Annotated in this window: 51 protein-coding genes (2 of these 51 running past the window's edge); 16 read left to right on the plus strand and 35 right to left on the minus strand. The window is 63.7% G+C overall.

Annotation, left to right across the window (positions count from 1 at the left end; genetic code table 11):
* Positions 1–77: the end of a ubiquinone-dependent pyruvate dehydrogenase gene (gene poxB, locus H7993_RS00270; RefSeq protein WP_185793029.1), read on the plus strand. The gene continues 1,642 nt to the left of window position 1, outside the view; the window shows 77 of its 1,719 coding nt (coding positions 1,643–1,719); its start codon lies beyond the left edge, outside the window; its stop codon occupies positions 75–77.
* Between the two features lie 168 nt (positions 78–245).
* Complete coding sequence (gene hpxO / locus H7993_RS00275; protein ID WP_185793030.1) at positions 246–1,403, plus strand: FAD-dependent urate hydroxylase HpxO; 1,158 nt, start codon at positions 246–248, stop codon at positions 1,401–1,403.
* 16 nt (positions 1,404–1,419) lie between these two features.
* Here the strand turns inward: hpxO and H7993_RS00280 are convergent, their stop codons facing one another.
* Positions 1,420–2,427, minus strand: a complete 1,008-nt coding sequence (locus tag H7993_RS00280) for a sensor histidine kinase (RefSeq protein ID WP_185793031.1) — start codon at positions 2,425–2,427, stop codon at positions 1,420–1,422.
* Positions 2,420–2,860, minus strand: a complete 441-nt coding sequence (locus H7993_RS00285; protein ID WP_122477343.1) for a response regulator — start codon at positions 2,858–2,860, stop codon at positions 2,420–2,422. Before H7993_RS00285 ends, H7993_RS00280 begins: the two co-directional genes overlap by 8 nt.
* Positions 2,861–3,087: 227 nt before the next feature.
* On the opposite strand from H7993_RS00285, the gene glgX reads away from it, so the two are divergent.
* The gene (gene glgX / locus H7993_RS00290) at positions 3,088–5,262 is read left to right on the plus strand and encodes a glycogen debranching protein GlgX (RefSeq protein WP_244646794.1); all 2,175 of its coding nucleotides are present in this window, start codon (positions 3,088–3,090) and stop codon (positions 5,260–5,262) included.
* A gap of 260 nt (positions 5,263–5,522) precedes the next feature.
* Complete coding sequence (locus H7993_RS00295; RefSeq protein WP_185793032.1) at positions 5,523–7,103, plus strand: GGDEF domain-containing protein; 1,581 nt, start codon at positions 5,523–5,525, stop codon at positions 7,101–7,103.
* A gap of 99 nt (positions 7,104–7,202) precedes the next feature.
* Here the strand turns inward: H7993_RS00295 and H7993_RS21045 are convergent, their stop codons facing one another.
* From H7993_RS21045 to H7993_RS00310, 4 genes are all read right to left on the minus strand, one after another.
* Positions 7,203–7,289, minus strand: coding sequence for a small membrane protein YohP (locus tag H7993_RS21045; protein WP_442962755.1), 87 nt, complete (start codon positions 7,287–7,289; stop codon positions 7,203–7,205).
* Positions 7,290–7,429: 140 nt separating this feature from the next.
* Positions 7,430–8,656 carry a zinc-dependent alcohol dehydrogenase gene (locus H7993_RS00300; RefSeq protein WP_185793033.1) on the minus strand — a complete coding sequence of 409 codons (1,227 nt, stop codon included), beginning with the start codon at positions 8,654–8,656 and terminating at the stop codon, positions 7,430–7,432.
* A 231-nt stretch (positions 8,657–8,887) separates the two neighbouring features.
* Positions 8,888–9,154, minus strand: a complete 267-nt coding sequence (locus H7993_RS00305; RefSeq protein WP_122477350.1) for a DUF6555 family protein — start codon at positions 9,152–9,154, stop codon at positions 8,888–8,890.
* Between the two features lie 106 nt (positions 9,155–9,260).
* Positions 9,261–9,521, minus strand: a complete 261-nt coding sequence (locus tag H7993_RS00310) for a hypothetical protein (protein ID WP_163007545.1) — start codon at positions 9,519–9,521, stop codon at positions 9,261–9,263.
* A gap of 248 nt (positions 9,522–9,769) precedes the next feature.
* Here H7993_RS00310 and H7993_RS00315 point away from each other — a divergent pair, with 248 nt between their 5' ends.
* From H7993_RS00315 to H7993_RS00325, 3 genes are all read left to right on the plus strand, one after another.
* On the plus strand, positions 9,770–9,979 hold the full coding sequence (locus H7993_RS00315; RefSeq protein WP_122477353.1) for a hypothetical protein: 210 nt from the start codon (positions 9,770–9,772) through the stop codon (positions 9,977–9,979).
* Positions 9,980–10,187: 208 nt separating this feature from the next.
* Entirely contained in the window at positions 10,188–12,341 is a 2,154-nt protein-coding gene (locus H7993_RS00320) for a TonB-dependent receptor family protein (protein ID WP_185794135.1), read from the plus strand.
* Between the two features lie 77 nt (positions 12,342–12,418).
* On the plus strand, positions 12,419–12,955 hold the full coding sequence (locus tag H7993_RS00325) for a sterol desaturase family protein (protein ID WP_122477356.1): 537 nt from the start codon (positions 12,419–12,421) through the stop codon (positions 12,953–12,955).
* Here the strand turns inward: H7993_RS00325 and H7993_RS00330 are convergent.
* The 5 genes from H7993_RS00330 to fni are packed head-to-tail and all read right to left on the minus strand — an operon-like array spanning position 12,837 to position 18,798.
* Positions 12,837–13,835, minus strand: a complete 999-nt coding sequence (locus tag H7993_RS00330) for a phytoene/squalene synthase family protein (protein WP_185793034.1) — start codon at positions 13,833–13,835, stop codon at positions 12,837–12,839. The two genes, H7993_RS00325 and H7993_RS00330, sit on opposite strands and share 119 nt — an antisense overlap.
* Positions 13,832–15,322, minus strand: a complete 1,491-nt coding sequence (locus H7993_RS00335) for a phytoene desaturase (protein WP_185793035.1) — start codon at positions 15,320–15,322, stop codon at positions 13,832–13,834. The genes H7993_RS00330 and H7993_RS00335 overlap by 4 nt, the downstream gene beginning before the upstream one ends.
* Positions 15,309–16,484: a lycopene beta-cyclase CrtY gene (gene crtY, locus H7993_RS00340; protein WP_185793036.1), complete on the minus strand. Its 1,176-nt coding sequence runs from the start codon at positions 16,482–16,484 to the stop codon at positions 15,309–15,311. The genes H7993_RS00335 and crtY overlap by 14 nt, the downstream gene beginning before the upstream one ends.
* Complete coding sequence (locus tag H7993_RS00345; RefSeq protein ID WP_185793037.1) at positions 16,481–17,755, minus strand: glycosyltransferase; 1,275 nt, start codon at positions 17,753–17,755, stop codon at positions 16,481–16,483. Before H7993_RS00345 ends, crtY begins: the two co-directional genes overlap by 4 nt.
* Positions 17,752–18,798: a type 2 isopentenyl-diphosphate Delta-isomerase gene (gene fni / locus H7993_RS00350; protein WP_185793038.1), complete on the minus strand. Its 1,047-nt coding sequence runs from the start codon at positions 18,796–18,798 to the stop codon at positions 17,752–17,754. The genes H7993_RS00345 and fni overlap by 4 nt, the downstream gene beginning before the upstream one ends.
* Before the next feature lie 223 nt (positions 18,799–19,021).
* Here fni and H7993_RS00355 point away from each other — a divergent pair, with 223 nt between their 5' ends.
* Positions 19,022–19,927 (plus strand): polyprenyl synthetase family protein, encoded by a 906-nt coding sequence (locus tag H7993_RS00355; protein ID WP_185793039.1) that lies wholly within the window; start codon positions 19,022–19,024, stop codon positions 19,925–19,927.
* A 115-nt stretch (positions 19,928–20,042) separates the two neighbouring features.
* On the opposite strand, the gene H7993_RS00360 is transcribed toward H7993_RS00355, so the two are convergent.
* Complete coding sequence (locus tag H7993_RS00360; RefSeq protein ID WP_122477368.1) at positions 20,043–20,315, minus strand: hypothetical protein; 273 nt, start codon at positions 20,313–20,315, stop codon at positions 20,043–20,045.
* 227 nt (positions 20,316–20,542) lie between these two features.
* Between H7993_RS00360 and H7993_RS00365 the strand changes: the two genes are divergently transcribed.
* A complete protein-coding gene (locus H7993_RS00365; protein ID WP_185793040.1) occupies positions 20,543–21,400 on the plus strand; it encodes an SDR family oxidoreductase in 858 nt (285 codons plus the stop codon).
* Positions 21,401–21,558: 158 nt separating this feature from the next.
* Here H7993_RS00365 and H7993_RS00370 read toward each other — a convergent pair whose 3' ends face one another.
* From H7993_RS00370 to H7993_RS00385, 4 genes are all read right to left on the minus strand, one after another.
* Positions 21,559–22,272 carry an ABC transporter ATP-binding protein gene (locus H7993_RS00370; RefSeq protein WP_185793041.1) on the minus strand — a complete coding sequence of 238 codons (714 nt, stop codon included), beginning with the start codon at positions 22,270–22,272 and terminating at the stop codon, positions 21,559–21,561.
* Positions 22,269–23,108 (minus strand): ABC transporter permease, encoded by an 840-nt coding sequence (locus H7993_RS00375; protein WP_185793042.1) that lies wholly within the window; start codon positions 23,106–23,108, stop codon positions 22,269–22,271. The genes H7993_RS00370 and H7993_RS00375 overlap by 4 nt, the downstream gene beginning before the upstream one ends.
* Positions 23,109–23,112: 4 nt before the next feature.
* Entirely contained in the window at positions 23,113–24,090 is a 978-nt protein-coding gene (locus H7993_RS00380; protein ID WP_185793043.1) for an aliphatic sulfonate ABC transporter substrate-binding protein, read from the minus strand.
* Between the two features lie 134 nt (positions 24,091–24,224).
* Positions 24,225–25,520, minus strand: a complete 1,296-nt coding sequence (locus H7993_RS00385; protein WP_185793044.1) for an MFS transporter — start codon at positions 25,518–25,520, stop codon at positions 24,225–24,227.
* A 576-nt stretch (positions 25,521–26,096) separates the two neighbouring features.
* Here H7993_RS00385 and phnN point away from each other — a divergent pair.
* On the plus strand, positions 26,097–27,890 hold the full coding sequence (gene phnN / locus H7993_RS00390) for a phosphonate metabolism protein/1,5-bisphosphokinase (PRPP-forming) PhnN (protein ID WP_185793045.1): 1,794 nt from the start codon (positions 26,097–26,099) through the stop codon (positions 27,888–27,890).
* 163 nt (positions 27,891–28,053) lie between these two features.
* Positions 28,054–28,470, plus strand: a complete 417-nt coding sequence (locus H7993_RS00395) for a response regulator (protein WP_122477379.1) — start codon at positions 28,054–28,056, stop codon at positions 28,468–28,470.
* Here H7993_RS00395 and H7993_RS00400 read toward each other — a convergent pair.
* The 4 genes from H7993_RS00400 to H7993_RS00415 are packed head-to-tail and all read right to left on the minus strand — an operon-like array spanning position 28,463 to position 31,959.
* Complete coding sequence (locus tag H7993_RS00400) at positions 28,463–29,065, minus strand: PqiC family protein (protein ID WP_185793046.1); 603 nt, start codon at positions 29,063–29,065, stop codon at positions 28,463–28,465. The two genes, H7993_RS00395 and H7993_RS00400, sit on opposite strands and share 8 nt — an antisense overlap.
* Positions 29,062–30,744: a PqiB family protein gene (locus H7993_RS00405; protein ID WP_122477383.1), complete on the minus strand. Its 1,683-nt coding sequence runs from the start codon at positions 30,742–30,744 to the stop codon at positions 29,062–29,064. Before H7993_RS00405 ends, H7993_RS00400 begins: the two co-directional genes overlap by 4 nt.
* The gene (locus H7993_RS00410; RefSeq protein ID WP_185793047.1) at positions 30,737–31,351 is read right to left on the minus strand and encodes a paraquat-inducible protein A; all 615 of its coding nucleotides are present in this window, start codon (positions 31,349–31,351) and stop codon (positions 30,737–30,739) included. The genes H7993_RS00405 and H7993_RS00410 overlap by 8 nt, the downstream gene beginning before the upstream one ends.
* Positions 31,348–31,959: a paraquat-inducible protein A gene (locus H7993_RS00415; RefSeq protein ID WP_185794136.1), complete on the minus strand. Its 612-nt coding sequence runs from the start codon at positions 31,957–31,959 to the stop codon at positions 31,348–31,350. Before H7993_RS00415 ends, H7993_RS00410 begins: the two co-directional genes overlap by 4 nt.
* A gap of 282 nt (positions 31,960–32,241) precedes the next feature.
* Here H7993_RS00415 and H7993_RS00420 point away from each other — a divergent pair, with 282 nt between their 5' ends.
* Entirely contained in the window at positions 32,242–33,438 is a 1,197-nt protein-coding gene (locus H7993_RS00420) for an aminotransferase-like domain-containing protein (protein WP_185793048.1), read from the plus strand.
* Between the two features lie 110 nt (positions 33,439–33,548).
* Here H7993_RS00420 and H7993_RS00425 read toward each other — a convergent pair whose 3' ends face one another.
* The 4 genes from H7993_RS00425 to puuE form a co-directional block, all read right to left on the minus strand.
* Positions 33,549–34,052, minus strand: coding sequence for an ureidoglycolate lyase (locus H7993_RS00425; RefSeq protein WP_185793049.1), 504 nt, complete (start codon positions 34,050–34,052; stop codon positions 33,549–33,551).
* 73 nt (positions 34,053–34,125) lie between these two features.
* Positions 34,126–35,121 (minus strand): allantoicase, encoded by a 996-nt coding sequence (alc, locus tag H7993_RS00430; protein ID WP_185793050.1) that lies wholly within the window; start codon positions 35,119–35,121, stop codon positions 34,126–34,128.
* 69 nt (positions 35,122–35,190) lie between these two features.
* Positions 35,191–35,706 (minus strand): 2-oxo-4-hydroxy-4-carboxy-5-ureidoimidazoline decarboxylase, encoded by a 516-nt coding sequence (gene uraD / locus H7993_RS00435; protein ID WP_185793051.1) that lies wholly within the window; start codon positions 35,704–35,706, stop codon positions 35,191–35,193.
* On the minus strand, positions 35,703–36,632 hold the full coding sequence (gene puuE, locus H7993_RS00440; protein WP_185793052.1) for an allantoinase PuuE: 930 nt from the start codon (positions 36,630–36,632) through the stop codon (positions 35,703–35,705). Before puuE ends, uraD begins: the two co-directional genes overlap by 4 nt.
* Positions 36,633–36,960: 328 nt before the next feature.
* Here puuE and uraH point away from each other — a divergent pair, with 328 nt between their 5' ends.
* Positions 36,961–37,314, plus strand: a complete 354-nt coding sequence (gene uraH / locus H7993_RS00445; RefSeq protein ID WP_122477396.1) for a hydroxyisourate hydrolase — start codon at positions 36,961–36,963, stop codon at positions 37,312–37,314.
* A gap of 28 nt (positions 37,315–37,342) precedes the next feature.
* On the opposite strand, the gene ligD is transcribed toward uraH, so the two are convergent.
* Together ligD and egtB are read right to left on the minus strand one after the other, a co-directional pair.
* Complete coding sequence (ligD, locus tag H7993_RS00450) at positions 37,343–39,931, minus strand: DNA ligase D (protein ID WP_185793053.1); 2,589 nt, start codon at positions 39,929–39,931, stop codon at positions 37,343–37,345.
* A gap of 33 nt (positions 39,932–39,964) precedes the next feature.
* Positions 39,965–42,112 carry an ergothioneine biosynthesis protein EgtB gene (gene egtB, locus H7993_RS00455; protein ID WP_185793054.1) on the minus strand — a complete coding sequence of 716 codons (2,148 nt, stop codon included), beginning with the start codon at positions 42,110–42,112 and terminating at the stop codon, positions 39,965–39,967.
* A 630-nt stretch (positions 42,113–42,742) separates the two neighbouring features.
* Between egtB and H7993_RS00460 the strand changes: the two genes are divergently transcribed.
* Positions 42,743–43,627, plus strand: coding sequence for a LysR family transcriptional regulator (locus H7993_RS00460; RefSeq protein WP_185793055.1), 885 nt, complete (start codon positions 42,743–42,745; stop codon positions 43,625–43,627).
* 206 nt (positions 43,628–43,833) lie between these two features.
* Here H7993_RS00460 and H7993_RS00465 read toward each other — a convergent pair whose 3' ends face one another.
* The 4 genes from H7993_RS00465 to mexE form a co-directional block, all read right to left on the minus strand.
* Positions 43,834–44,403 carry a GNAT family N-acetyltransferase gene (locus H7993_RS00465; protein ID WP_185793056.1) on the minus strand — a complete coding sequence of 190 codons (570 nt, stop codon included), beginning with the start codon at positions 44,401–44,403 and terminating at the stop codon, positions 43,834–43,836.
* A 146-nt stretch (positions 44,404–44,549) separates the two neighbouring features.
* On the minus strand, positions 44,550–45,962 hold the full coding sequence (locus H7993_RS00470; RefSeq protein WP_185793057.1) for an efflux transporter outer membrane subunit: 1,413 nt from the start codon (positions 45,960–45,962) through the stop codon (positions 44,550–44,552).
* A complete protein-coding gene (locus H7993_RS00475) occupies positions 45,959–49,138 on the minus strand; it encodes an efflux RND transporter permease subunit (RefSeq protein WP_122477407.1) in 3,180 nt (1,059 codons plus the stop codon). Before H7993_RS00475 ends, H7993_RS00470 begins: the two co-directional genes overlap by 4 nt.
* Before the next feature lie 12 nt (positions 49,139–49,150).
* Positions 49,151–50,380: a multidrug efflux RND transporter periplasmic adaptor subunit MexE gene (gene mexE / locus H7993_RS00480; RefSeq protein WP_122478236.1), complete on the minus strand. Its 1,230-nt coding sequence runs from the start codon at positions 50,378–50,380 to the stop codon at positions 49,151–49,153.
* Between the two features lie 371 nt (positions 50,381–50,751).
* Between mexE and H7993_RS00485 the strand changes: the two genes are divergently transcribed.
* Complete coding sequence (locus tag H7993_RS00485; RefSeq protein WP_185793058.1) at positions 50,752–52,308, plus strand: TerC family protein; 1,557 nt, start codon at positions 50,752–50,754, stop codon at positions 52,306–52,308.
* A gap of 15 nt (positions 52,309–52,323) precedes the next feature.
* Here H7993_RS00485 and rarD read toward each other — a convergent pair whose 3' ends face one another.
* The 5 genes from rarD to H7993_RS00510 all read right to left on the minus strand — a co-directional run bounded on the left by rarD (position 52,324) and on the right by H7993_RS00510 (position 56,478).
* Positions 52,324–53,208, minus strand: a complete 885-nt coding sequence (rarD, locus tag H7993_RS00490; protein WP_122478238.1) for an EamA family transporter RarD — start codon at positions 53,206–53,208, stop codon at positions 52,324–52,326.
* Between the two features lie 76 nt (positions 53,209–53,284).
* Positions 53,285–54,820 carry an EAL domain-containing protein gene (locus tag H7993_RS00495; protein ID WP_185793059.1) on the minus strand — a complete coding sequence of 512 codons (1,536 nt, stop codon included), beginning with the start codon at positions 54,818–54,820 and terminating at the stop codon, positions 53,285–53,287.
* 87 nt (positions 54,821–54,907) lie between these two features.
* Positions 54,908–55,060, minus strand: coding sequence for a hypothetical protein (locus H7993_RS00500; protein ID WP_163007546.1), 153 nt, complete (start codon positions 55,058–55,060; stop codon positions 54,908–54,910).
* Between the two features lie 102 nt (positions 55,061–55,162).
* Entirely contained in the window at positions 55,163–56,278 is a 1,116-nt protein-coding gene (locus H7993_RS00505) for a 3-deoxy-7-phosphoheptulonate synthase (protein ID WP_185793060.1), read from the minus strand.
* A gap of 50 nt (positions 56,279–56,328) precedes the next feature.
* Complete coding sequence (locus H7993_RS00510) at positions 56,329–56,478, minus strand: hypothetical protein (protein WP_185793061.1); 150 nt, start codon at positions 56,476–56,478, stop codon at positions 56,329–56,331.
* Between the two features lie 338 nt (positions 56,479–56,816).
* On the opposite strand from H7993_RS00510, the gene H7993_RS00515 reads away from it, so the two are divergent.
* Positions 56,817–57,176, plus strand: partial view of a GNAT family N-acetyltransferase gene (locus H7993_RS00515; RefSeq protein WP_185793062.1) — the 5' portion only. 84 nt of this gene lie beyond the right edge of the window; 360 of the gene's 444 nt are visible here — the first part of the coding sequence; its start codon is at positions 56,817–56,819; its stop codon lies beyond the right edge, outside the window.

Here is a 57,176-nt window from a genome sequence, read left to right on the forward strand (position 1 = left end):
TGTTCATGATGCGTGCGGTACTCGACGGGCGAGCCAAGGAACTGGTCAGTCTGGCCAAGAACAACCTCCTGCGCTGAGGCCCGACGCTGCAAACCGGTGCGCACGCGGCAGCGACGCACCGGTTTGACGCCTGCCCTCACTGGGCACACCTGGCTTGTCGGCGTAATCTCGGCTGATAGCGGTTCCTGATCACTTGGACAGCTTTTTGCACGGTCTCGGATCAAACCGATCTCAGTGGAGAAGCCATGAAAGCCTTGAATATCGTCATCGCCGGTGCCGGCATGGGCGGACTCAGTGCCGCTGCGGCCCTGCAACAGGCTGGTCACCGGGTTCACGTCTACGAACGTGCGGCCGAACTGGCGCCGGTCGGCGCGGCCATTTCCATCTGGCCCAACGGTGTGCGGGTGCTGGATGCACTGGGTCTGGGTGAGTCCATCGAGCGTGCAGGTGGCCACATGCAGAGCATGAGTTACAGCGACCACCAAGGCCGCCTGCTCACCCGTTTCGATCTGCAACCCTTGTATAACCATGCTCGGCGGCGTGCGTTTCCGATTGCACGCGCACGCCTGCAAGGCATTCTTCTGGAGGCGGTCGGGATGCAGAACGTGACCTTAGGGGTTGCGTGCCTGGACTACGAAGAAAGCCAGACCCATGTGCAAATCATGCTGTCGACGGGTGAAACGGTGACAGCCGACCTGCTGATAGCGGCAAACGGCACCCACTCGGTGCTGCGCGACAAGATTGCCGGCCGACCGATTCCGAGGCGCTATTGCGGCTACGTCAATTGGAATGGTCGCATCCAGTCGGCACCCGACCTGGCACCCGCCGATGAATGGGTGCAGTACGTGGGCGACCACAAGCGGGTGTCGTTGATGCCCATGGGGAACGGTGAGTTGTATTTCTTCTTCGACGTACCGTTGCCGGCAGGAACGGCCAACGTCCGTGAAGGCTATCGCGCCGAACTCGAGCAGCAATTCGCCGGCTGGCCCGACTCGGTGCAGCGTCTTCTGCAACGGCTGGATCCGGCCAGCGTTGCGCGAGTGGAAATCCATGACACCGAGCGAGTCCCCCATTTGGTCGGCACGAGGGTTGCGCTGCTGGGGGACGCGGCCCATGCAATGACCCCCAACATAGGGCAGGGCGGTTGCCAGGCCATGGAGGATGCCTGGGTGCTGGCCCGCTGCATCGAACGCGAGCTGACTCCGGCAGCCGCGTTGGCGGCCTATGAGGCTGCACGCGCGGAGCGGGTCGCCGGTCTGGTGGTCAAGGCGCGCCAGCGGGCGGCGATCATCCACGGTAAAGTGCCGGAAGAAACCCGGCAATGGTACGCAGCGCTGGCGGGCAGCGATGGCAGCGACATTCTGGGTGGCCTGATCAAGACCGACGAGGGCAGCCCGCTGTAGCGCGCAACCGCACTGTCTAGGGGTGCGGCAAGGTCAAGGTAACCACGGCGCCCTCTGCGTTGCTGCGGTTCAGAACCGCACCGCAACGCTTGGCCAGCGCGCCGATCAACCCCTGGCCACTGAGCTTCGACCCCGACGCGCCTGCATTCGACAATTGCGCCGGGGAGAAGCCTGGTCCGCGATCGCTCACCGTCAACTGCAGGTCACCTGTACCGAGACGCTTGAGTGCAAAGTGGATATGGGTGGTGCGCTGGTTGCCGTGATGGATGGCGTTGGCCACCAGCTCGTTGACGATCAAACCCAGGTCCGAAGCCAGCTTGAACGGGGCGTGGGCAGTTTCGGTATCGACGGTCAGGTGAATGCTGTCGTCGCGCTCGGCCTGGATCGATGCCCGTACCAAGTGAGGAAGGTAATGCGCCAGATCCACGGTGCCCGACGCACTGCGATACAGCTCGGCCTGGACCGTGCCCACGCCCTGGATACGCGCGATGGCCGATTCGAGCAACTGCCGCGCTTCGTCGCCCTGGGCGCGCAGCTTGGACATCTGCAGGAAAGCGATGATCAACTGCAGGTTGTTCTTGACCCGATGGTTGAGTTCGGAAACCAGAACGTCCTGGTGTGCCTCGAGCTCTTTCTGGGCGGTGATGTCGGTGCAGCTGCCGAAGTAGCCGGCGAACACCCCCTGGCGATAGAACGGCGCGCCGTGGTCGAGAAACCATCGGTAGCTGCCGTCGTGGCGACGCAGGCGATACGGGGTAGTGAACGACTCGCGAGCGTCGAAGGCCTGTTCGTAATTGCGCGTGCACATCTCCAGGTCATCGGGGTGCACGTCGTCGCCCCAGCCATAGCCGCAGAGCTGGTCCTGAGTCTTGCCGGTGAAGTCGAGCCAAGGCTTGTTGAACCAGTCGCACTGTTTGTCGGTACCCGCGCGCCAGATCAATACCGGCGCGTTGTCAGCCAACTCGCGAAACTCGGTTTCACCAAGTCCTGGTCCCATGCCCGGGAGATCTGTGGGTTCACTCATGCTTCTTTCCATATAGGCCGCGCGATTCTGTGAAAAGCTTCAAGGGCACTGGCAGCGGTCGATTCAAGGGTAGTTCACCTTTGACCAGCGAATGCACGATGTGTGCGCTGCGCGACAGGTCATTGGGGCTGTAGGGCTTGGACAGCAAACCCAACGCGTAGCCGCTGTTGGCCTTGGCCACATCGATCTGGCCACTGACGAACAGCGAGTGGATCTTGAATTGCTCGTAGAGCGTCTGCGCCAGGCCTACGCCTTCGTCGTGTCCATCCAGATTGATGTCGACGAATGCAACGTCGATGACATGCTCGTGCGCCAGTGACAGCGCTCCGGCGACGTCATACGCAGGACCGATGATCTCATGGCCATCTTCCTCCAGAGCTATCTCGGCCAGTAGCGCCAGGATTGGATCGTCTTCTATCAGCAGGATACGCATTGAGTTAACTCATTCTCTTCAAGGGCGCTTGCGCTCTTCTTGCAAAGCTTGTTTTAAGAGCGTCAATAAACCAGTGCGTTCAATCTCGCGTTGTCGGCTGCTAACCACATCTTGATTCCACGCTGAAAAATATCCTGAACTGTTCGGCTGCGCGCGCTTCTATCAGTAGACCGTTTTGGTCGTCTACCTCAGAGCTCAGGCTCAACCTATTTCCGGAGTGTTTGATCATGTCTGATCAATCAATGAATGACAGTGCGTCAAGCCAGGAACGTCCCGCCAGCCGTGTCAGCGAGGGCTTGCCGTACCCATTGGGCGCGACCTGGGATGGGTCGGGCGTCAATTTTGCAATCTTTTCCGCCAACGCCACCAAGGTTGAGTTGTGCCTCTTCGATGCCGACGGCGTCGAAGAGATCGAACGCATCGCCTTGCCTGAATTCACCAACGAGATCTGGCACGGTTACCTGCCCGATGCGCGCCCGGGTACTTTGTATGGCTACCGCGTGCATGGTCCATACGATCCTGCCAATGGTCACCGTTTCAACGCCAACAAACTGTTGATCGACCCCTACGCCAAGCAGATTTCGGGCGAACTGAAGTGGGACGACGCGCTGTTCGGCTACACCGTGGGCCATGAAGACGGCGACCTGTCGTTCGACGAGCGTGACAGTGCACCCTTCATGCCACGCTGCCGCGTGATCGACCCGGCCTTCACCTGGGGCAGCACCGCCAAGCCGAACGTGCCGTGGGAAAAGACCATTTTCTACGAAACCCACGTGCGCGGCTTCACCATGCGCCACCCTTCGGTGCGTGAGTCCGAGCGCGGTACCTTCGCCGCCTTCCACGAGAACGACGTGGTCGAATACATCCGTTCCCTGGGTGTCACCTCGGTAGAGCTGATGCCGGTTCACTATTTCCTCGATGACAACCATCTGCTGGAAAAAGGCCTGCACAACTTCTGGGGCTACAACACCCTGGGCTTCTTCGCGCCGCATGCCCGCTTCATGGCCGGCTCGTCGATCGCCGAATTCAAGGTCATGGTTTCGCGCTTCCACAAGGCCGGACTGGAAGTGATTCTCGACGTGGTCTACAACCACACTGCCGAAGGCAACGAGATGGGCCCGACCCTGTCGCTCAAGGGTATCGACAACGCCAACTACTACCGCCTGATGCCAGACGATGCGCGTTACTACATCAATGACACCGGCACCGGCAACACCCTGAACATGAGCCACCCCTGCGTCTTGCAGATGGTCACCGACTCCCTGCGCTACTGGAGTTCGGAAATGGGCGTGGACGGCTTCCGCTTCGACCTCGCGACCATTCTGGGTCGTGAAGCCCACGGCTTCAGCGAAGGCGGTGGTTTCCTCGACGCCTGCCGCCAGGATCCGGTGCTGGCCAAGGTCAAGCTGGTCGCCGAGCCGTGGGACTGCGGCCCGGGCGGCTATCAGGTGGGCAACTTCCCGCCGGGCTGGATGGAATGGAACGACAAGTTCCGCGACATCTCCCGTGCGTTCTGGAAGGGCGACGACGAGATGCTCGGCGATTTCGCGAAAATCTTCCTGGGCTCGGGCGACCAGTTCAACCGTCGTGGTCGCAAGCCGGCGTCTTCGGTCAACTTCATCACCGCGCACGATGGCTTCACCTTGAACGATCTGGTGTCGTACAACGAGAAGCACAACGAAGCCAACGGTGAAGACAACCGCGACGGCCACTCCGACAACCGCTCGTGGAACTGCGGCGTCGAAGGTCCGACCGACGATCCGGAAATCGTCGCGCTGCGCTACCGGCAGATGCGCAACCTGCTGGCGACGCTGTTTCTTGCCCAGGGCACGCCGATGCTGCTGGCGGGCGATGAGTTCGCTCGTACCCAGGGTGGCAGCAACAACGCCTACTGCCAGGACAGCGAAATCGGCTGGGTTGACTGGAACATCAGCGAGCAGAGCAGCGAGCTGCAGGACTTCGTCAAGTACCTGATCGAGCTGCGCAATCGCTACCCGCTGCTGCGCCGCAATCGCTTCTTCACCGGTGCCTACGACGAAAGCCTGGGTATCAAGGATGTCAGCTGGATCCAGCCCAACGGCAGCGAGATGGGCGTCGAGCAGTGGCAGGACGGCAGCAACCGCTGCATGGGCATCCTGCTCGATGGCCGCACCCAGTCCAGTGGTATCCGCCGCGCCGGGGTCGACCATTCGTTGTTGATCGTGGTCAACGCGCACCATGACGTGGTTGGCTTCACCTTGCCGGAAGTGCCGGAAGGCAAGCGCTGGATCCTGCAACTGGACACCAACCAGACCGACTTCGAAGCCGGTGAGTCGTTCGACTTCGGCACCGAGTACGCCGTCACCGGACGTTCGGTACTGATGTTCGAACTGGCCAAGCCAGTGAGCAAGAAGCGTCGCTGATACCGCTGCAACTCGATGCCCCACGTTGGCCAGTCCTGGCCAGCGTGGGGCATCTGTCCTTCCATGATAGCGACGAGACGCTGTAGACGCTGAGATGGCAATTTGCTAGCTTGCTCTGCAGGCGCCGGTCAACCCCGTGACTGGCGGCCATGTGTACCGTCGAACTCATCCTTTGCTGCCCTTACGCAGCCACACATGACGACCTTCGACGACTCCGAAACTTGCTGCCCGTGCACGCCCGTGCGTTGGATATTGCCACGATGTTGATCAGACGCCGCCCATCGCTCGCAGGTTTTATCGGCCTGGCGCTCGGCTTGATCGTGTTTTCGGCGTTCTCGCTGCTGCGGTCCGAAATCCAGCGGCAGGAAACCCGCTTCTCCGAGTATGTACAGAGCATCGCCGGCACCGTACGCAATCAGCTCGACACCAACGATGCCGTACTGGCAGGTTTTGCGGCATTCCTGCAGGCGGTCAAGCAGAGCGATACCGATGCGGCAGCCCGCTACGGCGCGGCCGTGCTGGCGGCGTACCCGCACATCTACATGCTGGAAGTGGCGCGCAGCGTCCCGGTGGACGAGCAATTCGATTTCACGGCATTGCTGCGGCGCACCTGGCTGCCCGATTTCGAGTTGAAGAATTTCGAGGTCAAAGACGCGCACATGAAAGGCGTAGCGCCAGCCGTGCCTGGGGTCGGCGGGTCGCGAGCCATGACGGACGCGACCTGGCCCATCCTGTTCATGTCGCCGCAGCTGCCGCAGGCCAGCGTCATCTATGGCGTGCGCCTGGAAACCGTGCCGTACCTGGCCAACGCGCTGGCGCGTATTCGTCAGAACTCGCTGCCAGTGGTGTCGCCGGTGTTCGCCCTGCACGAAGGCGGCAACGCCTACATTCTCATGAAGTCGGTGTCGCGCCCCGATGAGGATACCCAGCACACCTTGCCGAATTTCTTCGGCAGCACCATGGTGGCCATGCTGCTGATCAAGACCGATGCACTGCTCGGCGCCATCGTGCGCCACAACAGCGACTCGCGTGTGGCAGTGAGTGCTCAGTTGCACAGCACTGACAGCCCCAGCCAGGTGGTCGCCATGGAGCCGGTGGCGGGGCGTTGGTGGGACGAACTTGCCTTGCCGCGGCTGACCGACAGTGTGTACGTGGACAGCCCTACGCAACCTGTTTCCCTCAGCTTTCAACGGCAACTACGCCTGATGGACGTGCTGGGTCCGGGAAATCTGTTGATTCTGGCAATCTTGATGGCGAGCCTGGTGGTGGTGCCGATGGTGCTGGTCAGGCATTTCTCGGCCATCGAGGCCGCCGAACTGGAGCATGAGCGCTCGGCATTCCTGGCCACCCACGACGTCCTGACCCAGTTGCCCAACCGTTACCTGCTGGCAGACCGCTTCACCCAGGCACTGCAGCAATGGACCGAGCAAGGCGTCCCATTCGCGGTCATGCTGATCGACCTCGACCATTTCAAGCAGATCAACGATGAGCACGGCCACGCGGTGGGCGACCAGGTGCTGCAGGCACTCGCCAAACGCATGCGCGAGACGGTGCGCCACTACGACACGGTCGCGCGTTACGGTGGCGATGAATTCGTCGCGCTGGTCTCCGATCTGACCAATCCGGACAGCGTGATCCTCAAGGCGCAGCAGCTGCTGGATGCGATCGAGTTGCCAATCGGCACCAGCGTCGGTGCGCTGTCACTGTCGGGCAGCGTCGGGATCTCGCTGTGCCCCGTACACGGTGAAGATCTGGACACCTTGCTCAAGGCGGCCGATCAGGCAATGTATCAGGTCAAGCTGGAAGGTCGGCAAGGGGTGGCGATGGCGGGCGCTGTTTGATAGGCAGTGGCGGGAAAGGCGGCTGATATTCTGGAGATAGCGGCGAGTGCACGGCGGCCCAGGCAGGGCAGGGGCACTCGATGAGTGCCCCGACAGGGTTCAGAAGACCAGCTTGAACAGGCCGATGACTACGACCAGGCCAATCAGGAAGATGATACCGACGGTACTGCCAAGAAACTTCAACATGGGATGACTCACATCAATGGGTGTTACTGCTCTAGACAGCGGCCCTCGGCGCTCGTTTCATCCCATGTCGATCGGTGATCCCGGTCCGTTCCTTTGCAGCAGCCAAGGCCGGGCACTGCCCAGCCTTGTTGTGGGGTACCTCAAAGCGCCGGAATGACGCCTGCGGTAGGCTCTACAACCGGGGCTTCGATGGTCGGCTCGCCAGGCGTGAGAATGACCTTGCGGCAGTCCTCCTGCTTCTTGTCGAAGATCTTGTAGCCTTCGGCGGCCTGCTCCAGCGACATGCGGTGGGTAATGATGGTTTCAGGCGTCAGGCGGCCCGCTTCGATGTGTTCGAGCAGCTCCGGCAGATAGCGCTGCACGTGGGTCTGGCCCATGCGGAAGGTCAGGCCCTTGTCGAACGCGTCGCCGAACAGGAAGCCGTGGATGAACCCGGCGTATACACCCGGCACGCTGACTACGCCACCACGGCGCACAGCGGCAATGCACTGGCGCAGTGCCTTGCCGCTGCTGCCTTCCAGCTTCAATGCCGCCAGCACGGTTTCGGTGGTGCTGCCCTTGGCTTCGAAACCCACCGCATCCACTACGCCGTCGACACCTCGTGAGCCATGGGTCTGGCGAATGATGGTGTCGGCAGGGTCATCGTCTTCATCGAAGTTGATCGGAATCACGCCGTAGGCCTGTTGCGCATACGCCAGGCGGTAGGGATGGTGATCGACCATGAAGATACGCTCGGCGCCGAGCATCCGCGCCACGGCGGCGCACAGCAGCCCGACGGGACCGGCGCCGTAGATGGCAATGCTTGAACCCTGGCCAATCTCGGTGTTGTTCACTGCCTGGAAAGCGGTCGGCAGGATGTCGGAAAGAAACAGTACCTTCTCGTCGGCCAGAGTGCCCGGCACCTTGAACGGCCCGGTATTGGCCTTGGGTACACGGACGTACTCGGCTTGCCCGCCGGGCACGCCGCCGTAAAGGTGGCTGAAGCCGAACAACGCCGCGCCTGGTGGAATCGACTTCTTGTTCAGAATCGCCCCGCGGCCGGTATTGGTCGTCTCGCACGCGGCGAACTGGTCCAGGTTGCAGAAGAAACAGCTGCCACAGGCAATCACGAAGGGGATAACCACCCGGTCGCCGGGGCTGACTGCAGTGACGCCGGTACCGACTTCCTCGACCACACCCATGAACTCGTGGCCGAAGATGTCGCCGTGTTCGACCGTGGGTATCTTGCCGCGATACAGGTGCAGGTCCGAGCCGCAGATGGCGGTGGCCGTGACGCGCAGAATGATGTCATCGGCATCCTGCAGCTGGGGATCGGGAACGGTGTCGACCTTGACGTCGTGAGCGCCGTGGTAGGTAAGTGCTCTCATGTTCTTCAGCCTCTTGATCAGGGATGGTTATCAGCAGAGGGATACCAAAACCGGGAAGTTCAAGCGGATATGCTCAGCGGAATCAGGAATCATTCCGATGTTCGATGGGTGAGCGAGGGTGCGGCGAGGGTGATTGCGGATTGGCTGCGGGGGTTGCGTGGGCAACCCCCGGCATGGTCCTGCAACAGCGGATGATACCAAGGCGATGAAGCGAAGCGCAGATCGGACGGCTCAATGAGCCGTTTCGATTCCCAGTTCTTCACGTGCCTGCTGGCCGGACGGCCTCCAGCGCACATCGGTAATACCATACTGCTCGGCCTTGGGCTTGCTGACTTTCTGCACCCGTTCGCGACCGAACTTGGGGATGACACCGACCCCTGCATCACAACTTGCCCAATGCCAGGCATCGGCATTGTTCAGGGTCGGTAGACGGATGATGAACGACTTTTCCGCTCCATGGAGCCGGTAGTCAATGATGAACAGTGTTGGGTTCGGCATGGTGATCTCCTGCGTTGACTCATCATTGAGTTGTGATACGCAGGAAAGATTCAGAAAATGTGTGGCACAGCGACGAGTTGTCGCTTGCCTGGCGAGCCCTCTGCAATCAGGTGTGCGAGTCCCACTCGACGGCAGGCATCACTTCCAGTGGCGCATGGGAACCCTTGCCACGAATTTCGTTGACCGCATACAGCACCAGCAGTCGAAACGTGGTGCTGTCCTTGTATTCATGGGGCGACAGGCTGCGCATCACTTGCGCGGGGACATTGGGGTCGATCAGGGTCAGGTTGAGCAGCCCTTCTTCCATGTGGGTTTCATGTTTGAGGGGCGGGTCGAGCCCTGCTAGTACCGCTTCGATGGAAGCCATGGAGTCACCCTTGACGGTCGATGTTGAGAAGGCAGGGGAATAAACCGGCTGAAATTGCCCGGGGCTGTAAAAGCTATAGCTGATGTTGGCCGAAACCGCCTCCCTGCTGCCATTGGTTTTTCCACGGCTCGGCCGCAGCCGCCACTTCCATGCTCGAGATCCTCCAGCATGCTTTTTCCTGTGCCCTGGTCGATGCTTTTGAGTAAGCTGGCGGCACGTGCAATGGATGCAACGGAGGCTGGCTAGCGATGACGGAAGACCAGGCTAACTACAAGCGGCTGCTGACGCTGATAGAGAGCGCCCAATGGCAGGCATTCGGCAGCGAGGACGGTTTCGCCCTGCGCGCTTTGCTGCTGGTCGGTTACGTGGTTACCACGGTCACCCCAGATAGCCGGACGCGGCTGGCCCTCACCGTGCGCGGCACCCGCTATCTCGAGGAACTGCGCAGCGAAGTCTGACCGCTGCGGGGCATTTCACCCACCAATGTGCTCATTGGGCCATCACGAGCGTCAATCCTCCCCAACGGGCCCGAGGCTGGGGCCGCGCCGCTTGCCAGACCCGGACCGTTCTCGGGTATACCGCTCTTCAAGGATCCGTTCCATGCCGCGACCCTCTGCGCCCCGTCCTCGTGTCGGGGGCCGTCCCCACTGCCTGTCTTCGATTGCCATGTCACGCACGCCCCGATGGCCTGCCTTGGGCCTGGCAGCCGTGTTCGGCGCACCTTCGTGTGCCCTCGCGGCCCAGGTCATGGAATTGCCGGCTGTCGAGGTCAGCGAGGCCCGCGTGAGCGAGCTGGACGAGGCAGGTCTGGCATTGCACTCGGTCCCGGGCGGTACCAATCTGATCGACGCCGACGCCGACGCCGACGCCGACGCCGACGCGAGTGAGCGCGGGCGGCTGGCGGGCAATGAAGACCTGTTCAGGAATCAGGCAGGCATCTATGCCCGCGCTGCCAACAACGAAGGTGCGAAAATCTCCATCCGCGGTTCGGGCATCAACCGAGGTCCCGGCGCGCATTCTTCGGGGCTGTACCAGATGTTCGACGGCCTGCCGCTGACCGGCCCCGGCGGCACGCCCTATGAGTTGCTCGAACCGCTGTGGCTGAGCCGTGTCGAGGTGCTGCGCGGAGCCAATGGCTTCGACCGTGGCGCGCTGGCCCTGGGCGGCGCCATCAACTATGTCACGCGTACCGGCTACGACGCCGCCAGATTGCAGCTGCGCTACGAAGTGGGCAGCCATGGCTACAGCAAGCGCCAGGTCAGTTCCGGCCAGGTGCTGGGAGATGCCGACTATTATTTCAGCGTGACCGATTCCAGCTACGACGGCTTCCAGGACCAGAGCGCCGGCGGCAGCCGTGGCGCTGCAGGCAACTTCGGCTATCGCTTCAGCCCGCAGTTGGAGACCCGGTTTTTCTTCCGCTATCGCGAGACCGACAACGACACGCCCGGCAGACTGACCCGCGGGCAGATCGCCCACGACCCTCGCGCGGCCAATGGCTTGAACCTGGCGCGCGACTCCAAGCGCATCCAGCCGGGCAGTACCTGGCTGGCCAACAAGACCACCTGGCACCTGGATGACGGTGCCCGCCTGGAAGCCGGGCTGGTCTATCACGACTACCCGATGGACCTGCGCGAAGGCACCAATCGGATGAAGGTGGCCTACACCGATGTCAGCGGCACGTTGAACTATGTGCGCGAGGACGACCTGCTCGGGCATGTCAGCAAGACCACAGTGGGGTGGCGCAGCACCAAGGCATTGCCCAATTCCGGAGTGTCGGAATTCGTCCGCGTGCCGGTCGGCAACACGGCTGGGTATGCACCTGGCACGCGCACCCGCGATTACAGCTACCAGGGCTCCGACCATACGCTGTACGTCAGCAACGAACTGGAGCTGCTGCCGGACCTCTGGCTGACCAGTGGACTGGCCGCCCTGTACACGCGTCGCGAGACGGAAGTCAGTTACCCGGTGACCAACGACCGCGTCAGCCTGCATGCCTGGGACTACGCGCCACGCCTGGGCCTGCGCTACGACTACAGCCCGCAGTTGCAGGTGTTCGGCAACCTCAGTCGTTCGGTGGAACCGCCGCACCCGTGGTCGATGATCTGGGGCTCCAACCGCTACTTCGCGGTGGGCAGCGGTGCGGCCACGGGTTTGCAGAGCAACGGCGTCGAACTCGACAACCAGAGCGCGACCACCCTGGAACTGGGCGGGCGAGGGGAGGCCTGGTTCGGCCAATGGGACCTGGCCTGGTATTACTCGCAGGTGCGTCACGAACTGCTCAGCGTCGAGACCCAGGCCGCCACGGCCACGCGCTCGCAAGTGATTGGCGAGGCCAATGCCAGCCCGACGGTGCATCAAGGTATCGAGCTGGCACTGGACAGCCCCTTGTGGGACGGCCACCAGGCCGGGCGCCTGGCACTGCGGCAAACCTATACCTACAGTGACTTCCACTACCGTGACGATGCGCGTTTCGGCGACAACCGTCTGCCCGGCCTGCCCGAGCATTACTATCAGGCCGAACTGCGCTACGACCACCCCAGCGGTGTGTACACCGGCCTCAACGTGCAACACGCCTCACGCATTGCCGTGGACTATGCCAATTCCTATTACGCGGCGCCGTATACCCTGTTCGGTGCCAGCCTGGGCTACGCCGCCCCGGACGACACCTGGCAGACCTGGCTGGACGTTCGCAACCTGACCAACAAACGCTATGCCAGCACCGTGACTCCGGGCTATGACGATCAGGGCCGTGACGGCGCGCGCTCGACCCCCGGCGACGGCCTGGGTGTCTATGCGGGCATTTCCTGGACCTTGCGCTGACCAGGCGATGAGCAGCCGGCCAGGGCCGCGCCGGTTGCGTTAAGATAGTGGCCTACCCGCTTTGGCAGAGAGCAGCAGTGATCCTCAACAGCCTGGTTTTTTTCATCACCTTGGCGGCCATGGAAGGCGTTGCCTACTTGGCCCACAAGTACCTCATGCATGGTTGGGGCTGGGGCTGGCATCGTTCCCATCACGAGCCCCGCACTGGCTGGTTCGAGAAGAACGACCTGTACGCGGTGGTGTTCGCAGGGCTGGCAATCGTGCTCATTGCCCTGGGGACCCAGGGCCTGCATCCGCTGGAGTGGATCGGCGCGGGCATGACTGCCTATGGCGCACTGTATTTCGTGGTTCACGATGGGCTGGTGCACCGGCGCTGGCCGTTCCACCTGGTGCCCCGGCGTGGTTACCTCAAGCGCCTCTACCAGGCGCACTTGATGCACCACGCGGTAGAGGGCAAGGAGCGCTGCGTCTCCTTCGGCTTTCTGTTCGCGCCTTCTACGACGCGTTTGCGTGCTCAGCTTCGCGCACTGCACCAGGGGCCGCTGCGCAAGGCGGACGAGGCCGACTCCACAGCTGCGCAGGGCGCTGCGGCCACTGCCGCCAGCGAGCGCTGACGGCGCGCCATCCGCCTTGGCTCACGGCTGCCAGCTTTTCCGCCTTCGAGGTTGAAATGCGGGCATCCCAGGCATGGCTGCCCGCCGCAACTACCTTCACGCCGATCTGTCGGTACACCGCGGCGGCGGTCGCCACCGCCCAGGCCGAGCGCCAGGGCAGGGCCGCCAGGCCGGCCTGGGCACTGGCGTAGTAGGGTTCGGCCAGGTTGACCAGGCGCTGGGCGAGCACTGCCACGGCCGGTCGGTGCTCAGGCGCGGCCAGTGCCTGCAGCGGAATGTTCAACTCGTCCAACCACTGCGCGGGCAGGTAGCAGCGGCCGATACGCGCGTCCTCGACGATGTCTCGGGCAATATTGGTCAGCTGGAACGCCAGCCCCAGGTCACAGGCCCGATCCAGGGTGCGTGGATCGTCAGTGCCCATGACCCGCGCCATCATCAGGCCGACCACGCCAGCCACGTGGTAGCAGTACTGCAGCGTGTCGTCCTGGGTGTGATAGCGGCGGTCCACCACGTCCATTTCAAACCCGGCCAGGTGTTCCATTGCGTTGTGTTCGGGAATGCCGTGCTCGCGCACGACCTCGGCGAACGCGGCAAACGCTGGTTCGCCGGCAGGCTCCCCGGCGTACACCGCACGGGTCTGGGCCTGCAGCAGGGCCAGCCGCCGCTGCGCTTCTTCAGCGCTGATCGATACCGCGTCGTGGCCGGCCTGTTGTCCGTCGATCACGTCGTCGCAATGGCGGCACCAGGCATACAGCATCACCGCACTGCGCCGCGTGCGTTCGTCGAACAGCTTGGCGGCTGCAGCGAAGCTTTTCGAACCCACGGCGATGCTCTGCTCGGCATGTTCGCGCAGCGCCGGATCCGGCGCCGGCGTGCTCATGAATGCAGGTCCGCGATCATCAGCCCGGCAGTCGCCTTGGCCGAGCCAATCACGCCCGGTACCCCAGCGCCTGGATGGGTGCCGGCACCGACCAGGTAGACGTTGTTCAACTGCGCATCGCGGTTGTGCGGGCGGAACCAGGCACTCTGCTGCAGCACCGGCTCGAGCGAAAACGCCGAGCCCAGGTGCGCGTTGAGTTCGGTCTGGAAATCATCCGGGGTGAAGATGCGGCAGGTGACCAGATCTTCGCGCAAGCCGGGAATGTAGTGCTCTTCCAGGTATTCGAAAATCCGGTCGCGGTACAGCGGGCCCTGCACCGACCAGTCGATGGCTGCATTGCCCAGGTGCGGAACCGGCGACAATACGTAGTGGCTCGAACAGCCCGGTGGGGCCAGGCTGGGGTCGGTGACGCAGGGCGCATGCAGGTACAGGGAGAAATCCGTCGCCAGTTCGGCGCCGTTGAAAATTTCGTGGATCAACGCCTGGTAGCGCGCACCGAAGCACACCGTGTGGTGTTGCAACTGCGGTTGTGGGCGCTTCAGGCCGAAATGGATGACGAACAGCGAGTTGCTGAAGCGCTTGCCCTTGAGGCGCTTGCCCTCGCGTCGACCGCGCGGGTGCTCGCCCAGCAGGTCGGCGTAGGTATGCACCACGTCGGCGTTCGATGCCAGGCAGTCGGCGCGCCAGCTGCGGCCGTCGCGCGCATGCACTGCCGTGGCCCGATCGTGCTCGACGTCGATCTTCGCCACTTCGGCATTCAACTCCACGGTACCGCCCAGGTCCTGAAACAGCTTGACCATGCCTTGCACCAGCGCGCCGGTGCCGCCCTTGGGAAACCACACGCCCCATTCGCGTTCCAGGGCATGGATCAGGGTGTAGATGGACGAGGTGGCGAACGGGTTGCCGCCCACCAGCAGCGAGTGGAACGAGAATGCCTGGCGCAACTGATCATGCTCGATGAAGCTTGAAACCATCGAGTAGACGCTGCGCCACGCCTGCAACCGAGCCAGTTGCGGACCCGCCTGGAGCATGTCGCGAAACGACAGGAAGGGCACCGCGCCAAGCTTGAGGTAGCCTTCCTTGAACACCGCCTGAGAGTAGGCCAGGAAGCGCTGGTAGCCGGCGACGTCCGGTGGGTTCAGGGCATGGATCTGGCGGTCCAGTTCGGCCTGGTCGTTGGCGTAGTCGAACTTCGTGCCGTCTTCCCAGCACAGCCGGTAGAACGGCTTGACCGGCAGCAGATCGACGTAGTCGGCCATGCGCTTGCCACTGAGGGTGAACAGTTCTTCGATGGCCGAAGGGTCGGTGATCACGGTCGGGCCGGCGTCGAAGGTGAAGCCCTGGTCGCGGTAGACATAGGCTCGGCCTCCGGGCTGGTCACGCTTTTCCAGCAAGGTGGTGTGGATGCCTGCGGCCTGCAGACGGATCGCCAGGGCCAGGCCGCCGAAGCCTGCGCCGATGACGATGGCGGTTTTAGCTGGATTCATGGGGGTTCTCGAACTGCCGGGGAGAAGATCTGAGGGCGGCGCGCACGGCCTCGTCGACGGGCACGGGAGGCTTGCCGACGAGAATCCGGGCGCGGTCACGCCAGTGGTTTTGGCCTGCATAGAATCGACTGATCAGCGCGGGCGACAAGCGGTAGAAGCGTTGCATCACCCGCCAGCGATCCTGAGGCTTGCCGGCCAGGAACAACATGCGGTTGAGCAGGCGATAGAAACCCTGCGCCTGCCATTGCTGGCGTGCGTGTTCGCGGATACCCGTGAACAGGCGGTCGGCGTCCATGTCGGTCTGCTCCTCCAGCCACTGGGCCAGGCGCACCGCATGGGGCAGCGAATAGCCGGTGGTGCAGTGAAACAGGCCGGCGCGCAGGCCGGAAAGGGGTTGGCCGGCGGCTTGCTGCCAGAACGCATCGAAATCGCCGGCCAGGGTGATCGGCAGCACGCCCTGTTCTTCGCGCAGGCACTCGGCGATTGTCCAGCCCTGCCAGCGCACGTAGTCGGCGATATGCTCGCGCAACTGATCGCAGCTCAAGGTGTGGCGATCCACGTAATGGGTGTCTTCGACCAGCACCGTATCGGCCGAAAAGGGCAGCACGTAGACGAAGCGATAGCCTTCGCCCTGGCTGACCCGCGCGTCCATGATGATTGGCCCCAGCAGGCCGTGGGGCTGTTGGAGGCGCAGCAGCTGGCCGACGAATGCCTGCTGGCCCAGCACCAGGTGGCGGCTGGGCTGCACGCCGCGGCCGTCGATCACCGCCTGGGCCTGCAGCGTCTCGCCACTGGCCAGGCGCACGTGTCGCGGGCCCAGTTCGGCAATGGTTTCGCCCAGGCGCAGGCTCGAGCCCAGGGCCTGGGTGATGACCTCGGCAAAGCGCTCGCTGGTGATGCTGGCGTAGCCGCTGTCCATTCGCCGCGAGACCTCGGCGAAATGTACCTGGTAGCAAGGCCAGCGCTTGACCACCAGGGGTTCGATCCAGTGGTGCTGCTCGGCGGTCAGGTCGCCATCGTGGAACGACCAGGTATGGTTGCCGCCCAGGCTCTGCTGCGAATCGATGCACAGTACCTTCAGTTCAGGGCGCACCTGGCGCAGTCGCCAGGCGATCAGGCCATTGGCCAGGCCGGCACCGGCGAGGATCAGGTCGTAGGTCATGACGGGGCTCCGGCCACTACGGGTTGCCGCGTGCGCACTGCGGTTTCGACGACAGCCGCCGCCTTGGCCGTGCCACCCGCGCTGGCCAGTTCTGCCTTCAAGCGGGCAAAGGCCGGTGTCGGCATGTCGAATACCTCGCGCAGCACCTGGGCAATGCGCGAAGGCCGCGCGCGGCGCTGCAACTGGCGACCGATGCCATGATGGCGCACGCGCGCGGCCACGCCGGGCTGGTCGAAGGCAATGGGCATCACCAGCATGGGCGTGGCGCTGGCGATGGCATCCATCACGGTGTTCAGCCCCCCGTGGGTGATCACCGCATCGGCCCGTTCGAGGGCCCATTGCTGCGCCGCGAAATCGGTCACCCATGTGGCGCCCAGGCGGTGCAAGCGTTGCTCCGCAGTTGAATCGAGCAGGCCGCAGTGGGCTATCAGCAATTGCACGTCGAGGTGGCGGCAGGCCTTGGCCATCCGCTCGAACATGCCCAGGCGCTGGCCTTGCAGCGTGCCCAGGCTGGCGAAGACGAACGGGCGTTGCGGGTCGATTGGCCAGTGCCCCTGGCCGTGAATGGTAGCGTTGCGCAGCGGGCCGACGGCGTGCAGGTGGGGCGGGGCGTGCTGGCGGGGAAAGTCGAAGCCGGCCAGGGTCTGGCTGATCTGCGCCAGTGGCGAAAGACATTCGTGCAACGCACTGCGTGGCGCCAGGCCGAGGGTTTTCGCAGCGCTCTGGATGGCGCGCGCATGGGGCTTCATCAACCAATCGTAGACCTGGGTGCTGCCGCGGTACATGTGCAGGCTGCGCTCGTCCGTGGCATAGGCGAAGGGCATCACCGGCAACGGCAGGCCCGGCTCACGGTTGACCGGCAGCGCGCAGGCTATCGAAACGAAGGGCAGCCCCAGGCTTTCCGCGACCAGGCCGCCGGCAGCCTCCATCTGGTCGCACAGCAGCGCGTCGACGCCGTGTTGCGCCAAGGCTGCCGGCAGCTCGTCGCAGAACATGCGGGTGGTCGCTGCCAATTGCTCGATGATCTGCCGCAGGCCCCACGGTGTGCCTGGGTTTGCCGCCAGACGCAGGCTGCGCTGCAGGCTGCCGGGCGGATGGCTGGCCTGGCCCAGCACTGCGAAGCCGATACCGGGAGCCGTGACCCAGCGCGCGGCGTCCGCCTGGTGGAAGAACGTGACACGGTGGCCTCGTCGCATCAATTCCTCGGCCAAAGCCTGCAGGGCGTGAAAATGACTGTAGTAGGCGGGCGCCACGACGCCGAAGTGGCTCATCGAGGCAGGGCCTGCGGACCCAGCAGGCGGGCATGGCGCAGGCCTGACAGATTGGCCGAGCCGGTACAGAAACAGGCCACGCGCAGTTGGCGGATGACCACCTCGAAGTGTTCGATCACCGCTTCGGTGGACAGCGTTGCGCCTGGCAGCACGGCAGCGGCCTGGCCAACGATGTCCGCGCCCAGGCGAATGGCCTTGGCTGCATCGACGCCATCGCGAACGCCGCCCGAGGCAATCAAGCGTACCTGCGGCAAGGCCTGGCGCACGGTCTGGATGCAGGTCGCCGTGGGAATGCCCCAGCCGGCGAATGCCATGGCCACCGCACGGTCGGCCGCGCGGGTGGCGCGTTCACCTTCCACTGCGGCCCAGCTGGTACCGCCTGCGCCCGCCACATCAATGACCTGCACGCCGGCCTCGACCAAGGTCTGCGCGACGCTGGCCGAGAGTCCGGCGCCGACTTCCTTGATCACCACCGGTACTTTCAGAACAGTCACTGCACGGGCGATCTGCGCCAGCACGCCGCGCCAGTGCCGGTCGCCTTCGGGCTGCACCGCTTCTTGCAGCGGGTTGAGATGAATGATCAGGCCGTTGGCTTCCAGGGTGTCGACCGCACGATGGGCGAGGTCCATGCCGTCTTTCTCGAGCAACTGTGCTGCACCGATGTTGGCCAGTAGCGGGATGTCCGGGGCGATGCGCCGCAGGTCGCGGGTGAGCCCCTGGTCGTTGCCGGTCTGCAGGCTGACCCGCTGCGAGCCGACACCCATGGCGATGCCCAGCGCCTGCGCCGCTTCGGCGAGGTGACGGTTGATCGCCACGGAGCGCAGGGCGCCACCGGTCATGGAACTGATCAGCAAGGGTGCGCGCAGGGCGATGTCGAGCAACGAGCTGCTCAGGTCGATGTCTGCCAGGTCCAGTTCGGGCAGCGCACAGTGTTCGAACTGGACCACGTCCCAGCCGGCGCCCGCCCGTGTGCCGGCCCTGAGCGGGTCCAGAACGATGTCCAGGTGGTCATCCTTGCGTCGACTCAACTCGTCGTGCTTCATGTCAGCTCCATTGCTCAGGAATCATTTACGGCCGCCTGCGGTCTGTCCATGGTAGAGAGTTGTACGGCGTGCTCATATTCGCATAACGTATGTCCATCTTCACAGGCTCAGGCATCGGCGCTGCGCAGTCGTTCCTTGTTTAGGAGCGCAGCTGCCCGCGCCAGGCCATGCCGATACCTCGTCTCCGGCGGCCGCAGGACTCGAAACAAGAACAGAGGGAACGATGACAGCTGACACGTCTGCGACCAGCGATAGCGGTTTCACCGAGCACATGGCCCTGCTGCGCACGACCATCGAAGCGCGCCTGGACGCCTTGCTGCCCACGGCGAGCAATGAGCGCGACCTTGTGGCCACGGCGATGCGCGATGGTGCCCTGGCGCCGGGCAAGCGCATGCGTCCGATCCTGTTGATCCTGGCGTCGAACGGCTTGGGGGCCAGCGACCAGGCGGCCCTGGATCTGGGCTGCGCGGTGGAAATGGTCCACGCCGCATCGCTGGTGCTCGATGACATGCCCTGCATGGACGACGCCAGGCTGCGCCGGGGCCGTGTCACCACGCACCTGGCGTTTGGCGAAGACGTTGCCATTCTGGCTGCAGTGGCGCTGTTGTCGCGGGCCTTCGCCGTGGTGGCGGGCATCGACGGGCTGAAGCCTTCGATTCGAACCCAGTTGGTGGAAATATTGGCCAACGCCATCGGCGCTCAAGGTCTGGCCCGGGGTCAGCTGCAAGACCTGCGCGAAGGCCTGCACCCGCGCACCGCAGAGGAAATTGCCGCCACCAACAACCTCAAGACCGGCGTGCTGTTCAGCGCAATCATGGACATGGCCTACCTGATCAGCGATGCACCACCGCCTACACGCGCCGTGCTGCAGTGCTTTGCCCTGGAACTGGGGCAGGCCTTCCAACTGTACGACGATCTTCATGATCACAGCCCAGCCACGGCCAAGGACCAGGGCAAGGACGACGGCAAGTCGACCTTCATGGCGCTGTGCGGTGAGGATGAAGTAAAGCGGCGCCTGCAGGAACACCTGGACAAGGCTCGCGCCTGCCTGGCCGACGCCTATGCGCAGGATGATCACATCAGCCGCTTCCTGCAGCTGATATTCGTCAAGGCCGCTACCTGCGCGTGACCTTCACCTGTCAGTACTCCTTTTCCCGAATTATGCTCCTTCACGACAAAGGGCATCGAGTACGCTCGATGCCCTTTGCTGTTCGATCGGGTTGAAGGTCTGCGCTACCTGATCGTCAGGCGTGCGGGTTGCTGCCTTTCTCCGCATCGTGTTTCTTCGCGGCGTCGACGCCTGCGCTGCTCAGTTTTATCGGGTATTCGAGCGCGGGTTCGTGGTCTTCGACCGTGACCGGCTTGCCCTGGATCAGGCCTTTTTCCTGCAGCGTCTTGATCATTCCGGCCACTGCCTTCTCGCCGCGATAATTGTCGAGAATTTCCTTGCCCAGGCCGTGGGGATGCGCGTGCAGCAAACGGGTGAGTACTTCGTGCTCAAGTTCGACGTTGCTCATGAATGCCTCTCTGACTGCTGAATGAAAATGCATCGGTTACGCCATTGTGACTCGGTCAGGCGCGAGAGATTCCTTGCGTCTGCGATCACACCTGCACAGGCGCCGCACAAAAAAAACAAACTTTTGCGCGGACAAGGAAGTCGACTTTGCACGCGTATCCATTTCGAGGGATGTTTTCGCAACGCATTTTTTGCGCACCTTTTCTTTACCAACCTATGGAGATACCCATGGCCAACTATCCAACTCCGCCGTTCGAGCCGCAGCAGCAATCGGTACCTGGCACGCAGTCGAAGATGAATCCCGTTCCCGACTGTGGCGAAACCAGCTACAAGGGCTCAGGACGGATGGCCAACAAGGTCGCCCTGATCACCGGTGGCGACAGCGGCATTGGCCGCGCTGTGGCGATTGCCTATGCCCGCGAAGGCGCTGACGTTGTGATCTCTTACCTCGATGAGCATGAGGACGCCAAGGACACCGCCCGTTACGTCGAGGAAGCCGGACGCCAGTGCTTGCTGCTGCCAGGCGATCTGGCCGAGAAAGAGCAGTGCCTGGCCATCGTGGAGAAGACGGTCGAGCGTTTCGGCCGTATCGACGTTCTGGTCAACAACGCCGCGTTCCAGATGAGCCACGAAACCCTGGACGAGATTCCTGACGAGGAGTGGGTGCGTACCTTCGATATCAACATCACAGCGATGTTTCGTATCTGCAAGGCAGCAGTGCCGCACATGCCGTCGGGCGGTTCGATCATCAACACCAGCTCGGTCAACTCGGACATGCCCAAGCCGACCCTGCTGCCCTACGCGACCACCAAGGGCGCGATTGCCAACTTCACCGCGGGCCTGGCGCAGTTGCTGGGCAAGAAAAACATCCGCGTGAACAGCGTGGCACCGGGCCCGATCTGGACGCCATTGATTCCGGCGACCATGCCGCCGGACGCAGTGAAGACCTTTGGCGAAGAAACCCCGCTGGGTCGCCCGGGGCAGCCGGTGGAGGTGTCGCCTATCTATGTGTTGCTCGGGTCTGATGAAAGCAGCTATATCTCCGGTTCGCGCTATGCGGTGACAGGGGGCAAGCCTATTCTGTAAGGCTGCGCCCGGTTGGCGGTCCTTGTTTTGTCCGCTCGGGCCTCTTCGCGGGCAGAGCCCGCTCCCACATACTCCCAAGTCCACCCGGGACCCCTGTGGGAGCGGGGCGGGCGGCGAGCCCTCTGCCCGCGAAGAGGCGCTCCAGCCGTACATAAAGATCAAACCACATGAGCGACCTGCAGCCGCGTCAACGCCTGCACCTTCAATCCCGCCAACACCGGATCCCGCCGATCCCTCGGCTGCGCCAGATCCACATCGATCCCACCGCCTATGCCACTGGCCCGATGCCCCATCACCAACACCCGATCACTCAGATATAGCGCTTCATCCACGTCATGAGTCACCAGCAACAACGCGATGTCATGGCGCTCAGCCAAGTCCAGCAACAAATCCTGCAGCTTCATTCGGGTGAACGCATCCACGGCACTGAACGGCTCGTCCAGCAGCAACACCTTGGGCCTGGAATAAAGCCCACGGGCGATCGCCACCCGCTGCGCCATGCCGCCAGACAATGCCTTGGGCAGCGCCTCGGCAAACCCGCCCAGTCCCACTTCGTCTATCAGCTGCCGCACCCAGGCCTGGTCATAATGCCCATCATCGTGAAAGCCGATGTTGCGCTCTACATTCAGCCAAGGCATCAGCCGCGGTTCCTGAAACACGAACGCCACCGAGTCGCCCGCGCTGTCGAGCTCACCGGTGTAGTCCTGATCGAGCCCTGCGGCGATGCGCAGCAGCGTACTTTTGCCGCAACCACTGGGCCCCAGCAGGCTGACCCGCTCACCAGGTTGCAACTGCAGTTCCAGGTCCTTGAGCACCACGGTGTCGCCGAATGCCTTGCGCCGGACACGGAGGCTCAACAGGGCATCGTTCATGAGCGGCTCCCCGAGGCTTCGCCGGTGAATGCATCGCGCCAGCTGACGCAGCGTCGCTCGAGGGCCGCAAGCAGGCCATCGCTGAGCTTGCCGAGCACCGCCAGGGCGAGGATCGCTGCCAGAACGATGTCCGGCCGCGAGGTTTCGCGTCCGTCGCTGAGCAGGTAACCCAGGCCTTTGGTCGCGGCAATCAATTCGGCGGCGACCAGAAACATCCAGGCCATGCTCAGGCCGCTGCGCAGGCCGGTGAACAATCCCGGCATGGCCGCCGGCAACAGGATACGCACGGTCAGTCGGCGGGCGTTGAAACCATACATCTGGCCGACCTCGACCAGCTTGCGGTCGATGTTGCGAATGGCGGCAACACCGTTGACGTACACCGGAAAAAACGCGCCGATGGCAATAAGCACGATCTTGGACGTCTCGTCGATGCCCAGCCACAGCAGCAACAAGGGCACCCAGGCCAGGCTCGGTATGGCGCGCAGACCCGCGAAGGTCGGCTCCAGATAGGCCTCGGCTTCCCGGCTCAGGCCCACCCAGGCGGCAAATACCAGGGCCAGCGACGCACCGATGACGAAACCTGCCAGCACGCGGCCCACGCTGGCGAGCACGTGCTTGCCCAGCGCGCCCTGCGCCAGTTCGGCGAGCGTCAGTGCCACATCGCTGGGCGCCGGCATCTGGTAGGCGGGAATCCAGCCGGCCCGCACCACGACTTCCAGCACTGCGACGATCATGCAGGGCAGCAGCCAGCCCTTGGCGCCGCGTCGCCAGGCCGTCGATACACGCCCAGGGGACGATGCGGCGACCCTGGGCAGGGCTTTTTCCGAAGTGCTCATGAATTCATGGCTTCCCGATGACGTCAGCGCTGAAGCGCGGCTCGATCAGGCGATCGACCACCTCGTTGACGTCCACGCCTTTGCGCACCAGGCCTTCGGCGGTCAGGATCGGTGCCGCAGCCTTGAGTGCCTCGACCTGCTTGGGGCCTGGCTGTGCATCGCTGAAGTCGGTACGCGACAGCTGCAGCTTGGCCACATCCAGCGGCAAGCCGGATTCCTTGGCCAGCAGTGCTGCCAGATCGTCGGGATGCTCCCGCGCCCAGGTACGTGCCTGCTCGTAGGCCTTGATGACCTGCTCGACGGTGTCGGCGTGTTCTGCCGCGAATGTTTCGGTGACGCTGATCACCCCGTAGCTGTTGAACTCGATGTTGCGATACAGCAACTGTGAGCCAGCCTGCAATTGGCTGGCCGCCAGCAACGGGTCGAGCCCGGCCCAGGCGTCGACATCGCCACGTTCCAGAGCAATGCGGCCGTCGGCATGCTGCAGGTGGACCAGCTCCACATCATCCTTGCTCAGCCCAGCCTGCTGCAGGCTGCGCAAGGTGAACAGAAAAGGGTCGGTGCCTTTGGTGGCGGCGATCTTCTTGCCCTTGAGATCGGCAACGGTCTTGATCGTCGAGTCCTTGCGCACGGCCAGGGCCGTCCATTCCGGGCGGCTGGCGATGTACACGGTCTTGATCGGGCTGCCATTGGCGCGGCTCAGCACCGCCGCAAGGCCGGCGGTCGAGGCGAAGTCGATACTGCCGCCGTTGAGGTATTCCAGGGAGCGATTGCTGCCTTGGCTGAGCACCCAGTCGACCTTGGTACCGGGCAGGGCTTTCTCCAGCCAGCCGAAATGTCGCAGCACCAGGCTGGTGGGCGAGTAGTAGGCGTAGTCCAGGCGAACCTCGGCGGGCGCTGCGGCCTGGGCGGTGCTGCCGAGGGCGGCCAGCAGCACGGCGGCAGCCAGCAGGGGTTTGGACAGGCGTGAGAACAGGGTCATGGTGATCATTCCTTGGCAGGGGAGAGCCGGCTGGCACGCCGGACCCCAAGCCTAAATGATCTAAAAAACCAACTGTAAATACCTTTTGGATCTTAGCTTAGACTGCTGGCTAGTCGCTCGCGGGTCACTGACTCTCAGCGATTGACGGTCTTGGCCGGCAGTGCCAGAACCAGCAGGCAACTGAGCAGCAGGCAGGCGGCGAAGATCCACAGGGCAATCTGCGGGCTGTGGAAGCGATCCATCACCACACCCATCAGGGAATTGCTGACCAGACCGGCAATGTTGGCCAGCGAACAGGCCAGGGCGAAACCGGTGGCCGCTGCGGTGCCCTTGAGAAAGGTCGCCGGCAGGCTGAAGAACACCGGCACTGCGCCAATGATGGCCAGCGAAGCCACCGAGAACAGCAGGACCGTGATCGCCACGTTCTGGGTGAAGAAGGTGCTGAGAAACATCGCTGCGGCGCCGACGATGAAAGGCACGATGATGTGCCAGCGCCGCTCGCGGTATCGGTCCGAACTGGCGCCGATGGCCAGCATGCCGATCAGCCCGGCAAGGCTGGGAATGGCGACCAGCAGGCCGATGTCGCCGGCATTCGCCACCCCGGCATTGCGAATGAACGTGGGCAGCCAGAACCCCATGGCGTAGGCGCTCAGCAGAATCGAGAAATCGATGCCGCCGAGCATCCACACCTTGATGTCGAAAAAGCCTGCACGAAACGAGTGGCCGCCGCGGTTTTCGCTCTCGTCCCTGGCCAGCACTGCCTGCAGTTGGTGTTTCTCGCGCTCGCTCAGCCATTTTGCATCGCCAATGCCATTGGGCAGGATGGCCAGGCAGAGCACGCCCAGTATCACGGTGGGAATGGCCTCGAGGAGGAACAGCCACTGCCAGTTATGCAGGCCGCCGACACCGTCGAAGCTGCCCATGATCCAGCCGGAGAGGGGACCGCCGATCAGGCTCGACAACGGCAGGCCGATCATGAACAGGGCGATGATGCGGCTGCGTCGGTACGACGGGAACCATTGGCTCAGGTAGAACAGCACGCCCGGCAGAAACCCGGCTTCGGCGGCGCCCAGCAGAAACCGCAGAAGGTAGAAATGCCATTGGCTGGTGACGAACATGGTCAGCCCGGAGAGCACGCCCCAACTGATCATGATGCGCGCGATCCACAGGCGCGCGCCGACCTTCTGCAGCACCAGGTTGCTCGGTACCTCGAACAGGATGTAGCCGACGAAGAACAGGCCCGCGCCCAGTCCGTAGGCGGTTTCGCTCATGTGCAGGGTGTCGAGCATCTGCAGTTTGGCGAAGCCCACGTTGATGCGGTCGAGGTACGAGGCCAGGTAGCAGAGGCACAGGAACGGGATCAACCGCCAGACGATCTTGCGGTACGTTTCGGCGCTCGCGTGCTCGGGCAGGCCGGAGATGGATGACATGCAAGAACTCCTGAAGCATTGAGAAAGTCGGGATGTATCCCGTAGGAGCGGTCCGTGGCCGCGAACGCCGAACTGCGGTCTGTCCGATACACCGCAGCGCCTGTTTCGCGGTCGATGACCGCTCCTACGGATGAATGCGGACCCTCGTAGGAGCGGTTCGTGGCCGCGAATGCCGCACTGCGGTCTGTCCGATACACCGCAGCGCCTGTTTCGCGGTCGATGACCGCTCCTACGGATGAATGCGGACCCTCGTAGGAGCGGTCCGTGGCCGCGAATGCCGCGCCGCGGTCTGTCCGATACACCGCAGCGCCTGTTTCGCGGTCGATGACCGCTCCTACGGATGAATGCGGACCCTCGTAGGAGCGGTCCATGCCGCGAACGCCGCACTGCTCGGTGCGTGGCGATGATAATCGTTGCGCTCGATGCATGCAGCATGGGTGCCAGCCTGGGGGGCAAATAATCGCGTAGACTGCCGGCGTCGGCGAGCAGGTTCGCGCCGCGTCGCTTTAATCCACACGCTCGATCCGGCCATACGCCGGACGGCATCGGTCCGGGCAAGGCGGAGCATCTTCTTCTATGGCGCAGGGCATTTTTTTCTTTGTAGTCGGCCCAAGCGGAGCGGGGAAGGACTCGCTCATCGAAGGTGCCCGCGCCCGACTGGGCGGCAGCGGTCGGTACCTGTTCGCCCGGCGCACCATCACCCGCCCAAGCGGCGCGCCCGGCGAAGACCACACGGGGGTGACTGCCGAGCAGTTCCAGGCCAGCGTCGCGGCCGGCGAGTTCCTGCTCAGCTGGCATGCCCACGGCCTGAGCTATGGCTTGTCTGCCGATCTGTTGCAGGTGTTGGAGGCGGGTGGCCACGTCATCGCCAACGGTTCGCGCAGGATGATCCGCGAGGCCGCGGCGCGTGTGCCGCATCTGGTGGTGATCGAGGTCACTGCCGCGCCAGAGGTGCTTGCCGCGCGCATTCTGGGACGCGGGCGGGAGACTGCCGAGCAGGCCAGTGCGCGGGTGCTGCGTCAAGTGGACACACTGCCGGCGGACATCGAAACCCTGCGCGTCGACAACGACGGCACACTGGCCGCTGGCATCGAAGGTTTCATCGATGCCGTGCAGAGCGTCGCCCGACGTCACGCCGGGCTGCCGACCAGCCATCCACTGCTGGCGCGCAAGGTCCAGGGTCACGCGCTGGACGAAACACAGTACGAATCGTTGTTGCGCGACATCATCGAGGGTCGCTATACGGACAGCGAGATCGGCGCCTTCCTGGTGAGTGCCAGCCAGCACCTGTCGGATGCCGAGGTGATGGCCTTGGCCAGGGTGCGCACGCGATTTTCACCGATCATGCGCTGGGACCGGCCCATGGTGGTCGACAAGCACTCGATGGGCGGCGTCCCCGGTAGCCGGATTACCCTGATCGTGGTGCCGATCGTTGCGGCGCATGGGCTGGCCATGCCCAAGACCTCGTCGCGGGCGATCACTTCGGCGGCCGGCACGGCCGACGCCATGGAAGTCCTCGCCGAAGTGGAACTGACGCCTGCGCAAGTGCGTCAGTGCGTGGCCCACACCGGCGCCTGCATTGCCTGGAACGGTCGCCTCAACCATTCACATCTCGATGAGGTGATGAATACCATCACACGCCCGCTGCGCATCGACTCCACACGTTGGGCCGTGGCCTCCATTCTGTCCAAGAAACTGACTGCCGGTTCGACCCATGTCATCGTCGATCTGCCGTTCGGCCCGCGTACCAAGCTTGCAAGCCGCGAGCAGGCGCAGGCACTGGGCGAGCTGTTCGAGCAGGTCGGTGCGTTGCTGGGCCTGACCGTAGTGGCGCTCGTCACCGATGGATCGCGGCCGGTGGGGCGCGGTATCGGGCCGGCGCTCGAAGTGCGCGATGTACGCTGGGTGCTTGAAGGCGCTGTGCAGGCACCGGCCGACCTGCGCGAGAAAGCCTTGGTGTTTGCCGCGCAGATTCTGGCCTGGGACCCGCAGGTCGGCAGCGTCGCCGCGGGTCGGCGACGCGCCGAGCAGCTGTTGGACGAAGGCTGCGCCCTTGCTGCGTTCGAGCGCATGATCGACGCCCAGGGGCGCAGGGTGCCGGTGATGCCCAGCGCGCTGACCTGCGCCGTCCGTGCACCCTGCGAAAGCCACGTGGCCCGGTTCGACGGCTGGCGCCTGGCGGAAATCGCACGGTGCGCCGGAGCGCCCCGGCACAAGGGCGCCGGCATCGACCTGAAGGTAGACAAGGGCACACCAGTGGCGCCGGGCGATGTGCTCTACGTTATCCATGGCGCGAGCGCTGACAGTCTGGAATGTGCGGCTCGGCTTGCCCATGCCTGCAGCGGAATCGAACTTGCGACCCCGCGCTGATCGCCGTTGCGGCGGCCGCGCCAGGCGGGCTGGTTACCGTTCGTCGGCGCAACCTCGACAAATGGAATTCGCAGGCTTTTCCGCTCTCCTAACCTGAGTGTGGGAGTCGCCATCGCGGCGGTTACTTTCCTCAATCAATTCAAGTACACAGAAGGATTTGGCAATGACTGATTCGCCGCGCATCGACGGCGCTTCCAAGGGAGCGAACCTGGTTCTGGTGGTGGAAGACGAAGCCGTGATTCGCGAATTCGTCTGCGAGCTGCTGACCGACGAGGGTTGGAAGACCGAGGGTGTCGAATCTGCGGATCATGCCCTCGCGTTTCTGAACCAGCATTCCAACGAAGTGGGTTTGTTGCTGACGGATATCCTGATGCCGGGCAGCATGAACGGCGCAGGCCTGGCCAACTATTCGGCACAGACCTGGCCCGAGATTCCGATCATGATCATGTCGGGGCACGAAACACCGGAAAGCTCCGGCGTGACCATTCCCGTCAGCTTCGTGCGCAAGCCTTGGACCCTGGGGCAGTTGCTCGACGGTGTCGAGAAGGCCCTGGCCACCGTGCCGCGCGCTGTCAGCTAGGACAAGCGCCGCTGCCCTGCACCCATTGGCGAGCAGTCGTCGCGATCTGCTTCGCCAATTGATCGATCACGCGCTGGTGTGCCACCACCAGGCTGCTCAATTCCACTCCCGCCGTTTCGCGGATCTGACTCGCACAGGTCAAGCTACGGCGCGGCTGCGCACCCCCGCGCAGGCCCAGGCTCCACACCACGTCGACCAGTGCATATTGCCCCGGCAGCGAGTCGAAGCGCCGCACGTCGGTCTGCAACGACAGCACCGGGCGCTGCGCGTCCTTGGGTAGCCCGGCCAGGTCTCGCGTGCCCAGCTGGCGTTCGAGGCGATCGGTCAGGGCATCGTGAAACTCATCCGCCAACGGCGCGCTCCAACGATCGTTTTCCAGAATGGCGAGGTTGCCCTGGTTCTGCCGCACCACCAGTTGTGGCTGATCGACCTGCACCGGCATCCGCACGCCCAGCATCTCGAATTGGAACGACGGCGCGGCCAGGCGGGCCGGGGTGCTCGGCGCGGTGTCCTGCAACGTGTAGTAGTGGGTGACCGGCGAGCTGCAGGCACTCAGGCCCAGGCTTGCGGCCAGCATCAGGGTGCGTTTGATCATGGTTGAGCTTCCGGTTGGATTTCACGTGAAGTATTGCTCGGGCTGCGGAAGGCGTCCGGCTCGCCCTGTTTGGTGCGGCCACGGATCAGCGCTTCCGGGTTGCGGCTGAGGAAGTCGGTCAGTACGCGCACCGAGCGCGCGGTGCGCTGAACTTCATCCATGGCCTGGCTCAGCTGCTGGCGCTCCGGCGAGTCGTCGGCAAACGTCGAATTCGCCGCGGCGAGCGTCTTTTGCGTCTGTTGCAGGGTGCCGCGCATCTGCGGCAGCACCTCGGCATTGACCTGACGCAGGGTCTTCTGCATCTCGCTCAGGCTGCCATTGAGGTTGGTGGCGATCTCGTCGAGTGGCAGCTTGCTGATCTTGTCGACCACACCCTGCAGTTGTTCCTGAACCTTGTCCAGGCTGCCGGGCACCGTGGGGATGCGCAGCGGGCGAGCGGCCATGTCGAAGGCCACTGGCGTGGCATTGGGTATGAAGCTCAGCGAGATATACAACTGGCCGGTGATCAGGTTGGCGCTGCGAGCCTGGGCGCGCAGGCCCTGCTTGACGAAGGCCGACATCAGCTGGGCCGAACGTTCGTCGTCCTCGGTGCCCATCTGCTTGAGCAGCTTTTCGTGCGCCTTGCCCAGGCGATCCGGGTAGATCACCGCGCCGACCACGCTGGGAAAACTCTTGGTCTTGGCATCGTAGTCCAGGTTGACCGAGACCACCCGACCGATGTTGACGCCCATGAACTCCACCGGCGCGTTGACCGTGAGGCCGCGCAGCGACTGGTTGAAGTTCATGCTGATGTAGCGTGGATCACCGTCGGGCGGCGCCAGTGCGGTTTCCTGATCCCCGAACAGGTCGAAGCGCGAGCGTTCGGTGGCCGGCGTCGCGTTGGGGCTGTACTTGGGCTCGACGAAAGCGACACCGCCGGCAAGGATGGTCGACAGCGATTCGGTGTTCACCTTCAGGCCGCTGGCACCCACGGTCAGGTCGATGCCGCTGGCGTTCCAGAAGCGCGTGTCGGTGGTGACGAATTTGTCGTTGGGCGCATGCACGAAGATCTCCACGTCGACACCCTTGCCGTCCTCGGCCAGTTGGTACGACACCACCTGGCCGACTTCGATGCGGCGATAGTAGACCGGCGAGCCGATGTCCAGCGAACCCAGGTCCTCGGTGTGCAGGGTGAACCGCTTGCCTTGCTCGCCATAGGTGATCGGCGGTGGTGTTTCCTTGCCGACGAACTGTTTCTTGCGCTCTTCGGCGCTGCCCGCGTCGGCGCCGATGAAGGCACCGGAGAGCAGGGTGTCGACGCCGGAAATGCCATTGGCACCGATGCGCGGGCGCACCACCCAGAACACCGAGTCTTCGGCGGTGAAGCCTTCGGCGGACTTGTTCAGGTCAACCTTGGCCACCACATGGCTGCGGTCGTCGCTGAGCGCAATGGCGGTCACCTGGCCGATCACCACGTTCTTGTATTTGACCTGGGTCTTGTTGGCCTCCAGGCCCATGGCGGTCTGAAAGCTGATCTCGATCTGCGGCCCGGCATTGAGGCCGTTGCTGATCAGCATCGAGGCGCCCACCACGGCGGCGATGATCGGCACGATCCACACCAGCGAGACATTGAAACGACGCGTCTTGACCGCCGGCGCAGCGGCAGGGGACGGGGGGGTGGAACCTGGACGATCAGACATCTTCAACCTCTACATCCCAGATGAGCCGGGGATCGAAACTCATGGCGGCAAGCATGGTGAGTACCACCACCAGACCGAAAAACACGATACCCAGCAATGGGTCGATGGAACTCAGCGAACGGAACTGCACCAGCGCGGCTACCAGCGCCACCACCAGCACGTCGAGCATCGACCAATAGCCGATCAACTCGATGAAGCGATACAGCCGGGCCCGCTCGCGCATGGCCCAGTGGCTCTTGCGCTGACAAGTTATCAGCAGCGTGCCCAGGATCATGAACTTCATGCAGGGCACCACCACGCTGGCGAAGAAGATCAGCACGGCGATGTCCCACGAGCCGCCGTGCCAGAACTCGATGACACCACTCATGATGGTGTTTTCGCTGGCATTGCCGAACATGTTGGTGCGCATCACCGGCAGCAGGTTGGCGGGGATGTACAGGATCAGGGCCGCGATCAGCAGCGCCCAGGTACGGGCAATGCTGTCGGGCCTGCGTGCGTGGACTGTGGAGTGGCAGCGCGGGCAGTGATGTTCACCTGTCTGGCAGATGTGCCCACAGGTGTGGCACAGCACCAGGCCGACTTGTCGGGCGTAGACCGGCTCGCTCATCGCAGCTGTCCTTCCAGGTCATCCCAGAGCCGGCGGATGCCCTTGCCCGAGATCAGGATCAGCAGCACCGTGACCATGCCCAGCGCCCACAGGCCGACGCCAGGATGCACGTCGAGCATGCCGGCCAGCTTGATGATGGCGACCAGAATGCCCAACAGGCAGACTTCGAGCATGCTCCATGGGCGCAGGTGTTCCAAGGCTCGCATGCAGGTGCGAAAGCCGGGCGCGGCGCGCCCTGCAGTGGCGAACCCGAGCAACCAGCACAGCAGGCAGATCTGCAACAGCGGGGCAAGGATGATGGTCAGCCCGGTGACGGCAGCCATGGGCGTGATGCGCCCTTGGGCCAATGCCTCGACCGAAGCGAGCAGGGTGGCCTGGTTGCTCAGGCCTTCCATGCTGATGCTGATCACCGGGAAGGCGTTGGCCAGCATGAACAGCATGGCGGCAGTCAAGGCGAGGGCGAACAGCGCCTGGATGCTCAGGCGATGGCCGCGTTCGAGCACCGCGCCACAGCGCGTGCATTCGGCTTTTTGGCCATGGGCCAGCGTCACCGATTCGAACAGTGAATCGCAGTGTTCACAGATGATGCGGCGCGAAGACGTATTCATTCGACAATGGGCATGGGTGAAGGCCTGCGGACGAGGGCGCGCATTTCCCCAGATTCGACGCGACATGTCTAGTCCAGTGGCGCGGTGCCATGAGTATCTGAGTCATGATAGTGGTGTGCGTTCCGTCTGGCGATAGCCATGCGCGGCGGACCAGGGGCGAGCCGTGTTTTTCTCGCCTGCGGGTTGTCAGCACCAAATGGCATGACATCTGGAAATATCCTCGCTTGTGACGAGTATTCGCCCGCCTCGATACTTTCGGCACACCCGTCGTCGAGCATTGTCATGGCCCTGGACTACCGTTTCACCCCAGCCTTCGAAAACCCCACGGGCTCGGCCATACGCGAGCTGTTCAAGTACCTGTCGCTGCCGGGCATGATTTCCTTCGCCGGCGGCTATCCGGCCTCGACGTTCTTCGACCAGTCCGGCCTGCGTGACGCCGCAGAGCAGGCCATGCGCGAAACGCCCCTGGACTGCCTGCAATACGCCGCCACCGAAGGCCTGCCCGCTCTGCTCGAACAGCTGGCGGAGCTGATGCAGCGACGCGGCGCCGCGGTGAAGACCGAGGACATGGTGGTGACGACCGGCTCGCAGCAAGGCTTCGACTTGTTGCTCAAGGTGCTGCTGGTACCCGGCGCCACGGTGCTGGTGGAATGCCCGACCTATCCAGCAGCGCTGCAGGCGTTGCGCCTGGCCGGGGCGCAGGTGCTCAGCGCGGCGACCGATGCCGACGGCTTGGACACCGACGCGTTGGCGCAACAACTCGCCCAGCGTACGCCCGGCGATGTGGCCATGCTGTATTGCGTACCGACCTTCGCCAACCCTACCGGGGCCTGCCTGCCGTTGGCGCGACGCCTGGCGCTATTGAAGTTGGCGGTCGCGCACGATTTTCTGCTGGTCGAAGACGATCCCTACGGTGCGTTGCGTTTCGCCGGTGAGGACGTGCCGTCGCTGCTGGCACTGAGTCGCCAGGTCGAGGGCGCCGAGGGCCGGGTGATCCATCTGTCCAGTCTGTCCAAGGTGCTGGCGCCAGGGCTGCGCGTGGGCTGGATGGTGGCACCTGCGGCGATCCGCCAGCGCTGTCTGGTGGCCAAGCAGACCGTGGACCTCTGCACCTCGCCCTGGGCGCAGCGCATTGCGGCCAACTACCTTGCGGCGGGGGCATTGGAGCGGGCTTTGCCGGGCCTGGCCGAGGGCTACCGGAAGAAATGCGAGCGGATGCTGGCAGGGCTGCAGCCGATGGCCGAATACCTGGAGGTCAGCCCGCCTGCTGGGGGAATGTTCGTCTGGGGTCGCTGCCGCCACGGGCTGGACGCCAAGGCGCTGCTGCCGCGAGCGATCGAGCAGAAGGTGCTGTTCGTGCCGGGCAGCGCGTTCTATGCCCACGACCCCGACCCAAGCAGTATTCGCCTGTCGTTCGCCGCGCCGGGGCTTGCCGACATCGACGAAGGCCTCGAGCGCCTGCGCCGCGCCTTCCTGTAGCAGCGGCGCAAGCCGCGTCACCGGCGCTGTGGCCTATCTGAAACAACACGCTGACGCCGGACGCGACTCGCGCCGCTGCTACAGAGGTGCCGAGCCATGCGTGGCAAGAATTACCGTAAGGGATCCAGGGACAATGAATCGCGCTCCTCGAAGAAGAACTCGTCGCAGTTATTGCCAGGGCCTTTACGGTCCACCACCAGGAAGTCATCGCCATCGGCCAAGGCCAATATCGGATGGTGCCAGACGCCCTGATGGTAGTTGATGCCCTGATGCCCATCGCTACGAAAAGCTCGCACTGCTTCACTGTGCGGCACCTCACCGGCCGGGGCCACCACGATGAGGAACGCCTTGCCCTGCAACGGGATGAACGCCTGGCTGCCCAGCGGGTGGCGTTCCAGCATGCGCACGGTCAGCGGCATCGGCAGGGCCTGGGCGCGAAAGATGCTGATCACGGCCTGATCCTGCGCAGTGCCAAGCTGCACGTCGGCGAGGCGATCGAAGCGTTGCGTGGAGCCGTTGTTGATCAGGAAGTGCGCGCTGCCCTGGGTTTCGATGACGTCGCCGAAAGGGGCGAATGCGGCTTTGCTCAGGGGTTCGATGGTCAATGTACGCATGAAGGGCCTCGTCGTTGATTAACGCTGCCTGGGTGGTCGATCCACCTGGGCAGCCGAGCGGATGCCGAGCCGGCTACCTGGCCAGGGTACCCAGTACGCGCAGGCGGCTCACGCCTCCGTCGGGGAACACGTTCAGGCGGATATGGGTGATCGGCCCCAGCGCCTTGATCTGTTCGGCGAAGCTGTGTTCCTGGTGCATCTGCAGTTTCTGGCTGGGCAGCAGCTCGCGCCAGAACAGGCTCTGGGTCTCGATCTGGCTGTCGGTGCCACCTTTGACGAATGCGCCCTGGATCGAGCAGCTGTCGGGGTAGTTGCCTTTGAAGTGCAAGGTGTCGACCACCACCTGCGTCACCACCCCGGCGTGACCCAGGGCCACGATGACCCAGTCATTGCCCGGCGTGCGTCGGCGTGCGGTTTCCCAGCCATCACCCATGTTGACCCCGCGGCCGGGATTGAGCAGGTTGCTCATGCTGCCGTAGTGCTCGTCCGAACAGGCCAGCACGCGTCCACCGTTGAGCGCGCTGGCAAGGTCCAATGGCTCTTCGTCGCTGACGCTCGACCAACTGCGAAAGGGGATGCCGTATACGCGCAGGCGTGCGACGCCGCCGTCCGGATAAATATTGAAGCGCAGATGGCTGAACGCGCTGTCGTTGTCGATGCTGTGGTAGTGATGGCTGTTGCCCTGCAGTTCCACCGCGCCGAGGATCTCGACCCACTGCGTCTGGTCATCGGGCTCGCCTTCGCTGATGAAGCACGCTTCCAGCGACGCCGAGGGAGGGAAGTTGCCGGTGAAGAACGAGGTGTCGATGTCCACACCCTTGATCGAGCCCGGCGCGCCCAGGCGGATCACCGCCGTGTCATGGCCTTCGAAGCGCTTGCGCCGCGATTCCCAGCCATCCATCCACTTGCCGTTGTCGTCGAACACGCCTTCCTTCCACACCGCCGGGGTGGGCTGGAACAGCCGGTTGACGTCGGCGAACCAATCATCGGTCACCGAAATGGCGCGGGTACCGAGGCGGGCATCCGCCAGGTTGACGTATTTCTGGAACGGTGCGGCGTAGGCTTTCATGAATGCGGGTCTGCCTTGAACGGTGGTGAGAGGAAAATCGCGGCGGGCGCGATGGCATGGCTGCAGCGGTTACAACGCTTGCAGACGAAACAGGGCGATCTTGTCGATTTCGCGCAATGCACAGCTGAATTCGTCTTCGGGAGAGTGGCCGATACGCGACTCGAACGCCGCCAGGATATGCTGCCGGTCGCTGCCCTTGACCGCCATGATGAACGGGAAGCCGAAGCGGGCACGGTATGCATCGTTGAGCTCGGTGAAGCGCTGAAACTCCTCGGGGGTACATTGGCTGATGCCGGCACCGGCCTGCTCCTGGGTGCTGGCGGCGGTGAGCTGGCCCTGCACCGCAGCCTTGCCGGCCAGATCGGGGTGCGCATTGATCAATGCCATCAACCTGGCACGGTCGGCGTCGGCCACCACCTGGCCCATGCAGGCATGCACTGCCTCGATGTCGTCGCGGCGGTCCACCGGCAGGCGCTCGAAAGCCTGCTCGGCGATCCAGGGCGAGTGCTCGTAGATATCACCGAACGCGCAGATGAAACCGGCGCGGCTCAGCCGTGAGGGTTGCAGGGTACGGAAGTGGCTCATGGGCGAAGGCTGCCTGGGTAGGGGTGAACGGTCTGCCAGTGCCGGGCGATGTCCACGCGCCGTGCGCACCACACCTGTTCATGGCTCTGGACATAGTCAATGAAGCGCTTGAGCGATGCGAGGCGTCCGGGGCGGCCGATCAAGCGGCAGTGCAGGCCTACCGAGAGCATCTTCGGCGCGTCCGCGCCTTCGGCATACAGCACGTCGAAGGCGTCCTTGAGGTACTCGAAGAAGTCGTCGCCCTTGTTGAAGCCCTGTACCTGGGTGAAACGCATGTCGTTGGTGTCCAGCGTATAGGGGATCACCAGATGCCCATGGCGCGCATCGCGGCCCGGTTGCCAGTAGGGCAGGTCGTCGTCGTAGGCGTCGCTGTCGTAGAGAAAACCGCCTTCTTCCATCACCAGGCGCCGGGTATTGGGACCGGTGCGACCGGTATACCAGCCCAGCGGTCGCTGGCCAGTGATATCGGTGAGGATGCGAATGGCTTCGCGCAGGTGCTCGCGCTCCTGCGCTTCATCGATGTTCTGGTAGTCGATCCAGCGATAGCCGTGGCTGCAGATTTCATGGCCATCGGCAACCATGGCCCGGATGGCCTCGGGGTGGCGCTGCGCGGCCATGGCCACGGCAAAGACCGTCAAGGGAATGCCGGCGTTGCGAAACAGCTTGAGCACGCGCCACACGCCGGCGCGGCTGCCGTACTCATAGAGCGATTCCATGCTCATGTTGCGCTGGCCCTGCAACGGCTGAGCCGCGACCATTTCCGACAGGAACGCCTCGGACTCGCTGTCGCCATGCAGCACGTTGCGTTCGCCGCCTTCTTCGTAGTTGAGCACGAACGACACTGCAAGGCGGGCGTGGCCCGGCCACTGCGGATGAGGGGGCGTCTCACCGTAGCCGATCAGGTCGCGGGGGTAGTCGGGGCTCACCGCAGGCTTCCTTCTGTGTGTGGCAGAACGGGCTCGACGACGCACCCGGTAAGGGCGCGCTTCGCGCTCGAATGGATTGTATACATCGGCATGGGCAATTTGTAAGCTCGCGTCATTGGCGGATAAATGGCTTCATCCTTGCAGAAGCACTTGCCCAGAGTCTTGCAAAAAACCTGCCCGGTCGGTCAGCAATAAGGATCTTCCGGCATTTTTGGTTCGGCTCCTTTGCAACGTGCCACGCGCCATGCCCCGTTTCGGCGCGAATCGCCCGTTCCCGCTCTTCCACGGTGCGCGTTGAACGCACCCCTTCATCAGGTGAACATCGACCATGGGACGCTTGACCACACATGTATTGGACACCGCACATGGGTGCCCTGGTAACGCCATCCAGGTGCGCCTGTACCGGGTCGAGGGCGAGCAGCTGCAGCTGCTGGCAACGGCGGTGACCAATGCCGACGGGCGTTGCGACGTGCCCTTGCTCGAAGGCGAGCACTACCGTTCGGGCGTGTATCAGCTGCATTTTGCCGGCGGCGACTACTACCGTGCCCGTGGCACGCTCATGGCTGCGCCGGCTTTTCTCGACGAGATCGTGCTGCGCTTCGGCATCGACGCCACCCAGGCGCACTACCATGTGCCCCTGCTGCTTTCACCCTACAGCTACTCCACCTACCGCGGCAGCTGAGCGGCGTTGCTGCCGGGTGAGCGTGTGCTCACTCGAGCCCGAGCTTCTTGCGCATCGCAACGGTGATGCTCTGGCGGGTGGTGAAAAAATCCGCCCACGGATCTTCGTCCATCTCCGCCAGGCGTTCGAGCACGCTGTCGATGTTCCAATGGTCGCCCCCCTTGATCTGCGCCACCTCGTCACGGGTGACCGGCACTGAAACCGGCAAGCCGTCACGCGCTCGTGCGGCGTAGGCGCAGGCCGTGGTCGCGCCCAGGCCATTGCGCAGGTAGTCGATGAAAATCTTCCCGATACGATTTTTCGGGCCGGACACGGCGCTGAAGCGCTCCGGCATCAGCTTGGCCATATGCTCGACCACGGCGCGGCTGAACGCCTTGACCTCGTCCCAGCCCAGCTTGCGGGTGATCGGCACCACCACGTGCATGCCTTTGCCGCCGCTGGTCTTGAGAAACGATGCGAGGCCCAGCTCGTCGAGCAGGGTCTGGGTCAGTTGGGTGGCTTCGACCATGCTTTTCCAGGGCAGCGCCGGATCGGGGTCCAGGTCGAGCACGAACCGGTCCGGACGGTCGAAATCCTTGCTGGTCGCGTTCCAGGTGTGCAGCTCCAGCGTGCCCATCTGCACCGCGCCGAGCAGCGCCTGGCCGTCGTTGATGACCATGGCGGCCTGGCCTGCCTCTTCCTTGTCGAAGGTGACGATGTGCGGGATCGCCAGGTGGCCTGCGTGCTTCTGGAAGAACAGTTCGCCGCCCACCCCGTCGGGCGCTCGTACCAGCGCCACCGGACGCTGCTTGAGGTGCGGCAGCAACCAGGGTGAAATGCGCCCGTAGTATTCGGCCAGTTGCATCTTGGTGGTACCGCTGGCGGCATCGATCACCCGTTCCGGGTGGGTGATGCGCACCTGACCGACCAGGTCTGCGTCGTCTGCCTGGGTAGCCGCCTTGCGAGGTGTCTTTTTCGGCTTCACGAGTCGAGGGGAGTCGCTGGTTTTCGCAACCGGCTTGTCCGCAGTGATCTTCCTGGCAGGCTTGTCGCTGCGCAAACCATGGAAAACCGCATGGCGAACGGCACCGTCACGGGTCATTTCGGCATACGCCACTTCCGCCAGAAGCGTTGGCTGCAACCAGTGCACGCCACGCGCGTCGGCGCCCTTGGGCGGGTTGCCGAGCGCCGGCTCGTCGGTTTCCAGCGACTGCAGCTGCGCGTGCAGGCTTCGCAGGGTGGCTTCACTGAAGCCGGTGCCGACCTTGCCGGCATAGCGCAACTCGCCGCTGTCGGCGTCATGCAGGCCCAGCAGCAAGGCGCCGAATGCGCTGCGGCTGCCCTTGGGCTCGGTGTAACCGACGATGACGAACTCCTGGCGCCGCTTGCACTTGAGCTTGATCCAGTCACTGCTGCGCCGCGAGACATAAGGGCTGCCGACACGCTTGCCGATCAGCCCCTCCATGTTCATCTGGCACGCGCTGGCGAGCAGGGATTCGGCCGAGTCGGCAAAGTCGTCGGAGAATTTCAGGGCAGCGTCCTCGTTGGCTTCCAGTACCTTCGCCAAGGCACTGCGGCGCTGCTCGACAGGCACTTCGCGCAGGTCCATGCCGTTGAGGTAAGGCATGTCGAACAGGTAGAAGACGATGCCGCCGCTGTGTTGCTCTTCGAAGGCATTCTGCAGAGCCTGGAAATCCGGCACGCCTTGTTCGTTGGTCACGACCACTTCACCGTCCAGCCAGGCCGACTGCAAGCCCAGGGCCGCAAGTGCCTTGGCCTGGCGCGGCATCCTGGCGGTCCAGTCGTGGCCGTTGCGCGTGAACAGGCGGACCTCGGCGTCTTCGATGCGCGCAACGATACGGTAACCGTCGAACTTGATCTCGTAGCGCCAGTCACCGTCCGGGGCGGTGTCCACCAAGGTCGCCAGCTCGGGCTTGAGGCTGGCCGGCAACGCAGCGGCGCGTGCGCCTTGCAGCTGCACATCTTTGCCAATGGCCCGGGGTTTGGCTGCCGGCTTGGCCACGGATTTGTCGGACGTCTTGGTCGATACTTTGCTTTTGCGCTTGCGCGGGACGAGGGTGCGCTCGCTGAGGACGCTGTCGGGCTGGGCCTCCAGCACATCGTATTCGGCCAAGGGACGCGCGGCCTCGTCCTTGGACTTTATCAGGAACCACTGCTCACGCTTGCCAGGCATGTGGGTCTTGACCAGGTTCCACGCGCCAGCCAGTTTCTCGCCCTGCAGCACGAACTTGAGCTTGCCCTTTTCATAGCCCTGGCGAGGGTCGCCCTCGGGGATCCAGGTGCCGCGGTCCCAGACGATCACGTCGCCGGCGCCGTAGTGCCCTTCGGGAATGTTGCCTTCGAAGCCGGCGTAATCCAGCGGGTGGTCTTCGACATGAACCGCCAGGCGTCGAGCCTTCGGGTCCAGCGACGGACCCTTGGGCACCGCCCAGCTTTTCAGAGTGCCATCGAGTTCCAGGCGAAAGTCGTAGTGCAAGTGGCTGGCGTCGTGCTTCTGGATGCAGAACTGCAGGGCCTGCGCGGCCTTGCCGCGCTTGCCGCTGCGTGCGCCGCCCGAAGGCTCCGGGGTGGCATCGAAGTCACGCTTGCGGTTGTACTCCTCCAATGCCTTGCTCATGGCGTTCCTCACTCATGATGCGCTGCAGCAGGATCAACGCAGACAGAACAGCGCCACCTGCGGCGACTCACTGACCCATTGGTCGCTGACTTCCCAGCCGGCCGCGGCGGCCAGTTCGGTAAAGGATTGCACGGTGAACTTGTGCGAGTTCTCGGTGTGCAGCCGCTCGCCCGCCTTGAAGGCGAACGTGCGTCCCGCCACACGAACCTGTTGCGCCCTGCGGCTGACCAGGTGCATTTCGATCCGTTCGTAGTCGGGGTTCCATACCGCCAGATGGTCGAAGGCCTGTTCGTCGAAGTCGGCGTCGAGCTCGCGATTCATTCGGGTCAGCAGGTTTTTGTTGAAGCGTGCCGTAACCCCGGCGGCGTCATCATAGGCAGCCTCCAAGGTGGCGATGTCCTTGACCATGTCGACCCCGATGATGAACCGCGCGTCGGGCCCCAGCAGCTCGCGGGCCGAACGCAGAAAACGCACGGCCTGCGGGCGGGTGAAGTTGCCCAGCGTCGAACCCGGGAAGAAGCCCACGCGCGGGTGGCCACGGGTTTCCTCCGGCAGGTGCAGGGCACGGGTGAAATCATCGACCAGCGGGGCAATGCGCAGGGCAGGGTAGCGCTGGCGCAGCTGGGCGCCGGCCCGTTCCAGCGCGTTGCTGCAGATATCGATCGGGACGTACAGGCCGATCTGCGGCACGGCATCCAGCAATAGCCGTACCTTGTCGCAGGCACCGGCCCCGAATTCGACCAGCGCTGCATCTTCGGCGATCAGCGCAGCGAGCTGCGGCGCGATTTCGGTCAGCAGGGCAGTTTCCGCACGCGTTGGATAGTACTCGGGCAAGGTGCAGATGGCTTCGAACAGCTGCGAGCCTTGGGTATCGTAGAAATACTTGGGTGAAATCGACTTCTGTGGGGCTGACAGCCCGGTCACTGCATCGCGAGCGAACTCGTCGCTGCCATCGTTGCGGGCGCTGTACGGTGTCACGTCGCGCGCCAGGCGCAGGCTCGAGAACATCCAGCGGCAGGCCGGGCCGAAAAAGTTGCGATAGGTGGGGCGACTGTGGCCGACCGGGGTAATGCTGGCGCCGCCGCGCAGCACCATCTGGTTGATCATGAACTTGCCGTTGTATTCACCCACGGCGCTGACTGCCGGCTGAAAACCGGGGTAGGCGCTGTAGGCGCTCTGCGTCCATTGCCAGGCCACATCGTCGAGCTGCTGCAGTTGCCCGGTGCCGGCGGCAATTTCCCATTCCGCTTCGGTGGGCAGGCGTGCGCCGGCCCATTGGGCGAAGGCTGCCGCCTCGTAGTAGCTGATGTGCACCACCGGGGCGTCGAGCTGCAAGGGTTGCAGTCCGCGCAGGCTCATCTCCAGCCAGTTGCCGGCGTTGTCCTGCTGCCAGTAGAACGGCGCATGCCAGCCTTCGCCCTGGACCGTCGCCCAGCCGTCTGCCAGCCACAGCCCCGCCTGGGTATAGCCACCGGCTTCGACGAATTCCAGCCACTCGCCGTTGGTGACCAGGCGATCGGCGATTTCGAATGCCTGGGCGAATACCTTGTGCCGCGGGCCTTCGTTGTCGAAGGCGAAGCCATCGCCCGCGTGACCGATCTCCACCAATCCGCCGGCATGCCCGATGAACCGGCCACGCTGGCCGGTTGCGTCGACGGGCCATGCCGGGTCGTAGGCCGGTTTGAGCGCCGACAGACTGAACAGATGCAGGATGTCCATCAGCAACAGTTCCTGGTGCTGTTGCTCGTGGGACAGGCCCAGCTCGATCAGCGCGTAAACTTCAGGCGCAAGGTCGCCGCTCAACAGGACTTGCATGTGCTGGTCGACATGGGCGCGGTAGGCGCGTACCCGGTCGAGCCCCGGACGGGTCATCAGGCCACGTTGTGGGCGCGGCTGGCGCGGTCCGACGGCTTCGTAGTAGGAGTTGAAGAGGTAGCAGAAATCGGGATCGAAGGGCGTGTAGTGCGGCAGTTGCTCGGCCAGCAGAAACGTTTCGAAAAACCAGGTGGTATGCGCCAGGTGCCATTTGGCCGGACTCGCGTCGGGCATCGATTGTGCGCCCATGTCTTCGGCGCTGAGCGGGCTGGCCAAGTGTTCGCTGTGGCGACGCACCTGGTTGAAGCGTTGCAGCAGGTCGTGCAGGGGGATGACGGGCACGGCGTGCTGGGAAAGACTATTCATCAAGAGGCTGCTCCGACGGCTCCGTCGATGGCGACGATGGGAAACGGGCGCGGGAGCGCTTTTCTATCGCTTTCCGCACGAGCGCCGTTGAGCTTCAACGACGGGCTAAAGGGTGTGACTGTGCAACCCCCGGCAGGTTCGCCCGCTCATCGAAAACCCTTGGCCTGACGCATTGCGGCGCCTGCCGACGCGGCTCGCGCCGCTGCTACAGCTGCTCGGACCGGCTCTGTGCGGCGCCTGCCGACGCGGCTCGCGCCGCTGCTACAGATGCTCGGGCCGGCTCTGTGCGGCGCCTGCCGACGCGGCTCGCGCCGCTGCTACAGATGCTCGGGCCGGCTATGTGCGGCGCCTGCCGACGCGGCTCGCGCCGCTGCTACAGATGCTCGGACCGGCTCTGTGCGGCGCCTGTCGACGCGGCTCGCGCCGCTGCTACAGGTGCTCGGACCGGCTCTGTGCGGCGCCTGCCGACGCGACTCGCGCCGCTGCTACAGGTGCTCGGACCGGCTCTGTGCGGTGTTCCCGGATGCAGCTTACGATCTCTGTAGCAGCGGCGCGAGCCGCGTCCGGGGGCACTGCGGTTGTTCAGCCCGGAAGGCTGTTCCACAATGCATTGTCAACCAAGGAGTGACGATGAACGCTTTCGAAGACATGCGGCTGTTCGTTCAGGTGCTGGAATCACGCAGCTTCACCGCCGCTGCCGAGCAGTTGGGGATTTCCAAGCAGTACATCAGTCGGCGCTTGATGCAGCTGGAAAACCGGCTCGGCGCGCGCTTGCTCAATCGCTCCACCCGACGCCTCGACGTGACCGCCCTGGGCCAGAGCTACTACGACTCGGCCGTGCGCCTGCTGGCAGAAGTGGAACAGGTCGAGCAGGGCATAGCCGGGCAGGCTGCCGAACCCCGTGGCGTCTTGCGCGTGAGTGCGCCGCTGTCGTTCGCCATGGCGCAACTTAGCGCCCTGATGCCGCGATTCCTCCAGCGCTACCCCCAGGTGCAGGTCGAGATGGACCTCAGCGACCGCCCGGTCGACCTGCTCGGCGAGGGCTACGACCTCGTCCTGCGCATCGGCATGCTGGAGGACTCATCGCTGATCGCGCGGCGCATTGCCTCCATCGCACGCGTCTACTGTGCCAGCCCTGGCTACCTTGCTGAACGCGGCATCCCGGCCACCCCGCAAGACCTGGCGGCCCACGACTGCTTGCCTTACGGTCACGCGCGGCAAGTACAGTGGCGCTTCCAGGTGGACGGCAAACCGTTGGTAATCGGCGTGGGCGGGCGTCTGCGTGCCAACAACGGCGAACTGCTCTGCGAGGCTGCCGTGGCCGGCATGGGGATCGCCTACCTGCCACGGTTCATCGTCCAGCAGGCAATCACATCGGGACAGTTGCAGACCGTACTCGATGACTTCGTAACCGAGCCGCTAGCGTTGTCGGCGGTGTATCCGCAGCATCGACAGACATCGCGGCCGGTGCATGTGTTGATCGAGTTCCTGCGCGAGCATCTGGGCAATCTCTGAGGCCCGCGTTGCGCCTGTGCGCAGAATCAGACGTGGCTCAACGCGATACCGAATGAAACGACGATCATGCAGCACAGAGTCAGGTTGATATTCATCGGGACGAAATCCTTGGCGTGGTAAGGGGACCTATACTGCTGATCCCGCGCCCTGAAGAAAAATTCCGTTTTTCGATAGCCATCATCGACTTCCGTGATGCCGGTAACGGTTCAGCGCGTGCGCCGCGGCCGCGACACCACCGACTCGATGTTCTTGCGACCGATCAACCGGGTCGGCGGCGCAGATTCCTCGGCCAGCCACTTGTACATCACCAGGCAATCCACCAGCCCCTGTTGCGCATGCCGATAAGCCCGCGGCAGGCGCCCGACGGTTTCGAACCCCAGCTTGTGCCAAAGGGCCACTGCCACTTCGTTACTGGCTACCACCGAGTTGAACTGCATGGCCAGGAAACCACTGTCGCGGGCCACTTGCTGCGAGTGCTCGCACATCATTCGCGCCACACCACGGCCACGCGCCGCCTCGGTGACCATGTAGCCGCAGTTGCACACATGATTGCCAGGGCCTGCGGCATTGGCCTTGAGGTAGTAGCTGCCCAACAGCTGGCCTTGTTCATCCTCGGCAACGAAGGTATGCAGGGGCAGTTGCAGCCAGGTGTGCTCGGCGGCCTCGCGGGTCATGGCCGGATCGTAGGCGTAGGTCTGCTGGCCCTGGACCACCGCATTGAAGGTGGGCCAGAAACGTTCGAAATCAGAGGGGGTCATGGGGCGGATGGTGATCATGGGGCGCTCGCTGCGGATCGGGATCGGCCCACCGGAGGCAGTTGCCAGGCAGACATGCCCGACAGCGGCTCCCGAGGTGCCTGGATGGCGCCTATCCTACCATCGGCCGTCGTCGTTTTTCCCGCGCGACAGCGGCCGTTCCCGGGCTACCGGCGTGCCAGCGTGTCCGGCTGCCAGCCACCGCCCAGTGCCTTGTAGATCGCCACGATGCCGCGATACAGCTCGGTTTCGCCCTGGGCCTGGGCGTCTTCGGCGCTCAAGCGCTCGCGCTCGGCATCGAGCAGCACCAGGTAATCGGCCGTGCCTTCGCGGTACTGGATCGACGCCAGCGCCGCCGCGGCGCGGCTTGAATCGCTCTGGCGCATCAAGGCCTGCAGACGCTGCTGGCGCTTGCCGTAGTCACTGAAGGCGTTTTCCGATTCCTCCAGCGCCAGCAACACATCTTGCTCGTAGCTGGCCAGCGCACCTTCGGCATCGGCGTTGGCCGCACGAATCTGCGCGCGCACGCTGCCCAGGTCGAAAGCCGCCCAGGTGATGCTCGGCCCCAGGCCCCAGGCGTTGGCTGCCGACGAACCGATCTGCGAACCACGCGCTGCGGTGAACCCGAGGAAACCAGTGAGGGTGACCCGTGGAAACAGATCGGCGGTGGCCACGCCGATCTGTGCGGTGGCGGCTGCCAGTCGGCGTTCGGCACTGCGAATGTCCGGACGACGGCGCAGCAACTGGGTCGGATCACCGATCGGCAGCGCCTTGGCAATGGCCGGCAGCTGCGCCGGGCTCAGATCGACGCTGAGTTGATCGGGGCGCTGGCCGAGCAGGGTAGCGATGCGGTTGCGTGCCCGCACCTGCTCGGCCTGCAGCTGCGGCACGGTCGCTTCGACCGCGGCCAGGCGTGCATCGGCACGCACCACGTCCAGTTGATTGCCGACGCCGGCTTCCTCCAGGCTGCGGGTGATGCCGCGCGAATCCTGCTGGTTCTTCAGGTTGGCCAGGGCGATCTTCTCGCGCAATTGCGCGCCACGCAGTTGTCCGTAGGCATCCACCAGTTCAGCGATCAACGTGACCTGCAACTGCTGCAGGTTGGCCGCGGCTTCACCCTGCTGGGCGTCACTGACTTCCAACTGACGCTGGATGCGCCCGAACAAATCGACTTCCCAGGCCATGTCCAGGCCCAGGTCGTAGCGCTCGGTATTGACCCGGTCGTTGGTCTGGCCAGGTATCTGGCTCTTGCCGATCTCGCTGCTGGCGCGGCTGGTCACCACCGGGAAGCGGTCGTTGGCCACGTCGTCGCGGATCGCCCGAGATGCCTTGAGGCGGGCGAAGGCCACGCGCAGCTCGCGGTTGCCCTGCAGCGATTCGTTGACCAGCCGATTGAGCGTCGGATCGTCGAATTGCTGCCACCACACCGCATCGAACTGCTCGGCGCGGTAGTAACGAGCATCTTGCGCAGCCGCCACGGTCGCATCCAACGCCTGCGGCGCGCGGTAGTCAGGGCCCACCGCGCACGCGGCCAGGGCCATCACCAGCAGGCTGGGCAGAAGGGGTTTCAAGCGGTTCATGGTTGTACCTCAAGCTTGAGCGCGCGGTCCGCCTTGCGGGCCTGGCGACGCTCGACATGGCGACGGATCAGCACGAAGAACACCGGGGTCAGCAGCAGGCCGAAGAAAGTCACCCCCAGCATGCCGGAGAACACTGCCACGCCCATGGCATGGCGCATCTCGGCACCGGCGCCGGACGACAGCACCAGCGGCACCACGCCCATGATGAACGCGAACGAGGTCATCAGGATCGGCCGTAGCCGCAAGCGGCATGCCTCCAGCACGGCGGCCAGCGGGTCGAGGCCTTCCTCCTGCTTGTCCTTGGCGAATTCGACGATCAGGATCGCGTTCTTGCACGCCAGTCCGACCAGCACGATCAGGCCGATCTGGGTGAAGATATTGTTGTCGCTGCCCGCGATCATCACCCCGGCAATCGCCGAGAGCAGGGTCATGGGCACGATCAGGATCACCGCCAGCGGCAGGCTCCAGCTTTCGTACTGCGCCGCCAGCACCAGGAAGGCCAGCAGCACGCACAGCGGGAACACGAACAGGGCGGTGTTGCCTGCCAGAATCTGCTGGTAGGTCAGCTCGGTCCATTCGTAGGCCATGCCGTTGGGCAGTTCGTCCTTGAGCAGCTTCTCCACCGCCGCCTGGGCCTGGCCCGAACTGTAGCCGGGTGCAGCCGCGCCGTTGATTTCCGCCGTGACGAAGCCGTTGTAGTGCATCACGCGATCAGGCCCTGCGGTATCGCTGACCTTGATGAACGTGGCCAGCGGGATCATCTCGCCGCGATCGTTGCGCACCTTGAGCTGGCCAATCTGCTCGGCCTCCAGGCGGAACTGCTGCTCGGCCTGGACGTTGACCTGATAGGTGCGCCCGAAGCGGTTGAAGTCGTTGGCGTACAGCGAGCCCAGGTACACCTGCAGGGTGTCGAAGATATCGCTGATGGCCACGCCATGGGTCTTTGCCTTTTCCCGATCGATCGAGGCATCCACCTGCGGCACGTTCACTGTGTAGCTGGTGAACAGCCCGGCCAGTTCCGGCACGCTGCGGCTCTTGGCGATGATGTTCTGGGTCTGCTTGTACAACTCGTCATAGCCCAGGTTGCCGCGATCCTGAACCTGCAGGCGGAATCCACCGATGGTGCCCAGGCCCATCACCGGCGGTGGTGGGAAGATCGCCATGTAGGCGTCCTGGATACCGGCGAACTTGCCGTTGAGCTCGGCGGCGATGGCATTGGCCGACAGGCTGGCGTCCTTGCGCTGATCGAAGTCCTTGAGCGCGACGAACACGATGCCGTTGTTCGGGCTGTTGGTGAAGCCGTTGATCGACAGGCCGGGGAAGGCGATGGCGTTCTCCACGCCTGGCTGCTTCAAGGCGATGTCCGACATGCGCTTGATCACATCTTCGGTGCGGTCCAGGCTGGCGGCGTCCGGCAACTGCGCGAACGCCACCAGGTACTGCTTGTCCTGGGAAGGCACGAAACCGGTTGGGGTGTTGGCGAAACCGAACCAGGTCAGCACCATGAACCCTGCATACACCAGCATGGCGATACCGCTGCTGCGGATCACCCGCGCCACGGTGCCGACATAGCCATGGCTGGCCTTTTCGAAGAAGCGGTTGAACGGCCGGAACAGCCAGCCGCCGAGCAGTTTGTCGAGCAGCCGGGAGAAGCGGTCCTTGGGTGCGTCGTGTGCCCTTAGCAGCACGGCCGCCAGCGCCGGCGACAGGGTCAACGAGTTGAACGCCGAAATGACCGTGGAAATGGCGATGGTCAGGGCGAACTGCTTGTAGAATTGCCCGGTGAGCCCGGAGATGAACGCTGCCGGCACGAACACCGCACACAGCACCAGCGCAGTGGCGATGATCGGCCCGGTCACTTCGCGCATGGCCCGCTCGGTGGCGGCCACCGGTTCCAGCCCCAGCTCGATGTTGCGCTCGACGTTCTCCACCACCACGATGGCGTCGTCCACGACGATACCGATGGCCAACACCAGCCCGAACAGCGACAACGCGTTGAGCGAAAAGCCGAACATGTGCATGACGGCGAAGGTGCCGATCAGCGACACCGGCACGGCCACCAGCGGAATGATCGAGGCGCGCCAGGTCTGCAGGAACAGGATCACCACCAGCACGACCAGGATCAGCGCTTCGAACAAGGTGTGTACCACCGCCTCGATCGAGCCGCGCACGAAGATGGTCGGGTCGTAGACGATGCTGTAGTCCATGCCTTCAGGGAACGACTGCTTGAGTTCGGCCATTTTCGCCCGAACCTGATTGGACACGTCGATGGCGTTGGAACCGGGGCGCTGGAAGATCGGCAGGGCCACCGCCGGTTGGTTGTTCAGCAGCGAGCGCAACGCGTATTGGCTGGAACCCAGCTCCACGCGGGCAATGTCCTTGAGCCGGGTGATTTCGCCGTCGTCGGCGGCGCGCACGACGATGTTCTCGAATTCTTCCTCGGTGACCAGGCGGCCCTGGGTGTTGACCGACATCTGGAAACTGGTGGCGTTGGGCGCAGGCGGCGCGCCCAGCTGGCCAGCGGCAACCTGACGGTTCTGCTCGCGAATGGCGGTGACCACGTCGGTGGCCGTCAGGTTGCGCGAAGCGGTCTTGTTCGGGTCAAGCCAGACCCGCAGCGAGTAGTCGCCCATGCCGAACAACTGCACGTCGCCAATGCCATTGAGCCTGGCCAGTTCGTCCTTGATGTTCAAGGTCGCGTAGTTGGACAGGTAGAGCATGTCGTAGCGCTGGTCGGGGGAGGTCAGGTGGACCACCATGGTCAAGTCCGGTGAGGCCTTGTCCACGGTAATGCCGATCCGCGTGACTTCTTCGGGCAGCTTGGGTTGGGTGCGCGTCACTCGGTTCTGCACCTGCACCTGGGCATTGTCCAGGTCGGTGCCCAACGCGAAGGTCAGGGTCAGGGTCAGCTTGCCGTCGGCGGTAGACTGCGAGGACATGTACAGCATGTTCTCCACGCCGGTGATGGCCTGCTCGAGCGGCGCGGCCACGGTTTCACCGATGACCTTGGGGTTGGCGCCGGGGAAGCTGGCACGCACCACCACGGTCGGCGGGACCACTTCGGGGTACTCGCTGATCGGCAGCTGGAACAGCGAGATGGCGCCGGCGATCAGGATGATCAGCGACAGCACGGCGGCGAAGATCGGCCGCTTGATGAAGAATTGAGAGAAGTTCATCGCAGTGATCTCTTAACCGCGTGGAGTCGAAACGCTGGCAACCTTGACCGCAGCAGCGGGCGTGTTGCTGGCTTCCAGGGCATGGCGCTGTTCGGCCAGGGCGGCGAGGGTGGCAGGGCTGGCCATCTGGGCGACTTCGGGATCGACCTGGGAACCGGGACGAACCCGCTGCAGGCCATTGATGACGATGCGCTCATCCTTGTTCAGGCCACTGCGCACGATGCGCAGGCCCTCCAGCTTGGGGCCCAGCTCGATGCTGCGGTAGGCGGCCTTGTTGTCCTGGTCCATCACCAGCACGAACTTCTTGCCCAGGTCGGTGCCCACCGCTTCGTCCTTGATCAGCACTGCCGAATAGGTGGCGCTGCCCACCAGTTTCAGCCGTGCGTACAGGCCGGGGGTGAAGCTGCCGTCCTTGTTGTCGAACACGGCGCGACCGCGGATGGTGCCGGTCTTGGGATTGACCTGGTTGTCGACGAAATTCATGTGCCCCAGGTGCGGGTTGCCGGCCTCGTTGGACAGCCCCAGGTACACCGGGGTGGTCTGGCCGCGCTGGCCCTGGCGGGCGAGCTGGGTGTACTTGAGGTACACGCGCTCGTCGGCATCGAAGTAGGCATACACCTTGTCGGTAGAGACCACGCTGGTCAGCGGCGTAACGTCGGCGCTGACGATGTTGCCTGCGGTTATTTCGGCACGGCTGACGCGCCCGGAAATCGGCGCCGTGACGCGGGTGAAGCTCAGGTTCAGCCGGGCCAGGTCAAGCTGTGCCTGAATGCCGGCGAGTGCCGCGCGCGACTCTTGCGCCGCGGTGGCTCGGGTCTCGGCCAGCTCGGCGGAAATGGCGTTGCTCGCCTGCAGGCGCTGTCCACGCTGCGCTTCGTTGTCGCTGCGTGCGGAGCTGGCACGGGCCTGTTGAAGTTGCGCTTCCAGGCGTCGCACTTCGGCCTGGAAAGGCCGCGGATCGATCTGGAACAGCAGGTCGCCCTTGTTCACCAGGGCGCCCTCGGTGAAGGCTACCTGGTCAATCTGGCCCGACACGCGTGGGCGAATCTCGACGGTTTCCGGTGCTTCCAGGCGCCCGGTGAACTCGTCCCATTCATTGACCGGCTGTTCCAGCACCTGGGCCACGGTAACCTTGGGTGCAGCAGGCGCCTGAGCGACATCGGGTGTTTTTCCGCAAGCGGCGATGACCATCAGCGCAAGGGCCGCCAACGGGAAACGCAACGGAGTGAGTGACTGGTGCATGTGCAGATCCGCCAAGTGAAGTAAGGGAGCATCAACGATGGGCGGATCATGCGGCGCAGACGGGACAATCGACGAATCGAATGGTTCGAAGGTAACTATCATTACGAATGATGAACATCACTGGAAGTGCTTGATTTTCCGGAAAAATACAAAGCTAGCTAACGATTTTTACAGGCCAGGACCTGACGGCAGGGCAAAGCCCCAAGGCACAGCCGTACAAGCCTTGAAATACTTTCCCGCTGTAGGAATCAGTACGCCGGGCGGTAGGATCAGACTCCGAAACTACTCAAGACCTCTATGAATCCCGTCACGGAACCTCCCAGTCCCGCGCTTCATGCAACATCCTCCTTCTGCCTGATGAGTACCCTTCCATGGAATGGCTAGCCGACCCCACGGCCTGGCTAGGCCTGGCGACCCTGATCGTCCTGGAACTGGTACTGGGCATCGACAATCTGGTATTCATCGCGATTCTCGCCGACAAGCTGCCCCCGCATCAGCGTGACCGCGCGCGGGTGATCGGCCTGTCGCTGGCGTTGATCATGCGCCTGGGCCTGCTGGCCAGCATTTCCTGGATGGTGACGCTGACCGAGCCGCTGTTCGAGGTGTTCGGCAAATCGTTCTCCGGGCGCGACCTGATCATGCTGTTCGGCGGTATCTTCCTGCTGTTCAAGGCGACCATGGAGTTGCATGAAAGGCTCGAAGGCCATGTCGCGCAGCGGGCTGGCGTCAAGACCTACGCCCTGTTCTGGCCAATCGTCGCGCAGATCGTCGTGCTGGACGCTGTGTTCTCCCTGGATGCGGTCATCACCGCCGTGGGCATGGTGGACGAATTGTCGATCATGATGATCGCGGTGATCTTCTCCATCGGCCTGATGATCATCGCCAGCAAGCCGTTGACGCGCTTCGTCAACAGCCACCCGACCGTGATCATGCTGTGCCTGGGCTTCCTGATGATGATCGGCTTCGCCCTGACCGCCGAAGGCCTGGGCTTCCACATCCCCAAGGGTTATCTCTACGCCGCGATCGGTTTCTCGATTCTCATCGAGGTGTTCAACCAGATCGCTCGGGCACGGCGCAAGCACAAGCATCAGGACCGGCCGATGCGCGAGCGTACCGCCCACGCCGTGCTGCGCCTGCTGGGTGGCCGGCGTCCGGCCAGCGAAGCCATGGACGAGGAAATCGAAGACCTGGTGGGCCAGGAGCAGAGCGAAGCGCTGTTCGATCGACGTGAGCGGGTGATGATTAGCGGGGTGTTGAACCTGGCTGAAAAACCCATCCGCAGCATCATGACCGTGCGTGCCCAGGTCGATTGCCTGGACCTGGGTGCGTCGCGCGAAGTCACCGAGCAGACCTTGATGCAGTCGTCCTACTCACGCCTGCCATTGATTGCACAAGGCCAGGTGGACGAGCCTCTGGGTTTCGTGCACAAGAAGGAGTTGCTCAAGCAACTGCTGGCGGGCGACGCACCGGACCTAGCCAGCCTGGCGCGCCAGCCGATCAACCTGCTCGAAACCTTCAGCATTCTCAACGCCCTGGAGCAGATGCGTGCGCAGTCCACGCACATTGCCTTCGTGGTCAACGAGTTCGGTGGCTTCATCGGCATTCTGACCATGACCGACATTCTCGAGTCGATTGCCGGCGAGCTGCCCGACGCCAGCGAAGTGCAGGCCCCCGATATCGTCGAGCAGGAAGAGGGCTATCGCGTGAGTGCAGCGTTGGACCTCAAGCAGCTGCAGACGCGCATCGGCTTCGATGCGGCGCCCACCAATGACTATCAGACCCTGGCGGGCATGGTCATGAGCCTGCTCGATCGTTTGCCCAAGCAAGGCGACACGCTGCAATGGGAACAGTGGAGCCTGACCGTGCTGACGGTGGAGGAGCGCCGGGTCAAGCAAGTCCTCCTGCGCAAGCAAGCCCTGCAGGTGTAGCGAAACCGCGCGCAATCACACTGCGCGACGCGAGCGCGCCAGATGCTTGGCGCCCTCGAACATCAGCACCAGCACCGCCAGCCAGATCGGCAAGTAGGTCAGCCACTGGTCTGGGGCGATGCTCTCGCCCAGCAACAAGGCCACACCCACCAACAGCACCGGCTCGACGTAACTGAGCAACCCGAACAGGCTGAACGGCAGCAGGCGGCTGGCCATTACGTAGCAGATCAATGCCGATGCACTGATGACGCCAAGAATCGGTATCAGTGCGTACAGCAGCGGTCGCGCCTCCATGTCTGCCGGCGACAGCTGGCCTTGCACGATGAACAGCAGCGCGGCCGGCAGCATCAGGCACATGTCCGTCCACAAACCGCCCAGGTGATCATTGCCGCACGCGCGACGCAACACGAAATACACCGGATAGCCGGCAGCCACGAGCAACGTTTCCCAGGCGAAGCTGCCGTGCTGGAACAGCTCGTGGCCTACACCGCAGGCGGCGCAGAGCACCGCCAGCTTCTGCAGGTGCGAGAGCTGTTCGCCGTACACCAGCCGTCCGGTCAGGACCATGGTCAGCGGCAGCAGGAAATAGCCCATCGACACTTCCAGGCTGCGCCCGTGCAGCGGCGCCCAAAGGAACAGCCACAGCTGCACACCCATCAGCGCCGAGGTGCCCATCGAGCCGAGCAGCAGCATCGGACGCTGGGCAATGTTGCGCCACACCCTGGCGACCAGATGCAGATCGGTACTGAACCACATGAACAGGGTCACGCACGGCAAGGTCAGCAGCATGCGCCAGCCAAACATCTCCTCGCCGCTCAGAGGGGCCAGCAGCGAAGTATAGAAATACATCACGGCGAACAGAATGGACGCTGTGACGGACGTGATGATGCCTTTGGACACGGGAGCCTCTAAGCGCGAAAAACCTGACTGAGCCGACAATGATCTCAGTCAGGCGGGCAGGCTACAACCACTGCTTTCAAAGACGCCGCAAGGCGTGCGCGAAATCCGCCAGCGGCATTGGCTTGGCAAACAGATAACCCTGCAGGTATTTCACGTGGCGTGCGGCGAGGTAAGCGCGTTGTTCGTCGGTTTCCACGCCTTCGGCAACCACTTGCAGTTCGAGTTTGGCCGACAGCTCGATGATGCTGTCCAGCACATGCCGCGAAAGCGTATTGACGCCGATCATGGCCACGAAGCTCTGGTCGATCTTGAGAAAGTCGACCTGGAACTGCTGCAGGTAGCTCAGGCTGGACTGCCCGGTGCCGAAGTCGTCGATGGCAATGCTCACGCCCAACCCGCGCAACCGTTCGAACAGCGTGTGAATCTGCGCGCAGGGCTGGATCAGCTCGCGTTCGGTCAATTCCAGGGTCAAGGCGATCCGGTCTTTCGGAAACGCGTCGAGGAACGCCTTGCAGTCATCGAACAACGCTGAATCCAGGCAATGCTGGGCGGTGATATTGATGCCGACATGAAAGCCGTGCGGTAGCTGATCCAGGCAGCTGCCCAGTTGCTGCGCGGTGCGCTTCATCAGCAGCCGGGTCATCGGTACGATCAGCCCGCAGTCCTCGGCGTAGGGAATGAACAGGTCGGGGCGGACCAGGCCTTCGCGAGGATGTTGCCAGCGCATGAGCACTTCGGCGCCCGCCCAGCGGCCGTCCTCGCTGAACACCACCGGCTGGAAGAAGGGCACGAACTCCTCGGCGTCCAATGCGCGCTGCAGCTCCTGATAGCGCGAGCCGGAACGACTCATCACCCATCGGCAGAGCAGGCCGACCACCGCCGAGATGAGCAACAGCAGGCCGAACATGCCGGCGTATTGTTCGCGTATCAGCGTCCAGCGCGCCTCTTGCGGGATACCACTGATCACGCTGAACGGGTAGCGTGCGGACTGCAGCCGTGTTTGCGCGCCAGTGGCAGGCAGCGGCGCGCCCTGATGGACCTCGCCGCTGGCTTCGATCCAGCTGCGCCCGACGTGCAGGGTGATCGAATGGGTCGAGCCCATCATGCGCAAGGCATTGGCCAGGTGGTAACCGTCGACGGTGCTGAGCGCGCTGGCCTCGCCACGGGCGGCGCGGTAGATCAACAAGCCGCGGTCGGGCGTCACTGAATTGCCGGGCAGCAGCCACAACTGCCCATCGACGTAATCGAGCGGATTCACGTTTTCGCTCACTGCGCCCGACAGGGAGCTGCAGTAAAGTGTGTCGCCCTGGATCAGATTAACCGAGCGCACGAAGGGCCGCCGGGTCACCTGGTCCAGCAGCGCCGGTTGTACCTGCGCGCAGGCTTGTCCGGACAGAGGCAGAACGGCATCCGCCGCTGCCGCGACGTTATCGAGGATGAGCTCGAATTGCTCGACCGCCAACTGGCTGGTGCGCGCCGCTGCGAGCTGCAGCGAACGACCGGCTTCCCAGTTCAGCATGACCGCACCACTGGCCAGTGGTATTGCGGCCGCCAGCCAAGGCAACAGCAGGCGTGAAAATTTGCGTTTGGAGGCGGCAAGTGTCAGCGGCATACTGGCGACAGTCCTTGTGCGCAGGAGATGCGAGCGGGAAAGCCGCCATCATTTCATGAAAGCGCCTGCGCGGGCAGGCGCCGGGGCTTATTTATCCTTGGACTGATCGGGCTTCTGCATCTGTACCGAGGAAGGGGTGCCGTCGTTGTTGCCTTTGGTGGTGCTCTTGTCGGCGCTGTCGAAGCAGCCTTGCAGCAGTGCCAGACACAGCACCAGACCGGCGCAAGGGATGAGTTTCATGATGATCTCCGATGTTCAGAACGTGCAGCTTGGACTCGACCCTGTCCAATTGGTTGCCTGCGCCGACCCGGATCCGGATCGGCGCACGGGCGCGTGGGGGAATCAAACCTCGGCAGCGCCGCGCAGGCGCTCGGCACCTTGGCGCAGCAGTCGCTCGGTGGCGGCCCAGCCCAGGCAACCGTCCGTGACCGACACGCCGTAGCGCATGTGCCCGCTGATCGGCTGGCTGCCTTCCTGCAGATGGCTTTCCAGCATGACCGCCACCAATGACCGGTCACCGTCCAGGCGCTGCTGCAGCACGTCGTCGAACACCGCTGGCTGGCGCAATGGGTCCTTGCCACTGTTGGCATGGCTGCAGTCGACCATGATGCGCGCCTTCACACCCGCTTTGGCCAGATCGTTGTGCACCTGGGCAATGCTCTGCCGGTCATGGTTGGGCCCCCGGTGCCCCCCGCGCAACACAAGGTGAGTGTCGGGATTGCCAGTGGTGTCGATCATGGCCGGGTGCCCCTGCGGATCGATGCCGAAATGGCGATGAGCATGGGCCGCACTGCGCATGGCATCACACGCGACGGCAACGCCGCCGTCGGTACCATTCTTGAAGCCGACCGGGATCCCCAGGCCGCTGGCCAGTTCGCGGTGGATCTGCGATTCCGTGGTGCGTGCACCGATCGCCACCCAGCTCAACAGGTCGTCGAAGTACCCTGAGGCCATGGGTTGCAACACTTCGCTCGCCAGTGGCAGGCCCAGGCGCAGCATTTCGCGCATCAGGTCGCGGCACAGGGTCAGGCCGCCCGCCATGTCGTCGGTGCCGTCCAGGTAAGGATCGTATGCCAGGCCTTTCCAGCCCACCGTGGTGCGTGGTTTCTCCACGTAGGCGCGCATCACCAGCAGCATCTCGCCCTCTAACTCCTGCGCCAACTGGCTCAGGTTGCGTGCGTACTCCAGCGCGGACTTCGGATCGTGCAGGGAGCAGGGGCCCACTACGACCAGCAGGCGTGGGTCACGGCCTTCGAGAATGGCGCGGATGGCTTGGCGATGGGCTTGGACCTGGGTGCCCAGGTGATCGGCGAGGGGCAGTTGCTGCTTGAGCGCGAAATGCGTAGGCAGACGGTGAGTTGCCGGCGTGTTGGCGGCGTCTTTTGCCGCGGCGGCAGTTGCGGCTGCGCGAGTCTGGACAGCGGGGGTAGGGTGCAGAGTGGTCAGGCTGTTGTTCATGGTCTGGGTCCTGGACAGCGGCGGGGTGCTTGCCCGCATGCGCTGCCCTGTCAAGGTGTTCGACAAAGTGCCGGGGAGTCTGGACTGCGGGTCATGCCACCCATCAACGACCGGTCGGAGGCGGCAGGCTGGCCCGAACGGAGGTTGCTAAATCGCCAGAGGTTGCGGATGTCGAAACGGTAATAGGTAAAGTTGTTCATGAAGCGTTCCTCGATTTCGTGGCGAAAGTGCCGAAAAAAACATGAAGCCCTGAAAAGCAAAAACCCCCAGTCGGGAGGCCGACTGGGGGTTGAGAATTCTCTGTCGGCGACCCCTGTAAAATGGGCGCCGATATTGGGTATCAGGCGCGCCAGTGGCTAAACCAATACCCAAAATAAACGTTTGCCGGTGCACGGACAGCCGTCATCGCTGCGCAGGTCGCAGGCAAGGATGCAGGGCTGAAGGTGTTGTGCGACATTGATAGTCTCCGGTGGATGGCTGGAGCTTACTTCAGCCATGGCGAAGGATTCAAGCTCATTCTTGACGTGGGGAGGATGCAATGACTTTGTACCTGCGGCCGGCTGTCGATCAGGATCTGCGTTTCGCCCGAGACCTCACTCGGCGAGCGATGCTGCCTTACTACGGCCGTCACGATCTGCTGTGGCTGGACGAAGGTTTCGATCAGGCCTGGCATTGGCGCGACAACCGATTGATCTGTCGCGACGCCGTGCCGCTGGGCTACATCAGTCTGTCCAGGGATGCCCATGCACTGTTCATCCGCGAGGTGCATCTGCTGCCGGTGCATCGTGGCCAGGGCGTAGGCCATTGGGTGCTCGAGCAGGTGGTGCGGCAAGCGCGCTGCGAACGCTTGCCGCGGGTGCGTCTGATGGTGTTCAAGGACAACCCCGCGCAGCGGCTC

Origin of the sequence: Pseudomonas baltica (assembly GCF_014235765.1) — a bacterium.
Taxonomy (GTDB): Bacteria; Pseudomonadota; Gammaproteobacteria; order Pseudomonadales; family Pseudomonadaceae; genus Aquipseudomonas; species Aquipseudomonas baltica.

Bases quoted from the DNA above. Each gene is read 5' to 3' on its own strand.
- hpxO (WP_185793030.1), top strand. From the start codon at position 246: ATGAAAGCCTTGAATATCGTCATCGCCGGTGCCGGCATGGGCGGACTC.
- H7993_RS00280 (WP_185793031.1), bottom strand. From the start codon at position 2,427: ATGAGTGAACCCACAGATCTCCCGGGCATGGGACCAGGACTTGGTGAA.
- H7993_RS00285 (WP_122477343.1), bottom strand. From the start codon at position 2,860: ATGCGTATCCTGCTGATAGAAGACGATCCAATCCTGGCGCTACTGGCC.
- glgX (WP_244646794.1), top strand. From the start codon at position 3,088: ATGTCTGATCAATCAATGAATGACAGTGCGTCAAGCCAGGAACGTCCC.
- H7993_RS00295 (WP_185793032.1), top strand. From the start codon at position 5,523: ATGTTGATCAGACGCCGCCCATCGCTCGCAGGTTTTATCGGCCTGGCG.
- H7993_RS21045 (WP_442962755.1), bottom strand. From the start codon at position 7,289: ATGTTGAAGTTTCTTGGCAGTACCGTCGGTATCATCTTCCTGATTGGC.
- H7993_RS00300 (WP_185793033.1), bottom strand. From the start codon at position 8,656: ATGAGAGCACTTACCTACCACGGCGCTCACGACGTCAAGGTCGACACC.
- H7993_RS00305 (WP_122477350.1), bottom strand. From the start codon at position 9,154: ATGCCGAACCCAACACTGTTCATCATTGACTACCGGCTCCATGGAGCG.
- H7993_RS00310 (WP_163007545.1), bottom strand. From the start codon at position 9,521: ATGGCTTCCATCGAAGCGGTACTAGCAGGGCTCGACCCGCCCCTCAAA.
- H7993_RS00315 (WP_122477353.1), top strand. From the start codon at position 9,770: ATGACGGAAGACCAGGCTAACTACAAGCGGCTGCTGACGCTGATAGAG.
- H7993_RS00320 (WP_185794135.1), top strand. From the start codon at position 10,188: ATGTCACGCACGCCCCGATGGCCTGCCTTGGGCCTGGCAGCCGTGTTC.
- H7993_RS00330 (WP_185793034.1), bottom strand. From the start codon at position 13,835: ATGAGCACGCCGGCGCCGGATCCGGCGCTGCGCGAACATGCCGAGCAG.
- H7993_RS00335 (WP_185793035.1), bottom strand. From the start codon at position 15,322: ATGAATCCAGCTAAAACCGCCATCGTCATCGGCGCAGGCTTCGGCGGC.
- crtY (WP_185793036.1), bottom strand. From the start codon at position 16,484: ATGACCTACGACCTGATCCTCGCCGGTGCCGGCCTGGCCAATGGCCTG.
- H7993_RS00345 (WP_185793037.1), bottom strand. From the start codon at position 17,755: ATGAGCCACTTCGGCGTCGTGGCGCCCGCCTACTACAGTCATTTTCAC.
- fni (WP_185793038.1), bottom strand. From the start codon at position 18,798: ATGAAGCACGACGAGTTGAGTCGACGCAAGGATGACCACCTGGACATC.
- H7993_RS00355 (WP_185793039.1), top strand. From the start codon at position 19,022: ATGACAGCTGACACGTCTGCGACCAGCGATAGCGGTTTCACCGAGCAC.
- H7993_RS00360 (WP_122477368.1), bottom strand. From the start codon at position 20,315: ATGAGCAACGTCGAACTTGAGCACGAAGTACTCACCCGTTTGCTGCAC.
- H7993_RS00365 (WP_185793040.1), top strand. From the start codon at position 20,543: ATGGCCAACTATCCAACTCCGCCGTTCGAGCCGCAGCAGCAATCGGTA.
- H7993_RS00370 (WP_185793041.1), bottom strand. From the start codon at position 22,272: ATGAACGATGCCCTGTTGAGCCTCCGTGTCCGGCGCAAGGCATTCGGC.
- H7993_RS00375 (WP_185793042.1), bottom strand. From the start codon at position 23,108: ATGAGCACTTCGGAAAAAGCCCTGCCCAGGGTCGCCGCATCGTCCCCT.
- H7993_RS00380 (WP_185793043.1), bottom strand. From the start codon at position 24,090: ATGACCCTGTTCTCACGCCTGTCCAAACCCCTGCTGGCTGCCGCCGTG.
- H7993_RS00385 (WP_185793044.1), bottom strand. From the start codon at position 25,520: ATGTCATCCATCTCCGGCCTGCCCGAGCACGCGAGCGCCGAAACGTAC.
- phnN (WP_185793045.1), top strand. From the start codon at position 26,097: ATGGCGCAGGGCATTTTTTTCTTTGTAGTCGGCCCAAGCGGAGCGGGG.
- H7993_RS00395 (WP_122477379.1), top strand. From the start codon at position 28,054: ATGACTGATTCGCCGCGCATCGACGGCGCTTCCAAGGGAGCGAACCTG.
- H7993_RS00400 (WP_185793046.1), bottom strand. From the start codon at position 29,065: ATGATCAAACGCACCCTGATGCTGGCCGCAAGCCTGGGCCTGAGTGCC.
- H7993_RS00405 (WP_122477383.1), bottom strand. From the start codon at position 30,744: ATGTCTGATCGTCCAGGTTCCACCCCCCCGTCCCCTGCCGCTGCGCCG.
- H7993_RS00410 (WP_185793047.1), bottom strand. From the start codon at position 31,351: ATGAGCGAGCCGGTCTACGCCCGACAAGTCGGCCTGGTGCTGTGCCAC.
- H7993_RS00415 (WP_185794136.1), bottom strand. From the start codon at position 31,959: ATGAATACGTCTTCGCGCCGCATCATCTGTGAACACTGCGATTCACTG.
- H7993_RS00420 (WP_185793048.1), top strand. From the start codon at position 32,242: ATGGCCCTGGACTACCGTTTCACCCCAGCCTTCGAAAACCCCACGGGC.
- H7993_RS00425 (WP_185793049.1), bottom strand. From the start codon at position 34,052: ATGCGTACATTGACCATCGAACCCCTGAGCAAAGCCGCATTCGCCCCT.
- alc (WP_185793050.1), bottom strand. From the start codon at position 35,121: ATGAAAGCCTACGCCGCACCGTTCCAGAAATACGTCAACCTGGCGGAT.
- uraD (WP_185793051.1), bottom strand. From the start codon at position 35,706: ATGAGCCACTTCCGTACCCTGCAACCCTCACGGCTGAGCCGCGCCGGT.
- uraH (WP_122477396.1), top strand. From the start codon at position 36,961: ATGGGACGCTTGACCACACATGTATTGGACACCGCACATGGGTGCCCT.
- ligD (WP_185793053.1), bottom strand. From the start codon at position 39,931: ATGAGCAAGGCATTGGAGGAGTACAACCGCAAGCGTGACTTCGATGCC.
- egtB (WP_185793054.1), bottom strand. From the start codon at position 42,112: ATGAATAGTCTTTCCCAGCACGCCGTGCCCGTCATCCCCCTGCACGAC.
- H7993_RS00460 (WP_185793055.1), top strand. From the start codon at position 42,743: ATGAACGCTTTCGAAGACATGCGGCTGTTCGTTCAGGTGCTGGAATCA.
- H7993_RS00465 (WP_185793056.1), bottom strand. From the start codon at position 44,403: ATGATCACCATCCGCCCCATGACCCCCTCTGATTTCGAACGTTTCTGG.
- H7993_RS00470 (WP_185793057.1), bottom strand. From the start codon at position 45,962: ATGAACCGCTTGAAACCCCTTCTGCCCAGCCTGCTGGTGATGGCCCTG.
- H7993_RS00475 (WP_122477407.1), bottom strand. From the start codon at position 49,138: ATGAACTTCTCTCAATTCTTCATCAAGCGGCCGATCTTCGCCGCCGTG.
- mexE (WP_122478236.1), bottom strand. From the start codon at position 50,380: ATGCACCAGTCACTCACTCCGTTGCGTTTCCCGTTGGCGGCCCTTGCG.
- H7993_RS00485 (WP_185793058.1), top strand. From the start codon at position 50,752: ATGGAATGGCTAGCCGACCCCACGGCCTGGCTAGGCCTGGCGACCCTG.
- H7993_RS00495 (WP_185793059.1), bottom strand. From the start codon at position 54,820: ATGCCGCTGACACTTGCCGCCTCCAAACGCAAATTTTCACGCCTGCTG.
- H7993_RS00500 (WP_163007546.1), bottom strand. From the start codon at position 55,060: ATGAAACTCATCCCTTGCGCCGGTCTGGTGCTGTGTCTGGCACTGCTG.
- H7993_RS00505 (WP_185793060.1), bottom strand. From the start codon at position 56,278: ATGAACAACAGCCTGACCACTCTGCACCCTACCCCCGCTGTCCAGACT.
- H7993_RS00510 (WP_185793061.1), bottom strand. From the start codon at position 56,478: ATGAACAACTTTACCTATTACCGTTTCGACATCCGCAACCTCTGGCGA.